General features: G+C 27.1%; 71 protein-coding genes and 1 pseudogene (1 of these 72 cut by a window edge). 34 read left to right on the top strand and 38 right to left on the bottom strand.

Going from position 1 to position 56,197, the window contains the following annotated elements; all coding sequences use genetic code 11:
• Window positions 1-258, top strand: the 3' portion of a protein-coding gene (locus MBBWO_RS00360; RefSeq protein WP_116668905.1) for a site-specific integrase. It extends 723 nt beyond the left edge of the window; only the last 258 of its 981 coding nucleotides appear in the window; the start codon falls outside the window, past its left edge; its stop codon occupies window positions 256-258.
• Window positions 259-306: 48 nt separating this feature from the next.
• Here MBBWO_RS00360 and MBBWO_RS00355 read toward each other — a convergent pair whose 3' ends face one another.
• A complete protein-coding gene (locus MBBWO_RS00355) occupies window positions 307-903 on the bottom strand; it encodes a hypothetical protein (RefSeq protein ID WP_116668904.1) in 597 nt (198 codons plus the stop codon).
• 159 nt (window positions 904-1,062) lie between these two features.
• Between MBBWO_RS00355 and MBBWO_RS00350 the strand changes: the two genes are divergently transcribed.
• Window positions 1,063-1,911: a DUF1002 domain-containing protein gene (locus MBBWO_RS00350; protein ID WP_116668903.1), complete on the top strand. Its 849-nt coding sequence runs from the start codon at window positions 1,063-1,065 to the stop codon at window positions 1,909-1,911.
• Window positions 1,912-1,937: 26 nt separating this feature from the next.
• Here the strand turns inward: MBBWO_RS00350 and MBBWO_RS00345 are convergent, their stop codons facing one another.
• Window positions 1,938-3,206: an ATP-binding protein gene (locus MBBWO_RS00345; RefSeq protein ID WP_116668902.1), complete on the bottom strand. Its 1,269-nt coding sequence runs from the start codon at window positions 3,204-3,206 to the stop codon at window positions 1,938-1,940.
• A 262-nt stretch (window positions 3,207-3,468) separates the two neighbouring features.
• On the opposite strand from MBBWO_RS00345, the gene MBBWO_RS00340 reads away from it, so the two are divergent.
• Window positions 3,469-3,765, top strand: coding sequence for a hypothetical protein (locus MBBWO_RS00340; protein WP_116668901.1), 297 nt, complete (start codon window positions 3,469-3,471; stop codon window positions 3,763-3,765).
• Window positions 3,766-3,873: 108 nt separating this feature from the next.
• Here the strand turns inward: MBBWO_RS00340 and MBBWO_RS00335 are convergent, their stop codons facing one another.
• The 8 genes from MBBWO_RS00335 to MBBWO_RS00300 all read right to left on the bottom strand — a co-directional run bounded on the left by MBBWO_RS00335 (window position 3,874) and on the right by MBBWO_RS00300 (window position 8,760).
• The gene (locus MBBWO_RS00335) at window positions 3,874-4,248 is read right to left on the bottom strand and encodes a hypothetical protein (protein ID WP_116668900.1); all 375 of its coding nucleotides are present in this window, start codon (window positions 4,246-4,248) and stop codon (window positions 3,874-3,876) included.
• Window positions 4,249-4,348: 100 nt separating this feature from the next.
• Complete coding sequence (locus MBBWO_RS00330) at window positions 4,349-4,900, bottom strand: manganese efflux pump MntP (protein ID WP_116668899.1); 552 nt, start codon at window positions 4,898-4,900, stop codon at window positions 4,349-4,351.
• A 72-nt stretch (window positions 4,901-4,972) separates the two neighbouring features.
• On the bottom strand, window positions 4,973-5,443 hold the full coding sequence (locus tag MBBWO_RS00325) for a GNAT family N-acetyltransferase (RefSeq protein WP_116668898.1): 471 nt from the start codon (window positions 5,441-5,443) through the stop codon (window positions 4,973-4,975).
• 5 nt (window positions 5,444-5,448) lie between these two features.
• Window positions 5,449-5,928, bottom strand: a complete 480-nt coding sequence (locus tag MBBWO_RS00320; protein ID WP_116668897.1) for a GNAT family N-acetyltransferase — start codon at window positions 5,926-5,928, stop codon at window positions 5,449-5,451.
• Between the two features lie 5 nt (window positions 5,929-5,933).
• A complete protein-coding gene (locus tag MBBWO_RS00315; RefSeq protein WP_116668896.1) occupies window positions 5,934-6,461 on the bottom strand; it encodes an LOG family protein in 528 nt (175 codons plus the stop codon).
• Between the two features lie 15 nt (window positions 6,462-6,476).
• Entirely contained in the window at window positions 6,477-7,019 is a 543-nt protein-coding gene (locus MBBWO_RS00310; RefSeq protein ID WP_116668895.1) for a coiled-coil domain-containing protein, read from the bottom strand.
• Between the two features lie 326 nt (window positions 7,020-7,345).
• Window positions 7,346-7,834, bottom strand: coding sequence for a hypothetical protein (locus tag MBBWO_RS00305; protein WP_116668894.1), 489 nt, complete (start codon window positions 7,832-7,834; stop codon window positions 7,346-7,348).
• On the bottom strand, window positions 7,834-8,760 hold the full coding sequence (locus MBBWO_RS00300; protein ID WP_116668893.1) for a DUF3100 domain-containing protein: 927 nt from the start codon (window positions 8,758-8,760) through the stop codon (window positions 7,834-7,836). The genes MBBWO_RS00305 and MBBWO_RS00300 overlap by 1 nt, the downstream gene beginning before the upstream one ends.
• 261 nt (window positions 8,761-9,021) lie before the next feature.
• On the opposite strand from MBBWO_RS00300, the gene MBBWO_RS00295 reads away from it, so the two are divergent.
• Genes MBBWO_RS00295 through MBBWO_RS00280 form a run of 4 tightly spaced genes read left to right on the top strand, consistent with a single transcriptional unit; the run spans window position 9,022 to window position 11,253 of the window.
• Window positions 9,022-9,513 carry a hypothetical protein gene (locus MBBWO_RS00295; protein ID WP_116668892.1) on the top strand — a complete coding sequence of 164 codons (492 nt, stop codon included), beginning with the start codon at window positions 9,022-9,024 and terminating at the stop codon, window positions 9,511-9,513.
• A gap of 20 nt (window positions 9,514-9,533) precedes the next feature.
• Window positions 9,534-10,031 carry a hypothetical protein gene (locus MBBWO_RS00290; RefSeq protein WP_116668891.1) on the top strand — a complete coding sequence of 166 codons (498 nt, stop codon included), beginning with the start codon at window positions 9,534-9,536 and terminating at the stop codon, window positions 10,029-10,031.
• A 31-nt stretch (window positions 10,032-10,062) separates the two neighbouring features.
• Window positions 10,063-10,407 (top strand): zinc ribbon domain-containing protein, encoded by a 345-nt coding sequence (locus MBBWO_RS00285; protein WP_116668890.1) that lies wholly within the window; start codon window positions 10,063-10,065, stop codon window positions 10,405-10,407.
• Window positions 10,408-10,419: 12 nt separating this feature from the next.
• Window positions 10,420-11,253, top strand: coding sequence for a zinc ribbon domain-containing protein (locus MBBWO_RS00280; RefSeq protein WP_116668889.1), 834 nt, complete (start codon window positions 10,420-10,422; stop codon window positions 11,251-11,253).
• Between the two features lie 78 nt (window positions 11,254-11,331).
• Here MBBWO_RS00280 and MBBWO_RS00275 read toward each other — a convergent pair whose 3' ends face one another.
• Complete coding sequence (locus MBBWO_RS00275) at window positions 11,332-11,976, bottom strand: zinc ribbon domain-containing protein (protein WP_116668888.1); 645 nt, start codon at window positions 11,974-11,976, stop codon at window positions 11,332-11,334.
• A 167-nt stretch (window positions 11,977-12,143) separates the two neighbouring features.
• On the opposite strand from MBBWO_RS00275, the gene MBBWO_RS00270 reads away from it, so the two are divergent.
• The gene (locus tag MBBWO_RS00270) at window positions 12,144-12,410 is read left to right on the top strand and encodes a MarR family transcriptional regulator (RefSeq protein WP_116668887.1); all 267 of its coding nucleotides are present in this window, start codon (window positions 12,144-12,146) and stop codon (window positions 12,408-12,410) included.
• Window positions 12,411-12,413: 3 nt separating this feature from the next.
• On the opposite strand, the gene MBBWO_RS00265 is transcribed toward MBBWO_RS00270, so the two are convergent.
• Both MBBWO_RS00265 and MBBWO_RS00260 read right to left on the bottom strand, forming a co-directional pair.
• Complete coding sequence (locus MBBWO_RS00265; protein ID WP_116668886.1) at window positions 12,414-12,803, bottom strand: hypothetical protein; 390 nt, start codon at window positions 12,801-12,803, stop codon at window positions 12,414-12,416.
• Between the two features lie 65 nt (window positions 12,804-12,868).
• Window positions 12,869-13,225: a hypothetical protein gene (locus tag MBBWO_RS00260; protein ID WP_116668885.1), complete on the bottom strand. Its 357-nt coding sequence runs from the start codon at window positions 13,223-13,225 to the stop codon at window positions 12,869-12,871.
• Window positions 13,226-13,637: 412 nt separating this feature from the next.
• Between MBBWO_RS00260 and MBBWO_RS00255 the strand changes: the two genes are divergently transcribed.
• From MBBWO_RS00255 to MBBWO_RS00235, 5 genes are all read left to right on the top strand, one after another.
• Complete coding sequence (locus MBBWO_RS00255; RefSeq protein ID WP_116668884.1) at window positions 13,638-14,171, top strand: hypothetical protein; 534 nt, start codon at window positions 13,638-13,640, stop codon at window positions 14,169-14,171.
• Window positions 14,172-14,179: 8 nt separating this feature from the next.
• Entirely contained in the window at window positions 14,180-15,115 is a 936-nt protein-coding gene (locus tag MBBWO_RS00250; protein WP_116668883.1) for a double zinc ribbon domain-containing protein, read from the top strand.
• A gap of 22 nt (window positions 15,116-15,137) precedes the next feature.
• Window positions 15,138-15,677 carry a zinc-ribbon domain-containing protein gene (locus MBBWO_RS00245; RefSeq protein WP_116668882.1) on the top strand — a complete coding sequence of 180 codons (540 nt, stop codon included), beginning with the start codon at window positions 15,138-15,140 and terminating at the stop codon, window positions 15,675-15,677.
• 10 nt (window positions 15,678-15,687) lie between these two features.
• Complete coding sequence (locus MBBWO_RS00240; protein ID WP_116668881.1) at window positions 15,688-16,065, top strand: hypothetical protein; 378 nt, start codon at window positions 15,688-15,690, stop codon at window positions 16,063-16,065.
• A gap of 116 nt (window positions 16,066-16,181) precedes the next feature.
• Entirely contained in the window at window positions 16,182-16,562 is a 381-nt protein-coding gene (locus tag MBBWO_RS00235; RefSeq protein ID WP_116668880.1) for a hypothetical protein, read from the top strand.
• A gap of 562 nt (window positions 16,563-17,124) precedes the next feature.
• On the opposite strand, the gene MBBWO_RS00230 is transcribed toward MBBWO_RS00235, so the two are convergent.
• Window positions 17,125-17,562, bottom strand: a complete 438-nt coding sequence (locus MBBWO_RS00230; RefSeq protein ID WP_116668879.1) for a zinc-ribbon domain-containing protein — start codon at window positions 17,560-17,562, stop codon at window positions 17,125-17,127.
• Between the two features lie 160 nt (window positions 17,563-17,722).
• On the opposite strand from MBBWO_RS00230, the gene cas2 reads away from it, so the two are divergent.
• Together cas2 and cas1 are read left to right on the top strand one after the other, a co-directional pair.
• On the top strand, window positions 17,723-17,998 hold the full coding sequence (cas2, locus tag MBBWO_RS00225; RefSeq protein WP_116668878.1) for a CRISPR-associated endonuclease Cas2: 276 nt from the start codon (window positions 17,723-17,725) through the stop codon (window positions 17,996-17,998).
• The gene (gene cas1 / locus MBBWO_RS00220; protein WP_116668877.1) at window positions 17,995-18,990 is read left to right on the top strand and encodes a CRISPR-associated endonuclease Cas1; all 996 of its coding nucleotides are present in this window, start codon (window positions 17,995-17,997) and stop codon (window positions 18,988-18,990) included. The genes cas2 and cas1 overlap by 4 nt, the downstream gene beginning before the upstream one ends.
• A gap of 267 nt (window positions 18,991-19,257) precedes the next feature.
• Here cas1 and MBBWO_RS00215 read toward each other — a convergent pair whose 3' ends face one another.
• On the bottom strand, window positions 19,258-19,611 hold the full coding sequence (locus tag MBBWO_RS00215) for a hypothetical protein (RefSeq protein WP_116668876.1): 354 nt from the start codon (window positions 19,609-19,611) through the stop codon (window positions 19,258-19,260).
• 451 nt (window positions 19,612-20,062) lie between these two features.
• On the opposite strand from MBBWO_RS00215, the gene MBBWO_RS00210 reads away from it, so the two are divergent.
• Genes MBBWO_RS00210 through MBBWO_RS00190 form a run of 5 tightly spaced genes read left to right on the top strand, consistent with a single transcriptional unit; the run spans window position 20,063 to window position 23,943 of the window.
• Window positions 20,063-20,518 carry a zinc-ribbon domain-containing protein gene (locus tag MBBWO_RS00210; RefSeq protein ID WP_165807900.1) on the top strand — a complete coding sequence of 152 codons (456 nt, stop codon included), beginning with the start codon at window positions 20,063-20,065 and terminating at the stop codon, window positions 20,516-20,518.
• A 2-nt stretch (window positions 20,519-20,520) separates the two neighbouring features.
• Window positions 20,521-21,078, top strand: a complete 558-nt coding sequence (locus tag MBBWO_RS00205) for a hypothetical protein (RefSeq protein ID WP_116668874.1) — start codon at window positions 20,521-20,523, stop codon at window positions 21,076-21,078.
• 15 nt (window positions 21,079-21,093) lie between these two features.
• Complete coding sequence (locus MBBWO_RS00200; protein WP_116668873.1) at window positions 21,094-21,645, top strand: LemA family protein; 552 nt, start codon at window positions 21,094-21,096, stop codon at window positions 21,643-21,645.
• Window positions 21,646-21,653: 8 nt separating this feature from the next.
• Window positions 21,654-23,417: a DUF2207 domain-containing protein gene (locus tag MBBWO_RS00195; protein WP_116668872.1), complete on the top strand. Its 1,764-nt coding sequence runs from the start codon at window positions 21,654-21,656 to the stop codon at window positions 23,415-23,417.
• A 34-nt stretch (window positions 23,418-23,451) separates the two neighbouring features.
• Window positions 23,452-23,943, top strand: coding sequence for a fumarate hydratase C-terminal domain-containing protein (locus MBBWO_RS00190; RefSeq protein WP_116668908.1), 492 nt, complete (start codon window positions 23,452-23,454; stop codon window positions 23,941-23,943).
• Between the two features lie 60 nt (window positions 23,944-24,003).
• On the opposite strand, the pseudogene MBBWO_RS00185 reads toward MBBWO_RS00190, so the two are convergent.
• Window positions 24,004-24,243: pseudogene (locus tag MBBWO_RS00185) on the bottom strand (phosphoglucosamine mutase); the annotation flags it as partial.
• 201 nt (window positions 24,244-24,444) lie between these two features.
• Here MBBWO_RS00185 and MBBWO_RS00180 point away from each other — a divergent pair.
• Window positions 24,445-24,924, top strand: a complete 480-nt coding sequence (locus MBBWO_RS00180) for a hypothetical protein (RefSeq protein WP_116668871.1) — start codon at window positions 24,445-24,447, stop codon at window positions 24,922-24,924.
• 9 nt (window positions 24,925-24,933) lie between these two features.
• The gene (locus MBBWO_RS00175; RefSeq protein ID WP_116668870.1) at window positions 24,934-25,383 is read left to right on the top strand and encodes a hypothetical protein; all 450 of its coding nucleotides are present in this window, start codon (window positions 24,934-24,936) and stop codon (window positions 25,381-25,383) included.
• On the opposite strand, the gene MBBWO_RS00170 is transcribed toward MBBWO_RS00175, so the two are convergent.
• Together MBBWO_RS00170 and MBBWO_RS00165 are read right to left on the bottom strand one after the other, a co-directional pair.
• Complete coding sequence (locus MBBWO_RS00170; RefSeq protein WP_116668869.1) at window positions 25,363-25,761, bottom strand: exodeoxyribonuclease VII large subunit; 399 nt, start codon at window positions 25,759-25,761, stop codon at window positions 25,363-25,365. The genes MBBWO_RS00175 and MBBWO_RS00170 overlap by 21 nt on opposite strands.
• A gap of 55 nt (window positions 25,762-25,816) precedes the next feature.
• Entirely contained in the window at window positions 25,817-27,466 is a 1,650-nt protein-coding gene (locus MBBWO_RS00165; protein WP_116668907.1) for an ATP-dependent DNA ligase, read from the bottom strand.
• A 136-nt stretch (window positions 27,467-27,602) separates the two neighbouring features.
• On the opposite strand from MBBWO_RS00165, the gene MBBWO_RS00160 reads away from it, so the two are divergent.
• Window positions 27,603-27,866: a hypothetical protein gene (locus MBBWO_RS00160; RefSeq protein ID WP_116668868.1), complete on the top strand. Its 264-nt coding sequence runs from the start codon at window positions 27,603-27,605 to the stop codon at window positions 27,864-27,866.
• 503 nt (window positions 27,867-28,369) lie between these two features.
• Here MBBWO_RS00160 and MBBWO_RS00155 read toward each other — a convergent pair.
• From MBBWO_RS00155 to MBBWO_RS00130, 6 genes are all read right to left on the bottom strand, one after another.
• On the bottom strand, window positions 28,370-28,579 hold the full coding sequence (locus MBBWO_RS00155) for a DUF6677 family protein (protein ID WP_019262175.1): 210 nt from the start codon (window positions 28,577-28,579) through the stop codon (window positions 28,370-28,372).
• A 153-nt stretch (window positions 28,580-28,732) separates the two neighbouring features.
• Window positions 28,733-28,882 (bottom strand): DUF1848 family protein, encoded by a 150-nt coding sequence (locus tag MBBWO_RS00150; RefSeq protein ID WP_116668867.1) that lies wholly within the window; start codon window positions 28,880-28,882, stop codon window positions 28,733-28,735.
• 66 nt (window positions 28,883-28,948) lie between these two features.
• Window positions 28,949-29,827: a radical SAM mobile pair protein B gene (locus tag MBBWO_RS00145; protein ID WP_116668866.1), complete on the bottom strand. Its 879-nt coding sequence runs from the start codon at window positions 29,825-29,827 to the stop codon at window positions 28,949-28,951.
• Between the two features lie 58 nt (window positions 29,828-29,885).
• Window positions 29,886-31,046 (bottom strand): MFS transporter, encoded by a 1,161-nt coding sequence (locus MBBWO_RS00140; RefSeq protein ID WP_116668865.1) that lies wholly within the window; start codon window positions 31,044-31,046, stop codon window positions 29,886-29,888.
• Window positions 31,047-31,063: 17 nt separating this feature from the next.
• Window positions 31,064-31,906, bottom strand: a complete 843-nt coding sequence (locus MBBWO_RS00135; protein WP_116668864.1) for an aldo/keto reductase — start codon at window positions 31,904-31,906, stop codon at window positions 31,064-31,066.
• Window positions 31,907-32,006: 100 nt separating this feature from the next.
• Window positions 32,007-32,474 carry a MarR family winged helix-turn-helix transcriptional regulator gene (locus MBBWO_RS00130; protein ID WP_116668863.1) on the bottom strand — a complete coding sequence of 156 codons (468 nt, stop codon included), beginning with the start codon at window positions 32,472-32,474 and terminating at the stop codon, window positions 32,007-32,009.
• 1,069 nt (window positions 32,475-33,543) lie between these two features.
• Here MBBWO_RS00130 and MBBWO_RS00125 point away from each other — a divergent pair.
• Window positions 33,544-33,960: a hypothetical protein gene (locus MBBWO_RS00125; protein ID WP_243408436.1), complete on the top strand. Its 417-nt coding sequence runs from the start codon at window positions 33,544-33,546 to the stop codon at window positions 33,958-33,960.
• A 218-nt stretch (window positions 33,961-34,178) separates the two neighbouring features.
• On the opposite strand, the gene MBBWO_RS08270 is transcribed toward MBBWO_RS00125, so the two are convergent.
• From MBBWO_RS08270 to MBBWO_RS00110, 3 genes are all read right to left on the bottom strand, one after another.
• Window positions 34,179-34,529 carry a hypothetical protein gene (locus tag MBBWO_RS08270; RefSeq protein WP_133241499.1) on the bottom strand — a complete coding sequence of 117 codons (351 nt, stop codon included), beginning with the start codon at window positions 34,527-34,529 and terminating at the stop codon, window positions 34,179-34,181.
• A 437-nt stretch (window positions 34,530-34,966) separates the two neighbouring features.
• Complete coding sequence (locus tag MBBWO_RS00115; RefSeq protein ID WP_116668860.1) at window positions 34,967-35,179, bottom strand: hypothetical protein; 213 nt, start codon at window positions 35,177-35,179, stop codon at window positions 34,967-34,969.
• A gap of 17 nt (window positions 35,180-35,196) precedes the next feature.
• Entirely contained in the window at window positions 35,197-35,466 is a 270-nt protein-coding gene (locus MBBWO_RS00110; RefSeq protein WP_116668859.1) for a hypothetical protein, read from the bottom strand.
• A gap of 188 nt (window positions 35,467-35,654) precedes the next feature.
• On the opposite strand from MBBWO_RS00110, the gene MBBWO_RS00105 reads away from it, so the two are divergent.
• From MBBWO_RS00105 to MBBWO_RS00095, 3 genes are all read left to right on the top strand, one after another.
• Window positions 35,655-36,122: a hypothetical protein gene (locus MBBWO_RS00105; protein ID WP_116668858.1), complete on the top strand. Its 468-nt coding sequence runs from the start codon at window positions 35,655-35,657 to the stop codon at window positions 36,120-36,122.
• Between the two features lie 111 nt (window positions 36,123-36,233).
• On the top strand, window positions 36,234-36,389 hold the full coding sequence (locus tag MBBWO_RS00100; RefSeq protein ID WP_116668857.1) for a zinc ribbon domain-containing protein: 156 nt from the start codon (window positions 36,234-36,236) through the stop codon (window positions 36,387-36,389).
• A 202-nt stretch (window positions 36,390-36,591) separates the two neighbouring features.
• Window positions 36,592-37,329: an NADAR domain-containing protein gene (locus tag MBBWO_RS00095; protein ID WP_116668856.1), complete on the top strand. Its 738-nt coding sequence runs from the start codon at window positions 36,592-36,594 to the stop codon at window positions 37,327-37,329.
• A gap of 124 nt (window positions 37,330-37,453) precedes the next feature.
• Here MBBWO_RS00095 and MBBWO_RS00090 read toward each other — a convergent pair whose 3' ends face one another.
• Entirely contained in the window at window positions 37,454-37,969 is a 516-nt protein-coding gene (locus tag MBBWO_RS00090; protein ID WP_116668855.1) for a hypothetical protein, read from the bottom strand.
• A gap of 230 nt (window positions 37,970-38,199) precedes the next feature.
• On the opposite strand from MBBWO_RS00090, the gene MBBWO_RS00085 reads away from it, so the two are divergent.
• The 5 genes from MBBWO_RS00085 (at window position 38,200) to MBBWO_RS00065 (ending at window position 43,855) form a co-directional block, all read left to right on the top strand.
• Window positions 38,200-39,861: an SAP domain-containing protein gene (locus MBBWO_RS00085; protein WP_116668854.1), complete on the top strand. Its 1,662-nt coding sequence runs from the start codon at window positions 38,200-38,202 to the stop codon at window positions 39,859-39,861.
• Window positions 39,862-39,992: 131 nt separating this feature from the next.
• A complete protein-coding gene (locus tag MBBWO_RS00080; protein ID WP_116668853.1) occupies window positions 39,993-40,421 on the top strand; it encodes an NADAR family protein in 429 nt (142 codons plus the stop codon).
• Between the two features lie 142 nt (window positions 40,422-40,563).
• Window positions 40,564-41,805: a tetratricopeptide repeat protein gene (locus tag MBBWO_RS00075; RefSeq protein WP_116668852.1), complete on the top strand. Its 1,242-nt coding sequence runs from the start codon at window positions 40,564-40,566 to the stop codon at window positions 41,803-41,805.
• Window positions 41,806-41,958: 153 nt separating this feature from the next.
• Window positions 41,959-42,942, top strand: coding sequence for a tRNA dihydrouridine synthase DusB (gene dusB / locus MBBWO_RS00070; RefSeq protein WP_116668851.1), 984 nt, complete (start codon window positions 41,959-41,961; stop codon window positions 42,940-42,942).
• Between the two features lie 658 nt (window positions 42,943-43,600).
• On the top strand, window positions 43,601-43,855 hold the full coding sequence (locus MBBWO_RS00065; RefSeq protein WP_116668850.1) for a hypothetical protein: 255 nt from the start codon (window positions 43,601-43,603) through the stop codon (window positions 43,853-43,855).
• Window positions 43,856-44,373: 518 nt separating this feature from the next.
• Here the strand turns inward: MBBWO_RS00065 and MBBWO_RS00060 are convergent.
• The 6 genes from MBBWO_RS00060 to MBBWO_RS00035 form a co-directional block, all read right to left on the bottom strand.
• A complete protein-coding gene (locus MBBWO_RS00060) occupies window positions 44,374-46,116 on the bottom strand; it encodes a DUF2207 domain-containing protein (protein WP_116668849.1) in 1,743 nt (580 codons plus the stop codon).
• A gap of 9 nt (window positions 46,117-46,125) precedes the next feature.
• Window positions 46,126-46,248: a zinc-ribbon domain-containing protein gene (locus MBBWO_RS00055; RefSeq protein ID WP_165807899.1), complete on the bottom strand. Its 123-nt coding sequence runs from the start codon at window positions 46,246-46,248 to the stop codon at window positions 46,126-46,128.
• Window positions 46,249-46,874: 626 nt separating this feature from the next.
• The gene (locus tag MBBWO_RS00050) at window positions 46,875-47,912 is read right to left on the bottom strand and encodes a sulfate/molybdate ABC transporter ATP-binding protein (RefSeq protein ID WP_165807898.1); all 1,038 of its coding nucleotides are present in this window, start codon (window positions 47,910-47,912) and stop codon (window positions 46,875-46,877) included.
• Between the two features lie 66 nt (window positions 47,913-47,978).
• Entirely contained in the window at window positions 47,979-48,653 is a 675-nt protein-coding gene (gene modB, locus MBBWO_RS00045) for a molybdate ABC transporter permease subunit (protein WP_116668847.1), read from the bottom strand.
• Window positions 48,654-48,701: 48 nt separating this feature from the next.
• Entirely contained in the window at window positions 48,702-49,508 is an 807-nt protein-coding gene (modA, locus tag MBBWO_RS00040; protein ID WP_116668846.1) for a molybdate ABC transporter substrate-binding protein, read from the bottom strand.
• Window positions 49,509-49,867: 359 nt separating this feature from the next.
• On the bottom strand, window positions 49,868-50,635 hold the full coding sequence (locus MBBWO_RS00035) for a DUF4013 domain-containing protein (protein ID WP_116668845.1): 768 nt from the start codon (window positions 50,633-50,635) through the stop codon (window positions 49,868-49,870).
• 219 nt (window positions 50,636-50,854) lie between these two features.
• On the opposite strand from MBBWO_RS00035, the gene MBBWO_RS00030 reads away from it, so the two are divergent.
• Window positions 50,855-51,340 carry a flavodoxin gene (locus MBBWO_RS00030; protein WP_116668844.1) on the top strand — a complete coding sequence of 162 codons (486 nt, stop codon included), beginning with the start codon at window positions 50,855-50,857 and terminating at the stop codon, window positions 51,338-51,340.
• A gap of 262 nt (window positions 51,341-51,602) precedes the next feature.
• On the opposite strand, the gene MBBWO_RS00025 is transcribed toward MBBWO_RS00030, so the two are convergent.
• Genes MBBWO_RS00025 through MBBWO_RS00015 form a run of 3 tightly spaced genes read right to left on the bottom strand, consistent with a single transcriptional unit; the run spans window position 51,603 to window position 53,780 of the window.
• Window positions 51,603-52,286 (bottom strand): amino acid ABC transporter ATP-binding protein, encoded by a 684-nt coding sequence (locus MBBWO_RS00025; protein WP_116668843.1) that lies wholly within the window; start codon window positions 52,284-52,286, stop codon window positions 51,603-51,605.
• Between the two features lie 12 nt (window positions 52,287-52,298).
• Window positions 52,299-52,949: an amino acid ABC transporter permease gene (locus MBBWO_RS00020; RefSeq protein ID WP_116668842.1), complete on the bottom strand. Its 651-nt coding sequence runs from the start codon at window positions 52,947-52,949 to the stop codon at window positions 52,299-52,301.
• 15 nt (window positions 52,950-52,964) lie between these two features.
• Window positions 52,965-53,780 (bottom strand): amino acid ABC transporter substrate-binding protein, encoded by an 816-nt coding sequence (locus MBBWO_RS00015; protein ID WP_116668841.1) that lies wholly within the window; start codon window positions 53,778-53,780, stop codon window positions 52,965-52,967.
• A 272-nt stretch (window positions 53,781-54,052) separates the two neighbouring features.
• Between MBBWO_RS00015 and MBBWO_RS08265 the strand changes: the two genes are divergently transcribed.
• A complete protein-coding gene (locus tag MBBWO_RS08265; RefSeq protein WP_116668840.1) occupies window positions 54,053-54,769 on the top strand; it encodes a thermonuclease family protein in 717 nt (238 codons plus the stop codon).
• 41 nt (window positions 54,770-54,810) lie between these two features.
• Here MBBWO_RS08265 and MBBWO_RS00005 read toward each other — a convergent pair whose 3' ends face one another.
• A complete protein-coding gene (locus MBBWO_RS00005; protein ID WP_116668839.1) occupies window positions 54,811-55,860 on the bottom strand; it encodes an FkbM family methyltransferase in 1,050 nt (349 codons plus the stop codon).
• Window positions 55,861-56,197 lie beyond the last annotated feature (337 nt).

Below are 56,197 nucleotides of genomic sequence, written 5' to 3'. Positions count from 1 at the left end.
AATCAAAATTTTGCGGAAATAAATGAAAAATTAAATCTTCCAAAAGTTGGTAAATATCGCAAATTAAGGACTCATATGTTACGGAAATTACATGCATCTTTGTTATATAATTTTGGTAATGATTTAAGTTTAGATGAAATTGATTCTTTGCAGGGAAGAAGTAAGGATTCAGTTCATTCAGCTTATTTTATGGAAAATCCATATATTTTAAAGAAAAAATATATAAAATCATTAGATGTGTTAAAGATTTATCTTTAATTTATTCTAATGATTAATAACATAATTTAATTTATTTATTTTTTATTATTACCACCCTTCTTCCTCAGGGTCTTCTGCACCACATGCATTAGAATTTATTGTATTAGAAATAGCTTTAGGTATAAAATATCCAGCATATTCACGTAGTTTTTTTGATCCTACCAACAAATGTAAACTATAAAAATTGATTGGAATTTTTTTTCCTTGAGTTAAAAAAAGATAACAAAAGTATTCACTTGGTTCTGCTTTGATTATTTTATTCCATGGAATTCTAATATCCATACCATGATAAGCTATTGAACCCTTGCTTGAACTTCTATCAGATGACATAAAAACAACTCCTTTTTTCGCAATTTTGATACAACATGTAATTGATATCCAACCGGGTTTTAAATCACTTTTTTTAACAGCTGTATTTATACTAGATAAATTTGCAGTAATATTTTGTGTATTTGTTGATGTGCCATAATTTCCAGAAGCTAATTCTATAAATTTATCATAATCCATAGATATTGTTATTCCCTCAAATACATTTGCTTGACTTAATATTTCTTTTTCCATATTGATTTTTTCCTGTTTTTCTCTTTTATCTGCCTCTTCAGCCCATTCATCAAGTTTATTTGACAGTTTATCTAAAAATCCCATTCGTCTGCACCTATTAATTTTATTAATAATATATATAATTTATTCACATATATGTAACTTTCAGTCAAACATAAAAGATTTATACAAGATTGGCTATATAATAAATGCAAAAATATAAATTATTTTGTTATTAAAATATACATACAATGAGGTGATAATGTGCGTAAAGCAGTTATTGGAATAATTGTTGTTGTAATACTTATTGCAGGTGGAGTTGGTTTATCTGCAAACAGTATCAATAATGGAAATAATAATTCAACTGTTATTACATATGGTGAAACAACATTTGCCAATGACCAGTATAAGTCTTTGGTTGATAGTTATTTCATGAACAATAACTATGGAAATCTTGAAAGTATGAATTATAAAATTATTACTGCAGATGAAGTAAATGCAATCTCTCAAGGCATTAGTCAGGAAACATATAGTTCAGGACAAATCTTTTCATCTTCTTTAGTTGATTTGGGAAGCTCTGAAGATTTATCTATTGATGTTGATCACTCTAAAATCACTTTAGTTACTGATGACATGTATAAATCAGCTTTAGAATCAACTGGAATTACAAAAGGTCATGTTATTGTAACAAGTCCAGTTTCTGCTACTGGTGAATCCGCACTAGCTGGAATTATGAGTGCATATGAATATGCAACCAATACTGAAATTCCAGAAGAAGTAAAAGAAGCAGCTAATGAGGAAATTTACACAACTTCAGAAATTGTAAATAATTCTAATGTAAGTGCAGATGATTTAACTGATGTTGTTGATGAGGTTAAAGAAGAAGTAGAGGCCCAAAACATCACTAATCATGAAACAATTGTAAATATAATTAATAATGTAACCGTTAACTATAATATTGTGCTTTCACCTGAGGATATTGAAAACTTAGCAGAAAGTATTAGACAAACTCAATTAGTACAGGATCAGGCTTCTGATTACCAAAGCCAAATTAACAGTTTTATTCAGAATAATACTGGTGGATTTTCACTAGAAAACATTTTTAATTTCTAAAGTAGATTTCTTCTACTTTTTTTTTTTTATCGTAAACATCCAATTGGAATTACTTTAACACCATCTTTTCTTGTATAAGCAATTTCTCCTCCAGTTATGATAGCTAAAAAGCTTGGTGGTTTCATATTATTTTTTTCAATTAATTCTTTTAGTTTTAGTAAATTCTGGGCTCCTTTTTCTTCTTCCCTGCTTCCTAATTTGAATTCAATAAGACAATATCTTCCATCATTTAAATGTAAAACACAATCAGCTTCTAAACCATATCTGTCTCTGTAATAAGAAATGTCTCCACCAACTGAACTTGAATAAACTTTTAAGTCTCTGATACATAAATTTTCAAAAATAAATCCAAAGGTGTTCAAATCTTCCATTAATATTTCTGGTGTTAAATTTAGGGATGCAACAGCAATTGATGGGTCGATAAATTCTTTTTTTGAAGTGGATCTAATAGCTGTCTTTGAACGTATATTTGGAGACCATGCATTTAAGTTGTCTATTACAAATAATCTTTCTAATGCATCAATGTAACTGTAATAAGTTACTGGGCTGATATCTTCATAGTTAGTTTTAATATCTTTAATTATTCTTGAATCAGTAGCTATTGTGGATATGTTTCTTGCATAAGATCGTAGAATATTTTTAACTCGATTAGGACTTCTTTTTGTCCCATCAACCTTGGATGCATCACTTTCACATATAGTGTCAACATAAATTGATGGAAGTAATAGTTGAGCTTCCTTTGATTTTTTATTTAATGATTCAGGCCATCCGCCTCTACAGGATAGAAAAATTAAATCTTCGATTGATAAGTTTGATTTAATTCCATCAATATCTAAATGAGGATTATTAAATAAGTCTATTAATGATATATTTCCATTTGAATTTTTACTTTCATATAAACTCATTGGCCGCATTGTTAATCTGTAAATTCTACCAGTTCCTGAATGTATAATATTTGTATCATCAACAACTGTAGAACCAGTTAAGATATATAAACCTTCACCACCTATTTCATCAACACTATTACGTACACTATCCCATAATACAGGAGCTATTTGCCATTCATCTATTAATCTTGGTTTTTCTCCTTCTAATAGCTTTGATGGTTTAATATCTGCTAGTTTTAAATAAGATTCAGTTTTATCTTTATCTTGTAATTTAATAACACTTTTGGCATGTTGTTCTGCAGTTGTTGTTTTTCCACACCATTTAGGACCAACAATTAACACAGCACCAATAGTTTTGAGATATTTTTCCAATTCTGCATCCATATATCTTGTTAAATATTGTTTCATAAAATTCCCCTTAATTTAAACTTAATTGATTTGTGGTATTTCATTTAACACATTTGTGCTTTTTTACTTAATAGATTTGTGGTATTTCATTTAACACATTTGTGCTTTTTTACTTAATAGATTTGTGGTATTTCATTAACATGATGTTTATAATAACAATTCTTTTTATATTTAAAAACATAATAAACAACAAATACATTTATATATTATAACATTATAATAACATATTATACACAACATTAAAAAGAGGAGATGATTAAGAATGCCATATTGTCCTAACTGTGGTGCATTTGTGCCATCTGGAAATAGTACATGTAGCTGTGGAACATCATTTATACTAAGTTTCAGAGAAGACTATGAAAAATTAAGAGATATGTACAATGATGCTAGCTCTTATGAAAGAAATGGTAACTATTCACGTGCATCAGAAGTATATAATCGTATCCTTGATGATATTCGCATATTAGAAAGAGATTGGGATTTTGGATATGGGAGTGATTCCTATGAAGAAATATCCAGAATCGAAGCAGATGCAAGAAATGCATTAAGAAGAATTTAAACTTTATATTCCTCCATAAAACACCTTAAATCAAGTAAATATTACTTGATTCTTACTTTTTTTTAAAATAAATCTTTTAAAAAATAAAAATGAGATTTTTTTTTTTTTTTATAATGAAATTGGATTTCCATCAATGTCTACATATCCTCCATGGTAAGGTAAACCTGAAGATGGGTCAATAACATAAACATCTGGGTCAAAGCGAACATATTCTCCAAACTGATTGGAATAGTGATATTCATACTCTTCAGAAGGCATATCTCCTGCTTCGTTATAATAGGTGTCTGAAGACTCTGATGTGTCATCATCTTCACTAATCACTTCAGCAGTGTCATTTGTAGTATTAGTAGTTGTATTATTTGTTATATTTGCTTGATTATTGTCATTTTCTGAATCAGAGTTTAATAATATAAATGCTCCAACACTTATACAGGCTATAACAATAATTGCTAATATGATTATCATTAAGTTTTTCTTTTCCATTATATCTCTCCTTTTAAAGTATTTATTAAAGAAGAGATATATAAGTTGTGTTTAAATAAAGCTATATTGAATAAAAAATTAAATTTTAAAAAAAAAGAATTTAAAATCCAAGAAGGATTTTAACACCAATAATTATGAGAATGATTCCTCCAACAATCTGGAATTTGTTTCCAAAGTAATTTCCTATTTTTCTACCTATGAAAACACCGCAGATTCCAAATAAAAATGCTACAACACCAATAATAAGTGAAGGAATTAAAATCTCACTTCCTAAAAATGCATAGGTTAGACCAACAGCAAATGCATCAATACTTGTAGCTATAGCAAGTAATGTAACTTCCTTAAAGCTGAACTTGTCAGTAACTTCTTCTTCATCACCAAAGCTTTCACGAATCATATTTAATCCAATAGCTAAAAGAAGAATAAATCCAATCCATGGAGCAACTGCAGATACTAATGATGCAACAGTAGATCCACATAAGTAACCTAAAAGTGGCATTAAAAATTGGAAAAATCCAAAGAAAAGCCCATAGTAAAATATTTGACTTTTAATCAAATCTTTTTGTGTAAAACCTTTGGTTATAGATACACTAAATGCATCCATAGCTAAGGCAACTGCAATAAATATTGTTGAAACTAATTGAAAAGACATACTCTACTCTTTAATAAAAAAATTTATAACTTATATTAATTATTTTAGACAAAATATTTAAATTTTTAAGTGTTATAAATCAAGCTCCCATCTTTCTTCAACAATTGGATAATCAGCACTTTCATTATCTTCTCTAATCTTTTCAACTAATTTAAAGCCAAAGCTTGAATAAATGTGGCGTGCTGCTTTACATATATCCATGGTCTCAAGAATAACATGATTTATGTTAATTTCTCTGCAGTAATCTAAAGCAGTTTTTACAAGCTTTTTACCTGCACCTTGACCTTGAATTGACTGGTCAGTTGCAAATAACCTTAACTGGGCTTCATTTGCATTGATTTTATCAACACCAAGAGATCCTAAAATTTCACCATCCTCTTCAATTACCCAGTATTTGTTCTCCTTATCATTGAAGTATTCACACATTATTTCAAGAAATTCCTTCTCCATTAATGGATTAAAGTCATATGCCTTTTTAGCCACTTTATAGTGAAAATATACTACTAAACCTGCCTCTCCTTCTTTCATCTCACGTATTTCCATATAATCTACTCCAATTCAACTTCCCATTTCTCTTCAGTCATTTTATAATCTGCCCATTCAGTATTTTCCTTTGTTTCAGTTAATTCAAAGCCAAATTTTGAATATAGATGACGTGCCTCACTGCATATGTCAACTGTCCATAAGATTACATGATTATAGTTCATTTTCCTGCAGAAATCCATAGCTATTTCAAGTAGTCTGTTCCCATATCCTTTTGACTGCAGGGATTCGTGGATGCAGAAGAGTCTTAGCTGTGCAAGGTTTTCACCTTTTTTAACAGCACTGTTTGCTCCTTTAACTTCACCATTGTCATCTATTACCCATAATCCATTGTCTTCATAGTCATCATAATATTCAGCTATTGAATTTAGAATATAACCTTCAACTGTGGGAAGAAAGTCATGATTTTTCTCAAATAGCTTAAAAAAGAGGTGTGCTACTAAACTTGCCTCACCTGGTCTGCCTTCTCTAATTTCTATACTCATATTACCTACTCTAAATAGTTTAAAACATCATCAACTGTATCAGCTATTTTAAATAACTCAAATTTGGTGTTTAAAAATTTTTTTTCATCCATTTCATTGAGCATTCCAATCATTTTATCATAATAGCTATTTAAATTGAAAATTATTATTTCTTTATCATGTTTTTTTAATTTTTTAAGTGTAAGGATTTCAAATAGCTCATCTAAAGTTCCTATTCCTCCGGGAGCTATTATAAATGCATCTGATTTTTCTAAAAATAGGTTTTTTCTCTCATCCATTGAGTCTACATAGATGAACTCACTGCAGTTTGGTGAGAGTTTTTCAAAATCATCAATCCATTCAGGTGCTATTCCAACTGTTTTTCCATTGTTGTCAATTACTCCCTGGCTGACAGCACCCATTATTCCAGTATCTCCTCCACCAAAGATTAGTGTATGTCCTTTTTTAGCTATTTCAGCTCCTAGTTTGTAGCATTCATCTGTAAAGCTTTTGTCTATGTTTCTGCTGGCTGCTCCATATAAACAGATTTTCATTTACTTTCACTTCTTTTATAATTTTTCTTCTAGTTTATCAATTAACTTTTGATACTTTTTATTTTGAGATTCAAGGCTGTACATACTGGTTTTATTAGTTTTATTCATTTCTTCGGTTGATTTTATTAGACTACCTATATTTTCGTCCTGTTTTTCAATAATCATATCTTTCTGATTTAGTAAATCTTCATAGGTTTTTGATACTTTTCTAAGCTGAACTTCAAGGTTTTCTGTAACTTCTTTAATCTGTAATCTATAGTCATCTATTAATTCACGTAGATATTTTACTTGATCTTGTTTATCTTCAATAATGGCATCTTTTTCCTTTAACTTTTCTTCAAGAAAGTCAAGTTCCTTAAGCTTAGCTTTCTCATTATTGATTTCACTTTCCATTTTAATTTCTAAACTTTTATTGTCATTTTTCAGCTTGGCAATATACCTTGTTAGTTTAGCTATTTTTTCATCTTTTTCACCTATTTCAAGATTAAGTTCATCAATTTCCCCTTCTCTAAGTTCTAACATTTCTTTTAAATCATGAAAACTTTGTTTTTTACTCATTTTATCAAAAACCTGATTAATATAGTATATTCTATATTATAATTTTATATAATATATTAATAACCATAAGAGTATGAAAATATCTAAAAAATTATCTTGATAAAAAAGGTAGTTTAAATAAAAAAAGCTTTTAAAGATTGAAGAACCTCAACAGCTATTTAATGTCCTTACCTGTGGTAACGAAGCATGAAGAGGCTAAATATTTTAAATATTTTTACCTTCTAAATCTTTCAATTAATATTTAAAAAATATCTTTTATTAAAATATTTGGTTTTATGAAATAGCAATATTTAAAAATTAAAATATAATTAATTTAAAAAAAGAAATTAAACTGGAGTTCCAGTTAAAACTAAAACAAAGTGAGCTATAATAGCTGACCCTAAAAAGGTTCCAGTTATAACAGCCATTGTTACAAAGATTCCACCAAATCCCATTGATTTAAACTGATCCCAGCTTTTTCCAATACCTATACCAACATATGCTAAAAATACTGTCACAATAGACAATAACTCCACATGAGATACATAGTAGATTACAAAATCAGAGGTTGGCATTATTGGCAGTGCTATAATAAGACCGATTACACTGATATAAATGATGGATGAGATATTATAAGGAATATATTTCTCTAAAAGCATTCCAATTAAGGTAACAAATGATAATATAAACATACCTACTAATGAAAGACCAATAGGATGATGATAACCTACATAACTACCGATTGAAACAAGAACTGAAAAGATAACAAGCAGTAAAATCCAGTTTACAACCTCTTCAATAGAAACTAATTCTTTCTTTTGAGTTTCTTCAGCCATTATTTCATCTCCTTATCATCATTTTCTTTTATATTTTTTAAATCAGATCTGGTTCTACCAATTTTTGGTTCAAGGAAATTGTATAATTTTTCAGCTAGTGGAATAGCTACAAATATACATAGATAAATTCCAACACAGAATGAAAGCAGGTTACTAAATCCTGCAAAAGCTTCTATATTTAGGGTTAGTTCAGGGAAATATGCTAGTATTGGAGCTAGTGCTGCTGCATTTAAACTTGCACTACCTACGCCTGAAGCCATTGCAAATGCATAAGGATGTAGTGGAAGTGCTGAAACACAGATACTTGAAAGGAAACTGATATATAATGTTCCAATTACAGTTCCAACAATAAAAATCATTAATACTCCACGTGTTTCAGGAGAATTGAAACCATATTTATCAATAACAACTGCAACGTTAGGTTCACGACCAATGGAATTTGTCATACCAATTGTTTCACGTTTATATCCTAGAAGTAATGCAATTGGAAGTGCAAAAAAGATTGTTCCTAAATTACCAAATTCCTGCAATATTAATGCTGGACCTACATCGAATAGTAACTGTATAGACTGTCCACTTGAAACAGCTAGTTTACATAACAAGGGACCAATAAATAATAGCATTGAAGCTTCAGCTATTCTGGATTGTTTTAGGGAAATCCATTTAAATCTTTTAGATAAAACTAAAGCTAAACCCAATACCATTGAATATAGTAAAGGCATTATAATTAAACTGACAGAATCAGAGAGATGAATTTCACGTTTTCCAATCCATTCAGCTATTATTACAATTACAAGAACCACTAAATGCAGTTTATAATCTTTCCACGGCTTTTCTTCTAACTCTTCAGAATCTTCATTTGCCTCTTTTATGTTTTCCTCAATAATATCTTCACGCCCAAAAATTTTATTATTATAATTTTTCATTTTACTTATTAATAAAATAATACTATTTGTTTTTTAAATTTAATTTTATTGATTAAAATTTTGATTTATTAAAAATAATTGTTTATATATCATTAATTTTCATTTCAAAAATTATTATTTTGTTTAATTTTTGTTTTATTAGGTTAAATTTCAAAATAAAATAATTTGTCATGATTTTTAATTTTTATTAATATTTTAATAACTATTTATACACAAGATTTATATATTAAATACACATAATAATAAGTAAAGGTGAAAAACATGGCTAAAAAAATAAACATAAAAAAAGCTGTTGATTTTATCAAAGAGGAACATTATGACATATACCAATATTTTATATTTATGCCATTTGATGACAATGAAACAACAGATGTGATAGATCTTGATGAAAAATCTATTAACGATGCACTAAAAGTTCATGACCAAGTGTTTATAGAATTAGGATTATTATATCATGATCCTTATGAAGCAAGTGATGAATTTGTAATTTATGGGTCAGATGAAGACATATACTTGGAGTTAGACTTTGGAGAAGATTATGAAGGCTATTATGGTAAGTATGCATTCTTGAGAGGAGGATATGGTGTATTCATAAATAAAGATTATACAGCTGATTATGGTTATTTCACATCAGAGGCATATGGTCATGGTATGGGTAGCTACGAATATTACAACTTCAATAATATTGAAGATTGGGATGAAGTTAAAATTGCTTTAACAAAAGTTATTGATGAAATTGATATATGGGAATAATTAAAAATTAGGTGATTAATATGGTTAAAAAAATAAACATAGAAAAAGCAGTAGAATTTATTAAATCTGAATATTCCGACATTTACGATACTATGATATTCATGGCTTTTGATAATGGAAGGCCAGAAGAGGAAGTAGAACTTGAAGTAAATTCAATAGATAATGGATTGAAAAACCATGAACAAGTATTTTTGAATATGGGATTGATGTATCATGATCCTGATGCTTCAGGTTATGAAGGAATAGTAATTTATGATTCAGAGTATAATGAAATGGAGTTAAAAGTAGACTTTGGTGAAGATTTTAATGGTTACTACGGTAAATATTCTTATATGTTAGGAGGATATGGTGTATTCATAAATAAAGATTATACAGTTGACTATGGATGCTATGTTTCAAGACCATATGGTCATGGTATGGGTAGCTACGAATATTATAACCTTAAAGATGCAGAGGACTGGGATGAAGTTAAAATTGCTTTAACAAAGGTTATTGATGAACTTGATATATGGGAATAAGTAATAATATAATATTTAAGAGGTGATTGTAATGCCATTTTGTCCAAATTGTGGTTCATATGTTTCTCCAGGAGACAATACATGTATGTGTGGAACCTATGTTGGTGGAGATGAGGAAGGACCAGATTTAGAAAATATGACAATGGAGATTTTCTCAAAATATGATACTCTTAAGAGTAGATATTATAATCTAAATAATCAAGATTTAGATGGTTATAGTGAGTTGCTTGATGACTTTAAAGATTTAAGAGATGAAATTGAACCAAATAAATTTCCATATGATTTTGAATATCCATTTTCAACTTTACTAATGGATCTTAATCATTATATCTCAAATCTTGAGCATGATATAAATAAAATGAATGATGAATATTAAGAGATGATTAAAATGCCATTTTGTCCAAATTGTGGTTCTTATGTTTCTCCAGGAGATAAAATCTGTGACTGTGGAACATATGTATGTGAAGATGATTATTTAGAATTGGAAAATATAACAGTTCCAATTCTTGAATCATACTCTTTTTTATTAACTTCACAGAAATTTATTGAATTCATTAATAGAGAAGGGAGTAATGGATTTAAATTGTCTTATTATAAAGCTATACCACAACAGAAGGATAATGATATGGAAATTATAGTTGGTTTTGGTAGAAATGACTCAATGGAAATAAAAGAATTCAAATATAATATTGAAAATGAAACATATGACTTATATAATGAAGAATCAAGGTTAAAAGAGGCATTTAATAAAAATAATAATTCCTTTGAAAAATTTATAATATTAAATAGGATAGTAGAATATGAAAAGAGATATAATTTCATACTCTATGAAGTTGGAATTGAGTACCCTCTCATCTCTTTTTCAGATGCAAATAATAATAAAATAATCTTTAAATATAATTTTGAAAGTCATGAATTAGAATATGAAGGAAAATACGTTTTTAAAGATTATATTGAATTTAGTAAAGATTTTAAAATGGTTTTAACACCAAAAAATTATAAAGAACATATTGATGTAAAATCAGCTGAATATAAATTAGCTAATATTTCTGAGGCTATTAAGTTAATAGATGAAGTTAAAAAGGAAGGATTTATTTTTACAAGCATAGAAACTTCATCAGATAAAGATTATATACATGTTAACTTTAAAAAAGGCGAAACTTCTTTTAGACAGTATTTATTTAATTTTGCTGACAATTCTTATGAACTGATTAAAGATTAAGTTCATTTTAATGTGTTATTAGTCTTAAATAATTCAAATAGCTATTTTTATAAGTCTAAAAAATAAAAAGATAAGGATTTATTTTAAGGTTTTAAATCCTAAAAATGAAAGATTTTCTATTTTTGCTTCTTTTACTTTGCTTTTATAATATTCTCTTTCATTAAAATCTGGTTTTTGTCTTTCAAGATTTAATTCATTTCTAGTTTTATTAAGCAATTCAGTATAAAATTCAACTGTTTCTTCATAAGATAAACCTTTAGTTGGTGTTTTAATAGTGGAAACTACAATGGATAATGTGTCTACTCCTGCACCTAACTTTTCCCTTTCAAGAAGGAATATTACTCTTAAAAATTCATCATCAATTGATCTGTATACTTCCCGAAATCCCGGTTCAACATTGTCTAAAATTTTTTTCTCAATTTGTTTTAATTTTTCAGATTCAATTGCACTGTTACTCTTTTGTGTTTCTAGAATTTTTTCATGTGTCATTACATCAATAAATTTATCAAAGGTTCTGCTTTTTTCAAGCTTATTGGATATTTTACTGGAAATCCATCCTTTTTCTTTATTTGTAATATGGTCAAATTTACCATTACTTGCTTCTTCGTGATGTATTTCCTCTATTTGAGGAGTACTTTCTTCAACTTCAGGGGCTTTTGAACCGCAGTTAGGGCAGAAATTATTTTCTCCTATATCGGTTCCACAATTTGCACAAAAAACCATTTTTTATCCTCTCATATATTATTTTTAATATTATATTTGTTAAAGAGATTATATAAAAATTGTGTATAAATTAAGTTTTATTAGGATAATTATTAAGTTAAATAAAGCTATTTAACAGATAACAATGTATTTTATGTAATATAAATGAATACATGGAGAGTAAAAATATGACTGAAGAAAAAATATGGTCCTTAATTGGTTTTTTAGAAGTATCACCTGCTAGAAAAAAAACTTTCAAAGCTATTGGTGATGCAGAATATATATTACCTTCCAACATTTGTAGAAAAACCGATTTGACTTCATCACAAGTGTCTAATGCCTTAAAAGATTTAAAAAATAAAAAGTTAGTTGTTTGTTTAAATGAAGAAGTATCAAAAGGAAGATTGTACAAATGCACTGATTTAGGCCTTGAAGTTTTAACTAAATTAAAATAGCTATCAATTATCTTTTATCACTCTTTTAACAAAATGTGATGTTGGTTTTATTTTTTTAAGGTCTTCTTTTGATGGACATTTATATTCTTCAAGCAATAAAATTTTATGATCTATATTTTGACTGTAATTTTTTTCCTTTCCTTCAATGATTCCACGAAATTGAGCCCCAATATCTCCAGTTCCACCTATATCTACATTGATTCTTTCTGATGTTGGAGTATCTTCAAAGAATCTTTCAAATTCAATCATTTCAAATATGGGTGCCTTATAACTAAAAGTCATTATTTTGTTTTGACCTTCTCTTAATTTTACATATTGTTGTTCTATTTTAATTGAGTCACCAGAGTTTATTTTTGTGAATTTTATATATGATTCAATTTCAGAGCTTACCATTTTTTCATCTGCCTAAATTTTAATAAATCAATTGTTATTTTTAATATATTATTTAATATATTTTTTCATATCATTTTTTTACAGGAGCTGTTTATGAAGATATAATAAAATATCATTCCTATAAAATAGCAGCAAATATCAAAAATATCCACTGTACTTCTAGGTCTTGTGTAAATAGCTACAAATTCTCCTAAAAAAGAAAGTATTATAGTTATTATAGTTAAGTTGGATAGATCAGCTATTTCCCTACTATTTTCAATTTGATTAACAATATTAACAATTGAGAAAAACAGAGGCACAGCCATTAAATCATTTAAATAGTCACTAAAAAACCAAAAACCTGTTGTCTTCAGGTAAGATTCATTTAAAAAATTAATAAATAAAATAAAAATTAATAAAAAAATATTTTTTTTAAGTTTCATATTATCCACAGAAACAGAAAATTACTAAGGCAATTAACACGCCTACAATTACAGTTACTAGTTGTCCCATATATATCACTTATTAATAACTTATACACAATATTATTTAAATCTTTTGGTTAATAAAAAATTTAATTATTGAGTTCTATTTTCTAATTAAAAAAAGTTTAATCATGGCTTTTAATAAATTCCAGTTAAACACACTATTATTTGTTTATTTCTAATATTATATAAAATAAACTTAAAATAACTTTATTTAAACACAACTTTTATATCATATAATTAACAAAATCTATAGTAACAAAAGTTAATTTTTTCTATTAAAATTAAAGGATCTAAATTCATAAGATTCTTATTTTATTTAAATAAAAAACAGTAGCTTTTGAGAATAACATTTAAAGGTGATTTAAAAATGTTGGTTCGTAACTTAGATTTTTTATCAATTCCTAAAGAATTTGCAAAAGTAGAAATAAATATTTACGAAGATAAAGCTATAGCTTTAGTATATATTGAAAATAAAGGTTATTCAATTATATTAAAAGAAAATGACATCAATGAATCCATATTCTTATTGAAAACTAATTTAACTCCACACAATATAAATGAAGCAGATAAAGAAGACTTTATTAATGTAATCAAAATGTTATTAGATAAAGTGTATATGAATGCTGACATTAAAGAATATGAAAAACAACACCAAGAACATGTATTCTTAAAATTAATGGATGTATTAACTGAAGAATCAGAAATTGAAATGATTAGTGAAGCTAATTCAAAACTTTACACTGACATTGAAAAAGGATTCATGAAATTAGAATTAGATATTATGAACAATAAAATAGACTCTCTTAACGAAGCTATTGCAAAAGTATCTAATGATTTACACACTACACATCAAGAAATGGAAGATAAAGACTGGAGAAATAAATTAAATAATGTACTTTAGGTGTTATTATGGTTAGATGCAGTAATTGTGGTGCAGAAGTTGAAAATTCCACATTTTGCTTTAACTGCGGTGAAAAACTTGATCTTTCAGGTAGTAACAGTACAAGCAATGTCTGCCCAAAATGTGGTGTTGTAAATAATGAAGATACCAACTTCTGTGTTGGATGTGGATATAAGCTAAAAAGTGGTCCATCCTATTCTTATAAAGAAAAAGAATGGGAAGCTAGAAGAGATGAAATTCTTAAAAGATATGATCAACTAGCTGTTGAATTTGGAATTAAAGATGAAGATTACTTTTTAACCAGTATTAAAAGATATAATTTCCTTGAACCTGGAACAACAAAACACAAAAAACTTAATGCACTTGTAGGTTTAAATCCTACTAGCTATTTAGGTAATGAAACCATGATTGATGGATTCTTTTTAGTAAAAGAAGAAAAATTTGTTTTCATGGAAATTGATAATAGGGATTTTAAAAAGGTTAATGCTGGTATAAACAATTTTTACTTTGATAAAGTTGTATCAATGAGGGTAACTAAAAGGCTTGGTGGAAAAACAGACCAATGGGAAGATATTACCAAAAGAGCATGGACAACTCCTCATGATATAATGAAATCAATTCAAAATGATATTCAAAGTCTAAAAGCAGCAAGATTTAAAGATTTAATTGCAAACAATGACAGTGGTGATATGTTTGACCGTTTATTAATCAAATTAGTGGACAACACATCATATGAGATTAGACTCCCAAGTTTTGAATTCGGTCAAAAATTAGTTGACTTATTTGAAATGCAAAAAGGAAAACCACAAACTGTTATTGTTGAAAATCAAAGTTCAGAACCAACTAAAGCTCAACAGTTAAAAGAATATCAGGAACTTCTAGAAAGTGGTGTTATTTCTCAGGAAGAATTTGATAAATTGAAACAAGATATATTATTTGGATAATTAATTTTTTAGGTGAAAAAATATGGTAAAATGCCAAGAATGTGGTGAAGAGGTTGGAGATGCACTAATATGTAATGTCTGTGGATCTAGAATCAAACAACCAACTGAAAATTTAACTAAAAGATTCTGTACTCATTGTGGTGCAGAAATGAGTGTAAATGATGTTGTATGTCCTAAATGTGGTAAATCAGAAAATGATGCAGCTAGTTCTAAAATGAGCAATACTCTTGGAAATAATTTAATTGCTACCTTTAACCCTGGAACTGGATTCTTATTATCATTATTTATAGTGGGTGCAGGTCATATCTATTTAGGTTTATTTAAAAGAGGAATATCCTTTTTAATAACTCAAGTTGTTCTTGCATTGATTTTCTTTGGCGTATTAAATCTTATACTAGGACTAATATTAGGTTCTATTGGATCATTGATAGCTATGATTATTGGATTTATTGCATGCTTTGGATTATATCTTTTATCCATATTTGATGTATATAAAGCAATTAAAAAGATTATCAATGGTGAAAATGTAGCTGATGATATTGCCTTTAACAAGTTAATGTAATCTGATAACAATGAAACTTAATAAACTTTTGTTAATTTTATTAATAATTATCATAGTATGTTGTGTTCTTGTTGGAGCTGTACTGTTAACTATTGATAATGACAGTGAAGAAGTTAATAATACTTCTTCCATTAACAATACAACCGTTGCAACAGAGGTTAATTCTTCTCCAGAACCTGTAGAATCTAGTGAAGATTATGACCCTTATGGATATGGAAATGATATCTATCACTATGATGCAGCTACTGATACTTATCTAAGAGATGACAGTTCAGACCATTACATATATGAGGGCAGATCTTGGGTTAATGTTGATATGCCACAACAGTTTTCTGGTTCAACTCAAAGCGAAGTTATTGAATTTAGAAAAGAAGTAGGTGATTTATAGATTTGTCTTAAATTCTTTTTTTATTTTTTTAGAAAATAGCTATTTGCACTAGCTACATATACATGGATTTATTGAAATAATACATTTTTTGCAAAATTTAAATAAATGGTGATTTAATGGACATTAAAGGGAACAATAAGTACTTAATTATTGTGCTGATAATTATTGTTATTGTTTGTATTGCTCTAGCATCATTTTTAGTTCTTTCAAACAATAATAATACTGATTACTCTAATAAATATATTAATAATACTACTAATACAAGTATTGCTCCTGAAGTAAATACTCCTACATCAACTAGTAGTGAAGAATATGATCCTTGGGGTTATGGTAATGATGTATATCATTATGATGCTGCTACTGATACTTATTTAAGAGATGATAGTTCTGGTCATTTTGTATATACTCCTTTTGGTTGGGAAGATAGAGATGGTAATGGTCAGTTTAGGGGTGGAACACAAACTGATGTTGAAGAGTTCATTGATATAGTAGAATAATAATACTATTACATATAATACTTATTATATGTATTGTAGTATTATTCTACTCTTTTTTTTATTTTTTTAGAAAATAGCTATTTGCACTAACTACATATATATGCAGTTATCAATATTTACTACTTTTAACAATTTTAATTTTTTTATAAAATTTTTTTATTTCTGAAGTCAAATTTTTTAATTTTTTTCTTCATTGAGATCATCTCTAAATTTTAGTTCATTAAACTATACTATAACGAAGTAAAATTTATTCTCAATTTTTTGCTTGAAAAAACTTGAAGAAAATAATGAATTTTAATCAATACATGTAGATGTAACTATGGCATATTTGATAGTTTTGCAAATTTTAAAATTTTGATGATTTTTCCCTTATTTTACACTTGAAATTATACTTTAATACTATAATAGTAAAAAGTATTAAAAAATTAATTTCAAAAAAATTTTCTTAAGATTTTTAATTCAAGTTTTGATTGTATATCTAAAAACAAAAAATTAGTTTTGTTAAGAAGGAAATGTTAGAAATATAAAAAATGAATTTTGCAAGAAAAATAAAAAAATAAAATTAAGGGTTACAAACACTACATGGTGTTCTACCACTATCAAGTGCTGCTTCCCTGGAATTGAAAGTTACTAAATTTTGGGGACTAATCTTTTGAGCCCATTCACAGTTAGGTAAATGGAACTTATCTGTCTTTGAACTTGCATAATATTCAGTAGTTTCATCTTCTGATTCATTTTCACTGACAGAAGCTACTGGAGCTTCAGTTGTGTTATTTTCAGTAGGTGCTGCAACTTCCTGATTGTCTGCTGGGAAAACACCAGTAGCAAATAAACCTATTAAAGCAATACAGCAAACAGCTATGATGATTAATAGGATATTTGTTAAATTGAGACTATTTTTATTGTTTTTAGTTTCTTTATTTTCAATTGAATATCCGCAAGCAGTACAGAATTTAGCATTACTTTTAAGTTTTTTACCACATTTTGGACATTTATCCATTATATACACCTTTAAAATATAATACTATTTTTTGAATGCAAATTATTTAAGTCTTTTTTATTTATTTAACTAATATTAAAATATACTTTAAAAGTTAATTTAATAATAAAAAATAATTATTAATTTTATAATAAAATAGTCTTAAGAGGTGTCAAAGATAATGAATATTTTAATTATATTTGAGATGAGATTTAAACAGGATACAAACATTCTTACAGGAATTCTAGATTATTATGGGTTTAAAAAAATAACTGAAACATCATACAGCACAGATTTATCAAATATTGAATTCAAGGAATTAAAAAGAAAAATAAAAGAAAAAAATATTAAAAAAGGATTCATCATGATAATCCCATTATGTAAAGGATGTTATAATAAGATAGAAACCATTGGAAAAGAGATATTAAGTGAAAATAAATGGTATGTGGTATTATGAAATTGATAATAGAAGGCTACAACAAGTCCATTCATAAGAAGGACAATCAGATTGTAGTTAAAGAAAAGGATGAATTAATATATAAAATTCCTGCAGATGATATTGATGATATAACCATTGTTGGGAAAGGATATATCACATTTGATGCATTATCCCTTCTTTCAAGAAATAATGTTAATTTAATCACAGTAAACTACTTTGGTCAAGTAGAATACATATTGGAAACACCAAATCAGAAATATGTTCAGCTGAAAAAGGAACAATACAGATCATCAGATAATGAAAAAGGACTTAAAATAGCTATTGAAATTGTAAAAACAAAAATAAAAAATCAGAAATCAACAATTAAAACATTAAACAAAAATAAAAAAATAAAGAAAGTAAAAGAAAATGAGAATAAAATAAAAGAATATCTAATAGAACTGGAAAAATTAGAGATAAGAGATGATTCATCAATTAAAAATGTAATAATGGGTATTGAAGGAAAAGTTTCTGTTCTATATTGGGATTCAATTTCAATGCTGCTTCCAGAATCAGTTAATTTCAAAAATAGAAACCAAAAGCCAGAAAATGATGTTGTCAATGCAATGTTGAACTATGGATATGCAATATTAGCCTCACAAATAACAAAATCAATACTACTTCATGGACTTGATGCATACTGTGGTTTTTTACATGCAGACAGATATAAGCGAACAAGCCTAACCTATGATTTAATTGAAGAATTTAGACAGCAAATTGTAGATAAAACTGTAATCAAATTAATAAACTATAAACAGATAGATGAAGATTCAATAGATCATAGAAATAATGCATTAAATCTAGAATCAAGAAAAATATTAGCAGCAGCAATAATGGATAAATTACATTCAGAAATAAGTTATGGGGATGAAAAAGTATCCTATCTTGAAATTATTGATAATCAATGTTCAGTTCTTGTTGATACTTTAATTGGTGATGGTGAATATGAAGGATTTTATCTTCAATGGTAATTAGGAAACCCCTTATGAAAAAGTAATACAAAATAGGTTTCCTAATAATATTTTTAAAAGAAGCTCAATTAGCTATTTAAATTAGTAAAATAAGAAAAATTAGTAAGGGTTTTTTATAAATTATAAAAAGCAATTTAAATTACACATTTGAGTATGCTGCTAAAATAGCAAGGATATCCTTTTCCTGCAACTTGTTTCTCAATTATCTCATCAATACAGTCTTTAGATGGTAGTTTCATCTTTTTCATTGCATCACCTTATTTTTTTTTAGTAATCGCAATGAATACCATTTTCATTTAACTGGTCTTTTAATTTAAGAATTTCATTTTCTAAATAACGAATTTTTCCTCTAAGGGGTACAGCATCTGGATGCCCTCCACGGTCCCATGTAATTTCTTCAATAGAAGTGGTTAAAAGTTTTCCTTTTTCATCATATAACCTGACTCTTTGAATATTATCATCACATCTACGACCATTTTTCCAAATCATTTTAGGATCTTTATTTGCAGGACTGTTTTTCACTTCTTCTATGGGTGCACGATCATAATCTATTATAATTTTCATTCCATTAGGAAAATTAATAATCTGGTACTTAGACCCTTTAGGTTCTTTAAATAGCATAAAAAAATAACCTCCTTAATTAGTTTTTTATAAATTATAAAAAGCAATTTAAATTACACACAACCTTTACATAATCTTTCATCTATTTTAATCATTAGAATCTCCTAAAATAATTAATAATCATGACAATTACAAACAATTAATAATTATGTTAATAAGTATTTAAATAATTTATCAATATTAAAAACTAAAAACAATTAAAATACAATTTTTAATTAATTTTACTTTTTTAAAATAATATTCACCATTATATAAATAAAGCTGAATCTAATAAAAAATTAAAAAGTAAGGATAACATAAGCTAATTTTTAAATAAAATGATTTATAATCATTCAAATAATAGATAAATACCTAATTACCATTAAAATAAGATTATAATCAATATAAACCCTAAGATTAAATAATAAATTATATATTATTATGTAAACATATATATTAAATGGTGATTAGATTGGCTAAATTTTGCCCTAATTGTGGAAAAGAAGTAAAAGAAAATAGTAAATTTTGTGAAAATTGTGGGGAAGCGCTTAATACAACCAAAACCACAACAGAAACTTCTACAGAACAAACTACTCAAACTTCACAGCCAAAAGCTGAAAAAGTGAATGAAGTAGCCCAAATAAAAGAAGAACCAGTAACCACTTCTGGAGCTGGAATTGTATATAAGAAAAATGTAATTGTTTCTGTTATTTTATGTATTCTTCCTGCACTTGGACAATTTTATAACGGCCAAATTTTAAAAGGAATAGTTTTCATGATAGTTTTAACTATTTGTCAACTAATTAATATGACTCTATACTGGATTGTATTCTTAATTATGGTAATTGATGCATTCTTAAGTGCAAGAGCTATTAATCAACATAATGGAAATTATTTCTATAATGAAAACCTTAAAGGAGGGGCTTAAAAATGAGCTTTCTCGACAAATTTAATGAATTAGATGCACAAGTAAGCGCATATTTCCATAAAGAAACTCCCCAAGGTAAAAAAATATCCTGGGGGAAGGTTCTCATATTATGGATAGTACTTTTAGTAGTTACCACCGCTATTGGATTTTTAGGTGGAACAGGTCAAATTGAAGAGAATATTAATATAGATGTTAACTCAGACCTTGTTAGCGGTACAATATTTGATTATCCTTCTACTTATACAGATGATTCATCTGCTGATGATGAACAAAGTGTTATAAATTCAGAAGGCCAATTTGTTAAAATAACAACAGAACAATATGATATAGATCCAGTAACAGGTAGAGAGAATTTACTTGAAAACGAACCAGGTAGTACTCCAGTTGATAGAGAATATAATGGAATACCATTTTATGGAATTAAGTATACCTGGGAAGGTATGGCTATGGAAGTAGGCTTTTTCCCATTTGGAACCCATACTTATGGATACACAATTGTTGGAGAACCAGATGAAAGTGATGTAGCTATTATGTTATCAAATATACATGGATTGGAGTAAAAAGGTAGATGAAAAATGTTAGGAATAATCATTATTATAGCAATTATTTTAATTGTAGTAGTTGTATTTATTCACCTTTACAACCAACTAGTTCAAGCAAGAAATAAAGTTAAAAATGCATGGGCTCAAATTGATGTACAACTTACAAGACGTGCAGACTTAATTCCAAATCTTGTGGAAACTGTTAAAGGATATGCAACACATGAAAACCAAACATTTAACCAGGTCACTGAAGCTAGATCTGCAATGCAAAATGCATCAACAGTTAAAGAAGCAGCTACAGCTAATAATATGATAACAGATACTTTAAAATCTTTATTTGCAATAGCTGAAAATTATCCTGATTTAAAAGCAAATCAAAACTTTTTAGATTTACAAAATCAGTTATCTGAAACTGAAAATAAAATTTCATATAGCAGACAATTCTACAATGATACTGTTTTAATGTACAACAATTTATGTGAAACATTCCCAAGTAACTTTATAGCTAGCATGTTTGGTTTTAAAGAAGAAGATTTCTTTGAAGCTGAAGAAAGTGCTGCTACAGTTCCTAATGTGAAATTTTAGTGATTTAAATGAATAAACGGATAATAGGTTTATCGATAATAGCTATATTGCTATTATCCTCTATCTCCGTTATTTCTGCTGCTGATGAAGACAGATCATACAGTATAGAAAAAGGAGATATAATTTTAACAGTAGGTTCTTTAGGGGATCTTTATGTTAGCGAATTTTACCAGTATAAATTCGATGGAGAATTTAATGGTGTTTATAGAGATATACCTCTGAAACCTGGAGAGAGCATTTCTAATATTAATATAACCGTTGACGGTGCTTATTTTACTTATAAAGTTTTAAATTTCAATGAATCCACTACTATTCGAGTTTATCTTTATTCTGATGAAGCACATACCCAGCCTATTAAAGATACAACAGTAACTATAAATTACAATTATATCCATGATGGTGTTGTTAAAATTTATAATGATGTTGGAGAATTACAATATAAGTTATGGGGTGAAGAATGGGATGTTGATGTTGATTCATTAACTGCTATGGTTCAGTTTAATTCATCAGAAGGAATTGAATACTGGATTAATCCTTATTTCTTAAAATCATCAGAAACATGGGATGGATCTATATTAACAATTAATACAGGAAAACTAGAAAGTGGAGAGTATTTAGAATTAAGATCAATCATTCCATTAAATCAGTTTGCAAATGAAACTCCATATGCAAAGATAGTCCATGAAAATGGATATGAAACAATTCATAAAATTCAGGATGATTATGAAAATTCTATAAAATTCAATGAAACATTATATACCATAATCCCAATACTTTTACTGCTTTCTTTAATAATTCCATTAAGATCTTATTTAAAGCATGGTCGTGAACCAAAAATAGATTATATTGGAGAATATGAGAGAGAGCCACCAAGTGATCTCCCACCATTGTTTGTAAATGCAATGTTTGGAAAAGATGACGATGTAGGGTACTGTAGTGACAAAGGATTCCAAGCAGTTATTATGGATTTAATCGATAGAGGAATAATTGAAATCAACGGATCTGAAGATAATTTAATATTTAAAATTAAATATGAGAACGTTGAAGGTTTAGAGGAGTACGAAATTAAATTTTTAGCAATTTTAGAGAGATATGCAGAAGAAGGAGAAGTTAGCCTAAAAGAAATGACAAAAAAACTTAAAAATAGAACTGAAGCAGATATCTTTGAAGAAATATATAAAGATACTGTCAAAAGCTATGAAAAAGAATATGTTAAACCAGAACTTGAAAAATACTTTGATAATGAAGGTCATGACCAAATAACTATGTATGCACTAATTCTTATAGTAGCATCCATAATAGTTATAATCATTGCAATGTTTTCTAGTCCGCAAGTTCCTATGACCGTAATGGCAAGAATGATAGCATTAGGAACAGTAGCAATAGGTGTAATTCTTTTAACATTAAATAACCGTTATGGTGGAAAATGGACAAAATACGGAAGAGAAGAATCTAAAAAATGGGAGAATTTCTCTAAGTTTCTTAAAGACTTTTCTTTAATTAAAGAACACCCACCACAATCTGTAGTAATCTGGAATAAATATTTAATTTATGCAACAGCATTAGGTGATGCTAAAGCTGTTGAAAAAGCAATGAAAGAGCTATCACCAGAAAACTATCAATATAATGACCTTTACCGTTACAACCACTATCATGGAGGAAGAGCATTCTCAACAGTTATGAGTACTGCATCATCCCATTCTACAAGTGGAAGTGATGGAGCCGGAGGCGTCGGTGGCGGTTCTGGTGGAGGAGGTGGAGGAGCTTTCTAGCTTCTTTACCACCAATTTTATTTTTTTGATTTTTATGATTGAAGTTAAAACACCAGCTACAGATAAAGATATATCTCAATTAAAAGTAGGAGATAAAATAGCTATATCTGGAACTATATATACTGGAAGAGATGCTGCACTTCCAAAATTAGTAAAAGCTATTGAAAACAATGAAACTCCTTTTGATTTAGAAGGAATAGCTATAATGCACACAGCAGTAAGTGATGCAGGAATAGCTCCAACAACAAGTAATAAATATGAAATAGAGTCTACGATACCTTTTTTATCTGAAAATGGAGTTAAGATCCATATTGGAAAAGGGTCTTTAAGTGAAAAAACCGTTGATGAATTAAATAAAAACAATTCTATTTTTGTTGTTTGCCCTCCAACAGCTGCACTGATTTCAAATAAAGTACTAAAAAAAGAATGTGTTGCTTTTGAAAAGGAAGGGATTGAAGCTATATATAAATTAAAAGTAGATAAAATTCCAGGGATAGTAACTATTGCCCATGGAAAAAAGATTTAAAAAAGTAAAGAATTATTCTTCTTCACGTTTTTTATAAATTATAAAAAGCAATTTAAATTACACTGCAGGAGTTGGTAAAATACCTAAGTCCACAACATCACAACCTGCAGAAAGCAATCCTGCAATTAAGGCATTTTTAAGCATAATTGTACTGGTTCTTGTATCTCCACCAACAGCTATCTTTCCTTTAAATACATTACCATAACATGTAGCTAATCTTGAAGCGAATTCTGGAGTTAATACATCATTTGCAGTTCTTCTAACTCCAAAAGTTCCAAATAATCGTTTTTCTTTTGTCATAATAAAACCCTTAAAGTCTTTCAATATGTTTTTTTCTTTTATAAAATATATTAACTTTTGTTTTAAAAAAGGAATATTTGCTGATTTTTCACATTTCAACCATTTTAGATAGACAGTTATCTTAAAACTTTAAAGTAATTTTATAAAAACTTTTATATTTATTACAATAAATTAATATTCAACTAAGGGAGGTTTTTGCTTATGTCAAAAGATAGTTCTAAAAGTAAGTTAATTCTTGTTCCTGTAGTAGCTATTGTTTTAGTTTTAATAATATTTGGAGCTTTTTATCTATCAGACAGTCCTAAAAATATAAATGAAACCAGATCATTTATAGTAGGAGATGTAATGCTATATGCTCCTCCAGGATATGAAATTAATCTTGAATACTCAGAATTTGATCACAATCAATATGCTGTATTAAATAATAGTGAAGGTGATGTAGAAATTTTTGTTGATAATACTGAAGAAGAAGACTATGAAGATGATAATGTAGCTGATTATCAGCAACCAGAACCAATAGTGTTAATTCCAACTACAATTGAAGGTGTTGACGGATATTTGGTAGATGGAGTATCATTTAATGATAAGTTCATTGTGGAATACGGTAAATATAACATTACCTTTTATGGTGGGTATTTTGAACTTGAAGATGTATTGGCGGTAAATCAGCAACTAAAATAAGGTGTTAATATGTTAAAAACTTCCGACATCTTTATTTTGTTATTTGCAGTTTTAGTATTAGCTATTTCTTTATTGTTCATTCCAGCTGAAGATGATGGTGATAGGGAATTTGTTATACAGGGAATAACCTTTAAGGTCCCTGCTTATTATGTAATTGAAAACCAATCAGATAGTATAGTATCTTTAGCTAGTAATGGAGGTGAAGGTTTTATTAAGATAACTGTAGTTGAAAAGGTATCTAATTTATCAGAATCTTCTTTATGGTTAGGATATTATCCAAATGAAATGAACATTTCTGGTTTTTCAGGTGTTTATGGTTTGTGTGCTAAATATGTCTTTGATGGCAATATTTTCTTATTTAATTTAGATAATAAAACAGTTTTAATTCATGGAAATCCAAGTAATGGAATTGATGCCTTTTTATCAAAAAACACTCATTTAGTTAGCAAGCTTAATTGAACTGCCATCACTAATAATAAGTTCTAGTTTAGAATTGTATTCAGTAATGGTTCCAGTAATTATTACTTTTTCATTTTTAAAAATATCTATAGGTGTTTGGGAATTTTCTAGTTCAATAACTACAGATTCAAAGGCTATTGCTGGAATTTGCCCAGTCCCATCATTTATTGTTAAAAAATAAGTATTACTTGATGAAGATTTAGATACTTTCTCAACAACTCCAGTTATAGAAACTTCCTCTTCAATCATGTTCTTATTAATTTCTGAAATAGCTACTTCTTTAACTTCAATATAGGGAGATGTAAAGATAAGTCCTAAAATACCAACTAAACTGACTACTAAAGCTATTTTAAATATTTTATCATCTGAAATTTCCATTTTTAAAAATTTAACTTAAAAAGTTAAAAAGATGATTGAATCAGTTAAATAGAATTTATTTGTACATGGAAATTAACCTTTCAACTGTATCAATGTCACCAAGTCCTTTATCTTTTCTAACTCTTTTAACTACAGGGAATCTTAAGGAAAATCCAGTTTCATATTCAGGACTTTTAACAATTTCAGAAAAACCAATTTCTAAAATGATTTTAGGTTCTACGGTAACTTTAGTACCTTTTTCAGAAAGCTTATATTCTTCCATTTTTTTAGTTAAATACTTTAAAGTATCATCATCAAGACCAGTAGCTACATGAGCAACGGTCTTTAAATCATCATTTTCATCTCTTAAAGCTACTAAATAAGAGCCGATAAAGTCTTTTCTTTTACCAATTCCATGAGTTCCTCCAACTACTACAACATCTAATGTTTCAGGTTCCGCTTTATATTTAAGCATCTTCTTACCTCTAAGACCGGGAATATAAGGTTCTTTAGAATCTTTTATCATTATTCCCTCATGTCCTTCTTCAATGGATGTTTTAAATAGTTCTTCAACTTCATGAATGTTATCAATAGTTCCCTTGACCATTTTACTTAAATTAATTTCTTCAGAACTTGTATCTACAATTTCTTCAAGTTTTTTTCTACGTTTAAGTAATGGTTCATCAATCATTGATTTTCTAAAGTAAAGTAAATCAAATAAAAATAATTTTAAAGGAACATTTTCAATAGCTTCTTCAATATTATACTTTCTTCTAACCCTATGTAGAATATTTTGGAAAGATAATGGTTTTCCATCTCTTGTAGCTATTACCTCACCTTCAACAATATAATTTACATGAGGCAAATATTCATCTACGGCTTTTACAATTTCAGGCATTGCTTCAGTAATATTTTCTAATCTTCTTGTAAAAATATTAATTTCATCTTTATTTCTGTGAACCTGAAGTCTAATTCCATCATATTTAGTTTCACAAATAGCAAGACCCATCATTTTAATTGATGGTTCAATTCCTTCAGATAATTGTGCAAGCATAGGCTTTACAGGTTTTCCAGGAGTTAATGTTAATTTTTTAAGTCCATCTTCACCTTCATTTTTAGCAACAACTGCAATAAGAGCTAAATCATTAGTAAGCATATGTGCTCTATCAATAATATCCTTATCAATGTTAAATGCTTCGGCTATTGCATCACGAACAATACCTTCACCAACACCAATTCTAAGCTCTTCAGTTATAGTACGTGTTAAATATTTAGCTTCTGTAGCTGATGCTTGGGATAATAACTCTAGAATAATGGATATTTTGCGACTTGTAGATTTTGAGCCGGAAATTGTTGTAAGCTTTATAAGATTGTCAAAAACAAATTTAATAGTTAATGGTTGTGAAAAAAAAGTAGTTTGAGATTTTTTAGAAAACAAATTAACAGATGCAAGTCCAATATCTCCCTGTTCTCTTAGTTCATCTTCAACTTTATCTACAGTAGTTCCAACAGCTTTAGCTACAGCTTCCATAACTAATTTACTACCTATACCTAATTCTTTATCACTCCATGCAGGAAAAACACGTCCAAGTATAAGTAATCCTACCTTTGATAAAGTTTCATCATCTAATTCTTTTATGAAATCAGAAAGTATTCTAGTTTTTTCTAATCTTTTAGAATTTTCTTCTAATTGGTTATATACATCTACTAATTTTTGATATTTCATATTAAGTTTTTTATAAATTATAAAAAGCAATTTAAATTACACTGAACATAAAAATAAATATAAAAAATTATACGAAGATAAATTATCAGATTATGGTTTTGAAATTGAATTTTTATATTAGAAGGAGTGTTGTTTCATGAGATACTTTGAAGTTAATGGTCTTGATGCAGGTCGTCGTGTTGGTTATGGGACATTTAACACTGATCATACTGCTGCTATTGAACTTTTTGAGACTGAAGAAGAGAAAATGGAGCATATGAGAGGGATGTATAAGACTAGTCCTAAAGCTTTTGCTGAATGGAAAGAGCTTTGTATGTTTGCAGGTTTTTTGTCTGATATTTTTGGTACTCTTGATAATCCTAAAGAATTTGATGAAGAAAAATTATTTGCTGAAGACTAAAATCTACTTTTTTTATATTATTTTATCTATTTTTTCTAATTGTCCACGGTACATAGTGAAGAACAAAAAAAGAGGATACTTTTTGGAATGCATGGGGATGTTCTTGCTATGTTCATTTTCTTCGTTCGTTTAGCAACTTTCATAGAATTATATAAAACCTTTTATATTTTAAATTTGAAACACGTAATTTTAAACTGCAATAATGTTTTTTTACAGCTAAGTATATTACAATATCATGTATCATAACAAATCATTTGTTCCAAAAAAATAAGAATTAACTCATCTCATACATCACTTTTTTTTGGACTGACCTCCTATTATTATAATTAATAGATGTGTAATTTAAAGTGCCTTTTATATTCTATAAAAAACTTCAGAAAAAAATCTTAATATTATAATTATAGTTAGGATGATTAATAAATATTGTTAATTAATGTGAAAATCAGCAAAATTTATGTTTTAAAAAAAAAAGTTTTATAAAAAAATAATGGATAAAAATTAATTTATCCCATATTATAAGCATCGTATGCAGCATATACAGCATATATTAAGTAAATAATATTACCAATGGTACCTAATGCGTAAGTTAAAATAATTGAAATAACAATTGCTGCAACAAACATTATTATACCTTTCTTGGTTTCACCTTGTACTACTTGACCAATACCAGGGAAGAAGAAAGAAATAATAGCTGCTACTATTGGACTAACCATAATACCCCTCCATAATTCAATTAAAAAACCAATACAATTATTGTATTATGCATATATTAACATTGTATTATGCATATATTAACATTGAAAATATTTAAAGTTTCCTACGGTATTTCCATTTAGTATTGTGTAATTTAAAGTGCCTTTTATATTCTATAAAAAACCCAGTTTTAAACTTAATTTAGAAACATTATTTTTAAATAATGGATTTCTAGAATATGCATAACCTTCATTTAACCTATTTAATAACCATTTACTATAATAATTAACAATGTCTGATCTTGCACCAACATTAATAATCATAAAATTCTCCTCTAACAAATCTATTTAAATTTTGCTATAAAAAGATTAAATAAGAGCATTTGAAAACTACTTTTTATTTTTTGAACTTTGTCTAATCTTTTCATGATAAAAATAATTGATTATAATTGGTTTTTCCATCGGATTATTTAAAAATGGTTCTTTATCAATTACATATAAATATCCATTTTTCTGACAAAATTGATTTATTTTTTCATCTAAATCCTTCCAAAAACCAATATCTTTGTTTAAGTAAATGTCTTCATAAAAACCAAGAAATTCAGGATAATTATTTTTAACATAATCCATTATAGTTTTTTTATAATTAGCTCTTAAATTCAGATTTTCAAGCCAAATATAATCAGTAAAATCAGTTACTTCTTTAATTATTTCAATAGAATCTGTAATTGCCGGAAATATTGGTGATATAAAACAAGTTGTTCTTATACCTAATTTGTGAATCTTTTTTAAAGCTTTTAATCTTCTTTTAATTGAAGGTGCATCATCCATGTCATTTTTAAATTCTTCATCTAAAGTATTTATTGAAAAAGAAATTAAAGGATCTGGAAACTTTGAAATTAAATCTAAATCTCTTAAAACTAAATCTGATTTAGTAGTTATTATCAAGTTAGCATTACTTTCACTCATTTCTTCTAAAAAATATCTGGTTCTTTCATATTCTTTTTCATACTGATTATATGCATCTGTTACTGAACCAATAATTATTGTTTCGCCATCATATTTTGACGGATTTTTTATTTTTGGCCAATATTTAACATCTAAAAAGGTTCCCCATTCTTCTTTATGTCCTGTAAATCTCTTCATGAATGTTGCATAACAATATTTACAAGCATGAGAACAACCTACATAGGGATTAACTGTAAAACCCGCAATTGGTAAATTAGACTTCGAAAGTATTGACTTTACAGACCTTTTATTGATAATCATGAAAAATAATTTATTTTTAAAATTATTTAATATTAATGTAAAAAAATAAGAAATAGATTTAGTTTAGATTAGTTTCTGATTTACTAGCTCTATTTCTTAAAACAAAGAAAACAAATGCTAAAAGTGAACAAACAATTCCAACAAATACAATATAGCGAACACCAAGAGCTGAAATAGCTATTCCACTTAAGGTAGTTCCTAATGTAATTCCAATATTTCCACTAGATAAAAAAATTCCATTAGCAAATTCTGGTGCTTCTGGTGCTGCTGATGTAATCCAAAATTGCTGGATATTGTTTCCAATTCCTGCAAATACTCCCCAAATTATCATTAATATAATAATAGCCATTACTATATCATAAAATCCAAAGAGCAATAAGAATATAATTGAAATTATAAATGGGTATATTAGTACTGTTTTATTTGGAACTTTACTAAGCAGATGTCCTGCAATATAATTTCCACAAATACTGAAAACACCATATAAGAACAACACAACACTCAAAAAGTTTCCAACTATATTACTTAAACCTAAAAATAGAGAAACATAACTGTAAACACTGTATAATCCCGCAGATATTAATAAAACACCAATTATTGATAAAATAAATGATGGTTTTTTCAATACTTTAAGCTGTCCTGAATATGATATTCCTTCTTTTGGTTTGATTGAAGGCATTAGAATTGCTAAACTAATAAATGCAATAATATTTATTGCAGCCATGAATAACATTGCCAGTTCAAAAGATTCACTGTAAGATAAAGATGAAACAATTGGAACTCCTAAAATCATTCCTGCTGAAACACCCATAATAACTCTAGATGTTGCTTTTAGTTCTTCTCCTTCTTTTGCCAATTGTGCTGCTAAAGTTAATGCAAATGAACAAAATATTGGATGGAAGAAAGCAGGAATAACTCTTAATATTAAAGCAATATTAAAATCTGTTATAAATGCAAAGCAGATATTACTAATTATAAAAATCCCTAAAACTAATAAAAGAGATTTTTTATAATTTACCTTAGAAAAGAGTAAAGGCATTACTAGCCCAGCAATAGCTACACCAAGTGCAAATAAACTTACAAATAGCCCTGCATCAACTACATTTACCCCAAATTGAGTAGCAACCAATGGCAAAATTCCTACAAAACCCATTTCCGTTGTAAGAATTCCAAAAGTACCGAATGCTAAAATTAAAATTACTAAATTATTTTTATCCATTTGAATCACTAATCATTTTATTTCATAGTCATAAACCATTCTACAATTTCAGGATCATAGTGTGAGAAAAATTTACTTTCTCCACAATCTAAACTTTTAATGGTTTCCATGTCTTCTTCACTTAATTCAAAGTCAAAAACATCGAAATTTTCTTCAATTCTTTCCTTATGTACTGATTTTGGAATTACTACAACACTTCTTTGGATTAACCATCTTAAAATTACCTGAGCAACAGTTTTGTCATATTTTTCTCCAATTTCTTTTAAAACTTCATTTTCAAATATATTATCCATTCCTTCACAGAAAGGTGCCCATGAATTTATTTGAACTCCATATTTTTCCATTATTCCATGTGCTTCTATTTGCTGGTTAAATGGATGAGTTTCAACCTGATTTACTGCAGGTACAATTTCATTAAAAGACAATAAATCAATTAATCTGTCTGGATAAAAATTACTTACACCAATAGCTTTGATTTTTCCTTTCTTATAATAATCTTCTAGTGCTCTGTAAGTTCCATAGTAATCACCGAAAGGTTGGTGAATTAAAACTAAGTCAATATAATCAGTTTGTAAATTTTCCAGTGATTCATCTAATGATTTTTTTGCATTTTCATATCCTGAATTGGAAATCCATAATTTTGTTGTTATAAAAAATTCTTTTCGTGGAATCCCTGATTTTTTTATTGCATTTCCAACTGCAGTTTCGTTAGAATAAGCTTGAGCTGTATCTATTAATCTGTAACCAACATCTATTGCTTCACTAACTGCTTTCTCACATTCTTCTAAATCTGTAATTTGATAAACACCAAAACCTAATATGGGCATTTTTACTCCATTATTCAATTGTATATAATCCATAATAATCACCTATAATTGTTGCTAATTATAACAATCTTGTTCATAGATTAGCTAAACTAACATATAAATGTTGCGACTATCAACAAAAAAGTAAAAAAAATTATTTTTTAGAATATCTCTTCTTATTAAAATCTACAGACAATCTAGAAAACTGAGCCATGATTCTGTGCAATTCATCTGAATCTATATCAAAATTATCACAGATTTCTTCTTCCCATTCAAATTCTTTACTAAGTAAGAAATCAACAATTTTCTGTCCTTTTTCAGTTAAAGAAACATCATATTCACGTTTGCTTTCTTTAGAAATTTCACGTGTAATAATTCCCTTTTCTTCAAATTCTTTAAAAGCTCTTGAAACACCACAACGATCCATCAAACAACATGCAGCAATTTCAGACTGATTAAAATCCTTATTTTCATTTAAATACAATAACATATAATATTGACTAGGTTTAATTCCACTTTCTTTAATAAACTTATTTAAAAAGATATCATGAGTTTTATGTATAGATATAATATGTGTTATTAAAAAAGGTGTTTCTTCAATAACATCTTCAGCTTTTTTCACGAAAAAACCTCCTAATTGTTGCGATATATAACAATTATTTTAAAATATTAATATATAAAGTTTATGTTAAAAAAAGGTTTAGACAAAATTCCAAGATAAAACATGTCTAATTAAAACATAACAAGCCATGGAAATAACAATAGGAAACTGAAAAACTGCAATAATCAATGATACTTGAAAATAAGCTAATCAAACTTAAAAAGCATAGCTGCAATTATAAATAGAAACGTATAGACACTGTAACTTGGATAAAAATCTAGACTTCTGAAGTGAACAAACTCAGTTAAGGAAGTTTTTTAAAGCTAATAAAAATCACTTTAAATTACACTAAAGATGTTCATTATGATTTAGTAAAACAAATTTTAAACCGATAATCTGATTTTTTCCATTATCACTTCAATGAAACTTAAAATTTTTTTCTGTTCTCTCATGGAAGGTATATTAATAGTTACTTTCATAAAATCTTTAACTATTTTCTTTTTTTTACATTAATATAGCTCAATAAATTATAATTTTTCAATTTAAAACACTTAAACTCCTTTAACATCTTTTTCAAATTTACAAATTACCCAACAAATTCCATCAAAAGAATTATCCAAGTAACGATAAATTAAACTTATATTTACCTGAATAATATTAATTGTTTTAATCAATATTTTAAATAACATTAAAAACAATATTAATTTAATTTAAAAAGTTGGATTAATCTATGCGAAACTCAAATTAAGATTAATTTATCAAATTTATTAAAAATTGAAGAAAATTAAATTTTCAATTTATCGATAAATTTAACAAATTAATAAAATTAATTTTAAAATTAATTAAATAATTAATCAAAGCCAAAAATTAAATTATATTAATAGTTATTTCAATTAAATATATCATATATAAAAAAATTGAGATTTAACTATATTTCATAGAGATTAACTATTCAGTTTATATTAATAAATTTCTGTTAAAAAACATTTATAAGTAAAAATATTTGAAAATAAAAAATATGAAGACAAAATATACACATAAATTTATTGTTTATAACAAAAAAAGGATTAAAAATAATTATAAAGGATTAGTGGAAAAATTAGCAGATTTTGACAAAGAACCTATACCTAAAAGTTTATTAGAAAATCTAAATGATTTATCAGAATTGTTTTTAAAGAAAAGACAAGAATTCTATCTTAAAAACCCCAGTAAATTATGCACCATTGATGAAATTTTGCCATATAGGGAAGAAACTAATGTTGAAACAAATAAAGTTTTAGCATTTGTAAATAAATATGATGAATTTAACAGTTTAATTGTTGGAATTGATTATTTCAATGGTGAAGAGGAATATCTTGAAAAATATTATTCTAATAAAGAGATATGGAATTTTGATGGAGATCCAATAACTTTTTATGTTAAATTAATGCTTGGATATTATTATGGAATAAGAGGAAATAAATTAGACATCTTTTTAAAGGATATAGGTCTTGAAGATCTAATATGATGCTTATGGATAATCCATTTTGTAAATCATGAACTAGTTGAATACATCAATCCATAAGTAAATTGTAGAATCTGTAGATTAACTGATAAAAGAGAATATATATAAACATTAGTTAATCTATTTTAACTTTAATTTAGAAAAATAGCTATTATTTTCATCAAAGCAGATTAATTTATGTCTTCAGAATAGTTTTTTATAGATATAAAAAGAACTTTAAATTATACTTTTTTAACAATATAAACATCATCTTGGTTAATAACACCTATTTTCTCAAAGGTTGTATTAGATTGATTTACTTCATTGAATTTATCAAATACATAAATCGTACCATTAAATCTGTTTAAAATTTCATCTATATCTTCATGGAATTGATTTTCGCTAGAGATATATGGAGAATACCTTAAATAGCTTAATTTATCATTAAAAACAGTTATGTCAGTCTGATTTATATCATGTAATAACTCTTGATTCTCTATTGTTTCACTATATTTTGATGAGCTAATATCATAAAAGCTAATAATGCCAACAACTGAAATAAGTAAAACAATAATTATTATTACATTATACATTTTTTTATTTATAGAACTATTATCCAGTAAAATTGAAAATCCTAGCCATAATCCTCCCAGTGCTGGTATTATATATCTTGAAATGAATATGGGTCTAATTAAGATAGATAATATAATTCCAACTAATATAGTTAAAAATACTATAGAGATAAGTAATGTAGAGTATGTTATATCTTTTTTATTCTTTAAGTTAATGTAAATTAAGTATACAAGACAAAGGAATAAAATTAATCCCAATAAAGTTCCAATAGCATTGGTGCTTGGTGAAAAAATAAATTAAACCTAAAATGAGTCTTTGTGTAATTTAAAGTACATTTTATAATCTATGAAAAACTTATAGCTACATGAAAAGTCCTTTGTTGAAGCAACAGCAATCAAAGAGTGTGTTGTGGAAAAATAGAAAATTAGTAATTGAACCAATCAAGCACGGTTCTGCACTAATAATAATTTAGATTTTCAACAATAGCTGAAGAAATTAATTCTCCTTTAGCATCGTAAAGTCTGGTTCTTAGATATTGGCTATCATAACACCATTCTCCAAAGTCTTTAGTTGAAGGATTAGCTTTATTAGTGTAATCTAAGATTACTTTGTAGCCTTTTTCCATTTCAATTATTTTGTTTTTATGATCTCCAAATGCTCTTTCACTCATTGTAAACAAACACCTTTTTATTGGAATTCCGCATAAATTGGAAATAACTTATCATAAATCTCTTTTAGCTCTTCAGTTGAAGGTTTATCAGGATTATTCTCTACTAATTGGTCAATAATTTCTCCTTTTGAATCTAAAAGAATAATTTTTCTTATATTTCCCCGGAATCTGGATTCTTTGTAATATTCTTTATCAATTATTGTTCCATAGCTTATAGATAAATGCATTCCATTTGGAAAGTCTATCTCTATTTTTTCATGATCTCCCAAAGGTTTAACAACAACCATATTTTATTCTCCTTTTCTTTTGTTTTTTATAGTTAATAAAAGAACTTTGAATTAAACATAAATAGATTAACCTTATAAAATCATATTTTATATATATTATATACAATAATTATTCAATCAAAGAATTAATTTTTTAATAAACAGAACCACTTTCGGAAAAAAGTAAAAAGGTGGATGGTGATTTTAAGATGCCAGAACCTGAAGAAATAATATTAACATTACATGCTCAAAAAAATGCAGAAAAAGAAAAAAGACAATACCAAGAAGCACAAGCAAGTCAGGGAAACTACAAAGCCAAAAAAGAAAGCATAGGAGGAAACGTCCTCTTATCAGCAATAATACTTCTATTCTTTGGTTTCACATTATTTATACCAACATCCGGAATAAGCATAATAATAGCAATAATAGGAATAATAGCTGCTTACGGATATTATTATGGTTATAAAAAAGGAAAACGCACACGTGAAGCATACAATGTACATTACAGATGTCCACACTGCAATAATACATTTACAGGTCCACACAAAAAATGTCCACACTGCGGAGGATCAGTAAGCTGTGATGTACACAGGTACACATGTACTCGCTGTGGCCATAAATTCATAGCAAAAAGAAACAGCTGCCCAAACTGTGGAAGCAATTTATATTATAACTAAAAAAGCACTTTAAATTACACACATTAACAGCAAGAATTGAAATCAAATTAATTAAATATTTTTATAAGAAGCAGTTATAATTATAATCAATAATAATGATGTGGTGATTTTATGATTAGACATTGCCCTAGATGTGGTGAAGAAGTAACAGAATATGATATTGTCTGCCCTTATTGTGGTGGAGGTATAACTTTTGCTACACCAACTGAAGACTTTGAATCAAATGATGATGTTGATTACACAACATATACTGGTTATAAAGACTAATATATGTTAAAATAAAAAAATGTAGTTATAATTTAGGTTTTTTATAGATAATAAAAGACACTTTAAATTACACTTGTTAATCTATTAGAATTCAGAGAAATAACAATAAAAAGATACATTGAAAAGCTAGTGATTTATGCAAAAGATGTTGATATAATATATAGTGATATTCCCCGATATTTAACATATTATAGGTGCTGATATGGGAGAAGATAAAATGAAATCTTATTTGGATGATGGTAAATTTGCAGCTCCAAGATGGTTAATGTATCCTGAATTATCTCGTTACACTATTGGCTGGAGAATGGGATACGGGGAGTTCTATTGGATGAACATACCTTGTGAAACTGAAGAGTTTAAAAAATTATTCCCTCAACCTCTAAATTGGCTATGTCATGATGAAGAAGACCAGAACGGTGCTGAAAAACTAGAAAAATATTCATTTTTTGCAAGATTCTGGAGAAAAGATGGAATTCAAAAATATTCAAAAATAGATGAAGAAGATTATGTTGTCGTAAATGATTTCATCACTCTTGAGCAAGTTGATGAAGAATTTAGATTGGATGCAATGCATTTTTTAAGTATTAGAAATTATATTTTATGTGCAAAATATGATTTATTCGATATGCCTCATGATGACTATGATTTAACTGATTTAAATGATGATTTTGAGCTAACTGGAAGTCAACAAGAATTATGGAATCATTATAAATACTCTGCTTGTTTAAATGGAGCATATTATAAAATAATGAATGACGATAACTTAAAACAAATTCTTTTAGATACTGGAGACAAATCTTTAGTTTATATCTCTAATGATGAATGGGGAGGAGAGGAAAACTTATTTGGATTTGCCTTAATGGAACTAAGAGATGAAATAAGAAGATTATACAAAAATAATGATAAAATTGATTGGGAATACAGTAAATATTTGGATTAACATCCAAGATATTAATATTATATTAATTTTAAAACAATTAATATTATCTTATTTTCTTTTATTAAATAGCTCCAACTATTAAAAACGATTATGTTTTTTAGATGATAAAATGCACTTTAAATTATTAGATTTCACCAGTTATCTGAAGTATATTCTCTTTAAGTTCATCTTTTATTTTGAAAACTGTTGAAAAATTATTTAGTTTTTTCCTATATCTTTCATCTACTTCATTTCTTTTGAATTTAGTTATCCATTTAACATCCCTAATATGGGCATAAAAACTAAAATCATAGTAAGGATGTGATAAAGGAATAATATCCTCATTAAAATAATAATCAGAGCAGATTATACCTAAATAATAATCTTTTGAATAGCGATTGTAAGTAAGCACATAATCACCAATACAAATTTCATTAAAAAAAGCAATAAGTTGATTAGTATATCTAGTTCTTGTAGCTGGCTTTTTATATTCATATTGATATTCAATTAAGAAAAAGATTTTGTCTTTTGTCATATTTTTCAAGTTAGGTACATCCCATCCAACAGCAACGATATTGTATTTAATAAAATATTCAACTAAAAAGGATTCATTACCTGCTCTAACCATCCACATCTTAGGATATTTATCAAAGTCACTCATTTATATGCTCCATTAATTTTAATAATATTTTGTTTTTTGTGTAATAAATTACTTTTTAAAAATTAATAATTAATTTCAACAATAGTTAAAGTAATTAGAACTCCTAAAGTCTGGCTCTTAAAATAATAAGCAAATGTTTTTTATTATTTATTTATCAATATTATTTTTAAATAAAAAAGTTAATTAATAATTTAATAACAATATATGTATACTATTGTAAGGTGAAAATAATGTTTGAAAATATGGACACTACACTCAAAGGATTAAATATTGATGATGTTTATGCAGATAAGGTTAATTTAGTAATAAATTACATTGATGGATCTTCTTCTAATACTTCTTTAAACGGATTTAGTGTAAAAAAATATGTAATTGAAGACCTTAGAAAAAACAGCAGATATTTTAGTATAAGATCTCATGCAATAAAAAATATTATATCTAATGAATATGAAGAAATTTCTCTAGAATTGGCAAATCAAATTTGTTTAGATGTAATAGAAGAAATTGAAAATTCTAATAAGGAAATTGACAAAGAATACACAACAAAATTTATAATTGATACATTTAAAGAATTTTCAATTAACCTTACTCAAGAAATAGCATTTAAAATTTATGATTTTTTATTTTTACAAATGAGGAATGTACCTTTTATAAAAAGATTTGAACAAATTGGAATGGATATTAAATCATTATTAAATGAAAATGATATCAATCTTTCATTAGAAGATGTGGAAGAAATCTGTTCTCTTCTTTCTGGTGAATTCTTTGATGAATACCGTGAAAGTAATAAAATTGATTATAATACAATATTTATAATGGATTATTCTGCAGTAGGTGACATTCCTTGGAATCAATTAATAAAAATTAATGTTGATATCTTTAAGAAATATGGTATTGATATTTCAAATATTAAACAAGAATTAATAAAAGAAATGTGGTGCTATATTTCTTATGAAAATAACAATTATATATCAAATATTGATATTTACACAACCAAAAATATTGAATTTAAAAGGAATTATATTTTATTTTTAAATTATCTCCAAAATAATCCAGTATATGTTATAGAAAAATTAGCTAATAACTACAGTTCTTCTGATAAAGGTGATTTTTCAACAGTTCCTGAAACTAATTATTTACAAAATAAATTTTTTGATTTAGCAATCAATTTAGACCATATAAAAAATTGTCATGGTTTAGGTGTTTTAGAAGAAGCTTCAACATCTGATATTAAAGAAGTTTTAAAGAAAAATGGTTTAGAAGTTGGGGGAAGAAAGAAAACTTTAATCAATAGAGTTAAAGAAAATTTAACAATTGATATAATTAATAAAGAATTCCCAGGAGATGCATATGGTCTAACTGAAAAAGGAAAAGAATTTTTAGATGAATTTGATTATTATTTATATTATATTGACAATGTTATTTCATTTAAAGAATATATTGAAATTTGTGAGTTAAATCCTGAACTTAGCACATTTGATATATTGATTACTATTTATGATAATTTAATTAGAAAATATATTGAAATTAATGCAAATTGTCCTGATGACATGTATAACTTATTGTTACATAAATCTTATGTTTATAAAAATTTTAATGATAAATTAAATGAACTTAAATTATTATTGTTAATGTATGTTAGAATTAATGGTAAAACTGAAAATATTCATAAACTTAAAATAAGAAATCAGGATTTACATAAAATAAAAACTCTTTCAAGGAAATTAAACTTATCTGATGATGAGATTAATAATCTTTATGATTCAGTTAATGATTGTATTAATGAGTATAATATTCCAAAAATTAGTCATTATGGTAAAATGAATCTTGATGAAGAATCTCTTGAAACAATTAATGTATATGAAAAAGATTATGTAAAGTTATTATATTAATTGAGTTATAAAATGTTAGAATAAAGTTCTTAATGAGTAAAAATTTTTTATTTTTTGATAAAAAGAATAATAAATGTTAAATTAAACATTTATGGATAAAACATGTTTAAACTGATTAAGGAGAATAAACAATGATAGACAAGTTTCGTGGCAAATATTGGTTTTTAAGCAATTTCTACGAATCACCAATTGAAGAGGAAAATATCACTTATCCAACAGTAGAACACTATTTTCAAGCTCAAAAAACCTTTAATCAGGAGGAAAAACTAAAAATTGCACAGGCAACAAAACCTGCTGAAGCAAAGAAAATGGGTAGAAAAGTCAATTTAAGAAAGGACTGGGAAGAGGTTAAAATTCATGTAATGGAGAAAGGATTAAGACTAAAATTCCAAGATCCAACATTGCGTAAAAAGTTACTAGCTACTGGAGATGAAGAGTTAGTTGAAGGAAATCCCTGGGGAGATAGGTACTGGGGAGTATGCAATGGATCAGGAAAGAATAAGCTAGGTAAACTTTTAATGAAGATTAGGAAAGAGTTACAAGATGAATATATTACTTAATACTATCTTTTAGATAATTGATTAATTAAATATATTAAAGTGTATTTAATATATCTATAAAAAAACTCAACAATCAATAAAGCTTATTATAAAAAAATTTTATCATATTACTTAAAAGGAATAATTGTTTATTTGGTGAATTATGATTAAAAAACGCGATTTTAAAGAGGAATTTTTTTATTTAGAAAATAAAGCTTTTGAATTATTTAAAAAAGAAGAATATAAACTCTCTTTTGAATATTACAATAAGCTTTTAAAGGCTAGTGAAGATTTTAAAAATAATTCTTGGGAAAAACATTTTAAATGGTATGATGAGGTTTTATCTTCATGTTTAAAAAAATATTCCAATAATTATGAGGAATTTTTTAAACATCTTTTTTTAGTGGATACTGAAACTTATGATGCATGGTTTGACAAAGCAGAATTATATGAAGATAATTTTAAACGTACTGAAGCTATTGAATTCTATTACAAACTTTTTGAATTTAATCATAATGATTTACTTCTTTTAGAATATCTTGGTAGACTTTTATGTTTTTCAAGTAGGTATGATGAATCTTTAAATATTTATGATACTGCTTTGAGCATTGATAATAATAATAAAAAAATAATCGAAGGTAAATGGTATGTATATTACACTTCAGATCGAATAAATGATGCATTAAATGTGTTAAAAAATTTAGACAATATAGATGATGTTAGTTCTGGGACTTATTGTGCAACAGGGTACTCATTTGAAGAAAACAATGATTTTGAAGATGCATTATGGTGTTATAAAAAAGCCTTTGAAATTGATGAAATAAATGGTAATCTCTCTGAGAGTGATTCTATTGATGGTATTAAAAAGATGCTACTTAAATTATCAATTAATGATTATTCTTTTTTGAACGATTTTTATTTAAAGTGGATTTCAAAAATAGAATATAAATTTGATACAGAACATTGCCCTAACTGTGGAGGAAAATTTATACCAATAATTTATGGGCTTATTGCTGAAGATAACCTATTTGATAAACAAAAAAAAGGTAATGTTATTCTTGGAGGATGCACTATTGGTGGAGATAGTCCAACACATTATTGCAAAAACTGTGATAAAGAGTTTCAGTTTAAAACTAATGGAATAAAAATTAATTACAAAAATAACAGTCGACAATACTTCTATACTGAAAAAATAATTAATAAAATTACTTATTATATTCCTAATGATCAAAATGAAAGCTCAATTAATATTAAAGAATTAGAAAATGAAATGAGAGAATCCTATGGATTAAACAATGTTGAATTCACTGCATTAATTAATAAATTAATGGACATAGGTTACATTTATATGCCTACTAAAGGTCAAATTTCTCTTTCTGAAGATAATTTTTATTCACAGTTTTAAAAATTAATTTACATATCCTCAAACTTCTCTAACAAGAAAAATTAATATAAAAAATATAGTGGATTTCTTTTTATATATAATTTAAATTACTATTATGTTCAGTAATGATATAAAAACTATAAAAATAAAACAATAATATATAAATGTGGTTTTATGAAGTGGAAAATTGGTGATGTAAAGATTGATAATCAAGTTGTCCTTGCCCCTATGTCAAGAGAATGCAATTCCTCCTTTAGAAGAATAGCTAAATTAATGGGATGTGGACTAGTTGAAACTGAAATGATATCTGCCACAGCTATCAAGTATAACAACCATAGAACCCAGGAAATGCTCTATATGACTGATTATGAAAGACCTATCTCAGTACAGCTATTTGGATCTGACTGCGAATCATTTAGAATTGCTTCTAGATATGTTTATAATAAAGTAAAACCAGACATAATCGATATCAACATGGGATGTCCAGTGAGAAAGGTTGCAATAGCTTCTAAAGCAGGCTCTGCATTAATGAAAAATCCAGATACTGCCCACGACATCATAGAAACAGTAGTTGAAACTGTTGATGTTCCAGTAACTGTTAAAATCAGAAGCGGATGGGATGAAAATAACATCAATGCAGTAGAAATTGCTAAAGTTGTTGAAGATGCAGGGGCATCAGCCATTACTGTTCATCCACGTACTAGAGACCAGGGATATGCAGGTAAATCTGACTGGTCAATAATTAAAAAGATTAAAGATGAATTGTCAATACCAGTTATAGGAAATGGAGATATCAAATCATGCTATGATGCAAAAAGGATGATTGACGAAACTGGATGTGATGCTGTAATGATTGGCAGAGCAACCCTTGGAAATCCATGGCTTATTCGCGAATGTATTGACTATTTAGATTACGGCATAGAGCCTAGAGAAGTTACTCTTGAAGAGAAAATTGAGATGATTAAAAAGCATACTGAACTGTTTTTAGATTTTAATGATGAAACACTTGCATTTCGCAGGTTCAGAAACCTTATTTCACATTATATCAAACATTTTCCCTATAATCATGACCTTATGAGTAAGCTATTTAAAACTAATACAAAAGAAGATTTATTTAGATTATTAGATGATTATTATGTAAAGTTAAATCAAAAGTAGTTTAAATAAAAATCTCTACTTATTTAATATAAAATGGGTTAATATTCATTTTATAAGTTCTTTTTTCATATATAATGGTAAATCCATCCATGGTTTTATCAATAATCATACAATATAAATATATAACTTTAATTATTTTTAAATTATGCAAAAATTTAATGAACATTATTAGTTTTTAAAAGTTCATGTTTAGTCATATATTAACATTATATTAAATATTATAATGCTAATATTTCCTGGCATTTTTTAATAATGTTGGCATTATAAATATATTTTTTTTATAAAAATATTGTTTATTATTTATATTTTTTTAAGATAATTCATAATTAGTTTAATAATTTATAAAAAAATATCATTTATGATTAATAATTAAACAATTTTAAAATAAATGACTGAATTATATTAATATTGTAAAATTGATGTTTTACCTATTAATCCTGAGTTAACTACTGTTGTTAATGATAATGAATATGGTGACAAAACTGTAATTAATGTTGAACTAACTGGATTAAATGGTACAGGATTAACTGATACAGTAATCGTTAGAATTGATGGTGAAAATTACTTAGTAAATGTTACAGATGGAAAAGGTACATACACTTTACCAACATTATTAGATCTTGGAGATTATGTTGTAAGAGCATATTTTGATGGAACTATGAATTATAACCATATGTTAAACAGAACTGAGGTAATAATATACATTGAACCCGAAGACAATTCTACTGAAGATAGTCCTAATAATGATGATAATATTATTAATGATACTATTAATAATATTTATGATGATGTTCTCGTATCTGAAAAATCAATTTTATCATCTAAAGGAGTAAATATGGCTAAAACAGGAAATCCTATTTTAGTATTAATTATATTGTTATTCTCTATGCCATTTATTATTAGAAGAAAATAAACTGTTGAACTATTTATAGGGGGCAATAATAATGATTGTCCCTTATAATAATATTTATAAGATTATAAACTAATATAAAAATTATATCATTATTTCTTATGTGAAAATTATTTTTCATGATATGTGAAGCTTTTTCTATGAAATAAACTAATTCTTCTTTAATATAATATCATATTGTTCATATTTTTATGGATTAATAACAAAAAATTTAATATTATGGGAAATAATTAATCTAATTTTATTTTTTTTATCCATTATATGTTTTAAAAGTAATATTTACATATAATTTTTTTAGATTAAAACATTTAATGTTTCAATATACGGAGTTTTAAATTTTTATTATTTAATTTATTTTTATTTGAAAAAACAGATTATTGGGATTGTTTATTAATTATTATCATTTATGAACACTGTTACTCTATAAATGCTAGAATATGATTTTAAAGTAAAAAGATATAAAATCTATAAATTTTTATTTTAATGTAGGAATCAGTTATATGAAAAAAAGGATGGATGAGCTAGAATGCTCCTCCACCACCACCTCCAGAACCACCCCCAACAGATCCTCCGCCTTTTGAAGAACTTTCACTGTGGGCAGTATTCATTGAAGATGTAAATAATAAAGACCCTCCATGATGATGATACCTATAAATATTGTTATTCTGCAAATCATTTGAAGGAATTATATCATCCATTGCTTGCTTTACTTTATCTGCATTACCCAATGCAGAAGCATAGATTAAATAATGATTCCAAATAACAATGGATTCTGGAGGATGCTCTTTTATTAATGAAAAGTCATTTAGATATCTTCTAAAACTTTGCCATTTTTCAAATTTCATTCTACCTTCAACAGTCCATTGACCACCATATCGATTATTCAATAAAATGAAAATAGCTCCAATGAAGATAAATACTATAGAAATAGCAATGCAATAATCCATTGAAATACAACCTAAAACAATTGCTGATACAATAACTATACTTGTTCCATAATATTTGATTATCTTTGCTCCTTTATCTCTAAAAAATGAATCATATATTGGATTTATATATTTCTCATGATAGTCATTCTTGATTTTATTGTATTCACTTTCAAACTCCCTTGCTCTAAATTGATTACTTAGATTTCTTTTTAGATTCTTTAAGTTAATTCTTCCATCTTCCCCATATTTTAAAAATAAGTTTAAGATATTTGCCTCATAGTCTTCAATTGTTGATAGAATATTATCATTATTTAAAACAAGTGAAATCCCCTCTTCTCCATCATCATCTAAACTTAATATACCTTCATCTATCAATTTCAATATGGTAGCTTGAATACCATTATCACTTATTACTCCAACAGACTCCCTAGTTCCAAACATTGCATCAACAAACAAGGGATGATCATTTGTAGGAGGTTCATGTTCATATGGAGCATCATAATCAATTTTTGGTTCTTTACCATACCTTAAATATGTAACTACTGGGATAAATAGGCTCAAAAACATGACGATTGGATATAAATATGAAAAAGACTCTAAATAACGCATTGAATTCTCATAGTCCTGTTGAATTTTATAAATTTCTTCCCGCCCATTTGAATCAATGATATACGCATATGTTGGATTTTCATTAAATTGGCTTAAAGGAATTAAAGCTCTAAATTCTAAAAATTCACCAGCACTTAATTCTCCAGTATAAATATTAAGTTCAGATCCATTCCATGATTCATTTGAGGACAAATAGTAAGGATTAATCCAATACTCAATTCCTTCAGATGAATTAAATTGTATATGTGCATTTAACTTTTCAGTTCCTTCATCCCATTCTTCACCCCATAATTTATAATGAAGCTCAGCAATATCATTATAAATATTAATCAAACCAACAAAATCATACTCATACCAAACAGTAACTGTAGTATCTTTTATTGGTTGTGTGTAATCCTCATCAGAGTACAAATAAGTGGTTATTTTATAATTTCCATCTTCATCGGTTGTAACTTCATATTCTGAATATGCTCCACTACTAAAAACTTTCAAATTCTCAATGGATTCTCCATCTTTAAGAGGTATTGTCCTATAAACTCCATTAAATTCACCATTAAAAGTATACTGATAACATTCCTCAATATTAACATTACCATCAGCATTAATAGTTAAAATGATATCTGATAAATTAATAGTATATGATTTATCTTCATCAGCAGTAACAGCTGAAATTGATGACAATAAGATAATGGAGATTATTACTAATCCAATTAATCTTTTGTTCATTATTTTCACCTAGAATTTAACATTTAGATGTGATTGGGCAGCATTATTTTGAGAAATTATATTACCACAATGCTCACAAAATTGTGCTGTTTCATTAATTTCTTTTCCACAATTTGGGCAAAATTTAAGCAATTTCCTCACCATTATTATATATTTATATATATAGATAAATAATTTTCTATTTAATTTAAAATAAGTATAATAAATAATTTTAGATGAACTTTTAATCAATAGTTTATAGAATATCTGAATATTTCTCAAAAAGATAAACTAATAATTACCAATTAAAAAAAAAAATTAATATAAAAAATTTATGAAAAAAATAAAAAAGTTTAATAAAAATATCTAAAATATTCATTCTAGTAGTTAGCGTACATATTAGAAAGGCATATTTTTTTATTACATGAAAATTATTATGTATTTAATAATAAACATAGCATTTCACAGAATATCATTAATTACTAATGGATTTAAAGCACTTCATTAAATTTCCACACAATACATTATATTTGTCTAAATTTTATATAACTCCTGTAAAGTAAATTCCATCATATTGTCTAATTTTTGAATTAAAACATGCGATATATATATATAATTAATTTAGTTTTAAATGTAACTCAATAGTTCTCAAAGAAAAAATATAACTAAATTCATATCCTAGTATACACATTTTTTTTTAAAAAAAAATAGATTAAACCAAATATCTAGCTATAATAATACAAATTAAAAAGAGTTTTAATTTTACTAAAAAATATTGATTATTCCTTTAATAAAATAATATTTTTAGGGTCTACTTTTAAATATTCTGGAGCCTCAAATTCATGTTCATGAATCTCTTTATCCACTTTCCACCAGAGACCATTTTTTAAAGTTACTTCCCATTCAAAAGGTTTTTCTAATATAGCTGCACCTTTACTTTCAACAACATTGGTATCTTCCTTTTCAGAAGGATAAAAGTCATGAGCTCTTATTCCAATGTGAGTAATATTGTCTGAAATCTTTTCAGATACTTCAAATACAAGATTCCAGTCTAAAGCTTTAAGATGATATTCATCAATGATTTCAATTTTAGATATGTTTTTACAACCTGTAAGTTTAGCAGCCTGAACCCTTTTCGGATTCTCGAATATTTCATGAGTAGGTCCTTTTGCAATGATTTTACCTTCCTCTAATATTAAAAGTTCATCACAGAACTGAAATACTTCATCACGATCATGAGTAACTAAAATAGACAAACCATCAAAGCTATTTAATAAATTAACAAGTTCAATACGTAGTTTTTCCTTTAATGCAGTATCCATAGCACTGAAAGGTTCATCTAACAATATAACATCAGGTCCATAAGCTAATATACGGGCTAAAGCCACTCTTTGCTGTTGACCTCCAGATAACTGTCTAGGATATCTTTTTTCTAATCCTTCTAAGTGAAAGCGCTTAATCATTTCAGGTACAATGCTTTTATCATCATCTTTGGATAAACCTGCAGCAACATTCTCTTCAACTGTCATGTTGGGAAACAATGCATAATTCTGAAATAAGTAACCTACCTTTCTTTTTTGAGGTATTAAGTTAATTTTTTTATTGGAATCAAAATAAATGTTCTCTTCATCAGCAATAGTTAAGCTTACAACACCTTTATCTGGATCTACAATACCTGCAATAGACTTTAATGTCATACTTTTACCACAGCCTGATGGTCCAAGAATACCCAAACAGCCATTTTTCAATTGGAAATCAACATCCAATTCGAATTCTTTCAGTTTCATTTGGATATCTACTTTTAGATTATTATTCATGATCTTTCCCCTCAACTAAAAATAAAAAAAGATTATAAAAAAGAATATAAATTTAATTTAATTTATTTATTTCCATTGTTTTTCCTTACGTAGTGTAACATAGTCCATAATGAAAATAGCTATAAATGCAATTATAACAATGAACACTACATAGTTAAAAGCGTCCCCCATATTTCCAGCAGCTACCTCTGAGTATACTGCCATTGGGAGGGTTCTAGTTTGATCTGCAATATTACCTGCAAGCATAGCTGTAGCACCAAACTCGCCTAAACCACGTGCATAAGCAAGAATTCCACCGCTGATAATTCCAGGCAATGCATTTGCAAATAAGATTTTCCAGAAAATCTTCCACTCGGACATACCTAATGTACGGCCTGCATCAATTAAATTGGAATCAACCTGCTCAAATGCACCTCTTGCAGAACGATACATTAATGGAAGGGACATAACTACTGCCGCAATAACAGTAGCAGACCATGAAAATGCTATTTTAACTGCAAAGAAATCTATAAAAAAACTACCTATTGGTCCTCTAACTCCAAAAATGTATAATAAGAAAAACCCTACAACAGTAGGAGGCAATACAATTGGTAGTGTAAGGATACCATCAAGGACGATTTTTATTGAGTTGTTTTTAATTTTAACAATACCCCAAGCAATAATTAAACCTACAAAAAAGGTTATAAATATTGATAAACTTGCAGTTTTCATTGAAATTAAAATTGGTGTCCAATCCATCATGTATCTCACTTAACTATTATTTCTTTTAAAGAGACTATTTAAATAAATCTATTCGTCATGAATAGTAAATCCATACTCAACGAAAATATCTTTTGCTTCTTGACTTTGTAAGAATTCCATGAATTTAGCTGTAGCATCATTATTTTGAGAATCTGCAAGAGGAGCTACAGGATAAACAATAGTTTTTAAAGAATCTTTTGGAGCTTCACAGACTACTTTTACATCATCAGTTGATTTTGCATCAGTAGAGTATACAAGACCATATTCAGCAGAACCTTGAGCTACTTGATTTAATACAGCAGTTACATCGGTAGCTAAGGATAATTTAGGTTCTACATCATCCCAAATACCAAGATTGTGTAATGATTCGTTTGCATATTGTCCAGCAGGTACTGATTCTGGATCACCAATAGCAATAGTACCTTCTACATCTTTTAATTCTTCAAATGAAGTAATATTTGCATCTGAGTCAGCAGGTACAATTAAAACAAGTTTATTTTCTAAAAATTTAACATTGGAACTGTTATCAACATAACTTTTGTTAATTAACTCATCCATCTGTTTATTACCTGCAGACATGAATACATCTGCACCTAAACCATTTTCAATCTGTTTTACTAAATCTCCACTGGAAGCGTAAGTAGGAGTAACAGTCATTCCTGGATTTTGCTCTTCAAACATAGGAATTAATTTTTCATCATATACGTTTTTTAAACTAGCAGCAGCAGCTAAATTTACTTCATTATCTCCTGAGCCATTGTCAGAAGTTCCTAATGAACCACTAGCATATAAACCTACTGCAATAACAGCTATTATCACAATAACTGCAATAATTATTTTATTTGTAGATTTCATTATTAATACACCATATTAAATTATATCCATTTAACCAAATCAAAATTCAAATAAATTACATCTTTTTGATCAGTTATTATTGTTTTAGGATTAAATGACATATAAAGTTTTTCATATCGATTTAATTACAAGTGTATTTTTTATTATAAAAACTAGTTTATTATTCATAAAATTCATAATTACTTATATTTTAAAGATATTTTTAGTTAATTATGATTATAACATGTTAAAATGGGAAAAAAGTAAATTTTTAAAGAAATAATCTATTGAATAACAATGCTATTGATATGAATGAATATATCTTATTTACACAAAAAGAGTTAAAAAAAATAAAAAAAAGAAAAAATTTAATTTAAAATTTAATTATTGGAGTATATTAAACCAGTTGCTCTGGCAGAGAAGATATATACAAAGGAGGATATGAAAAGTAAGCTAATTAAATATCCTATATATGGAATTATAGCTACAAACATAGCAATTAACAATAAAATAACGATGATTATTGCTAAAACTATCCACCATACAATATATGATCCAACACCTATCCTTTTAATATCATCCATGATTCCAGAGAATGAAAATCCTTGAGAGAAACTTCCAGTATCTGCTAATCTACAGTATGCAATTGTTGCAAATAACATAAAGATGATGTATATAATTAAACTTATAATAAAGGTAAGACCAATAGATCCAATTAAATTAAAAGCTAAATCAGAAGATAAAGCACCGCCAGCCATAGATACTTCCACAGCTTGACTAAATGCATTAACTGCACCAGTTGCAAATAGAAGTATAAAGAATATTATGGTTGGAATAATCATATAAATAAAACTTAAAACAGCTGCTTTAATACCATCTATAAAGTTTTTAATTATATCAAAAGCTGGAAGTTCATCATATCCATGTATTGTATCACGAGTAATTGATAAAGTATACCCTACTACAATAAACATTACAATAAAGTTAATTAAAGATGCAACTGCTTGGATAGTTCCATCAGTAACTCCAAACATAACAAGTAAATATGAAATACTTGCAATTATAACAATAATACCTAAGATTATCCATTTACTTACATTATTCAATGGATATCTAAGAGCGTCATTAAATATTGAACTTATTGACATATTGTCACCTCTTTTTTTATTTATTCAATATTTTACTTTAATACTATATAAATTTATTATAAAAACATTAAAATTGAACAAATAATTTTCATTTTATAAATTTATTTAATAATGTTAAAATAATGTTATTATTTCAATCCACAATATTTATATATTAATTCTTAATTAATTATATATATAAAATTGTTTATATTAACAACAATAATTAAAGGTGATTATATGAGTAAAACTTTAGTAGCATTCTTTAGTGCAAGCGGTTCAACAAAAGGAGTTGCAGAAAAACTAGCAATTGTTGTAGATGGCGATTTATATGAAATTGAACCTGAAGAACCATACACAGCAGAAGATTTAGACTGGACCAACCCAAAAAGCAGAAGTTCAATAGAAATGAAGGAAAACAGATCCTTTAGACCACCAATAAAAGGTAAAGTAGACAATATTAATGATTACGACACAATATATCTTGGTTTTCCAATTTGGTGGTATGTAGCACCTACTATTGTAAATACATTCTTAGAAAGCTATGATTTTTCAGGAAAAACAATAATCCCATTTGCAACATCCGGTTCAAGTGGTATGGGAAATACAATATATGAGCTTAAACCATCCTGTTCTGATGATGTTACATTTATTGAAGGTGAAAGATTCCCAGCTTCTGTTTCTGAGAATGAATTAAAATCATGGGTTGATAACTTAAATATTTAAATATCTTTTTTTCTTTTTTTATTTTTAATAAATAAATTTAATCCAATTAACTGATATATATGAATAAACTCTAAAATCATATTTTATTTTATATCCACTATAAAAAACAATAAAAAACATTATTAAATTAGACTTTAACCAATATTTATAATGTTTAATTAACCTAAACATTAAATAAATAACAGGAAAAACAGGTTAAACATTAAGAGAGAAAATAATAAACAGTAATTTTTTTAAAAAAAAAGAAAAATAAAGTGAAGTCTTAATCAGTGAATTTACCTAAGAATTCTTTCATTCTTTGGTTTTCAGATGAAAATACTTCATCAGGACTTCCTTCTTCAATGATTACCCCATTATCCATGAAAATAATGTTATCTGCAACATTACGTGCAAAGTTCATTTCATGAGTAACAATAACCATTGTCATATGTTCAGCAGCTAAATCCCTAATTACTTTTAAAACTTCACCAGTTAGCTCTGGATCTAAAGCAGAAGTAGGTTCATCAAAAAATAGGATATCTGGATTCATTGCCAATGCTCTAGCTATAGAAACCCTTTGTTTTTGACCACCAGATAACTCATATGGATAAGCATCTTCCTTATCTTCCAAATCCAATTTTTTAAGTAAACTTCTAGCCTCTTTATATACTTCTTCTTTATTCCTTTTCTGAACTTTAATTGGAGCATTACAAATATTTTTCATAACAGAATGATGAGGGAATAAATTGAAATCCTGGAATACTAATCCAAGTGTTCCATCAAAATCAATAATTCCATCATCTTGAGTTTCTAACTTTGTAATGCATCTAAGTAAGGTGGATTTACCTGAACCTGATGGTCCAATAATACATAAAACTTCACCTTTATCAACAGTGAGGGAAATATCTTTCAATACTTCATTGTCACCGAAACTTTTTTTGAGATTTTTAATTTCTAATAAGCTCACAATATCCCTCCTTTATTGATAATAATCTAATCTTTTTTCAAGATATTCCATTACAAATGCAACAACCATGTTAAATACATAATAGAATACACCAGCTACAAGTAATGCCATGATAGAAGCTTCTGCAGCAGCAATTTGTTTAGCTACAGTGAACATTTCTGGAATAGCGATTACAAAGGATAATGATGTATCTTTTACAAGTGTTATAACCTCATTTGTTACTGAAGGAAGGATTATCTTAAATACTTGAGGTAAAATAATTATGAAAAATGTTTCAAACTTACTATAACCTAATATCTGTGCAGCTTCATACTGACCTTTAGGAATTGCTTCAATTCCTCCTCTAAATATTTCAGCGAAATATGCTGCATAGTTAATTGAAAATGCAATAATTACTGAAATCATCCTATATTCAGGAGATAAAGAAGCTCCAAATATATAGTAAGGAGCAAAGAACACAACAATTAACTGTAACATTAATGGTGTACCTCTCATAATTGAAATGTACACTCTAGTTATCCATCTTAAAGGTCTGAACCTGCTCATTCTTCCCCCAGCTACTACAAGACCTAAGGGAATTGAAAATAATAAAGTGAGCAAAAAAATTTCAATGGAGGTAATCATACCTCCTAACAATTGTGCAATTACAGTGCTTAACATCATAGATTATTCGCCAACTTATCTTATAAGTGAATCTTTAATATCATAATCACTGTATTTTTCAGCTATTTTATCAACAGTACCATCTGCAAACATTTCATCTAATGTAGCTTGTACTTGATCTCTTAATTGAGTATTTCCTTCTTTAAATCCAATACCATATTGTTCAGAAGAAATATTCTCAGGTAAAATTATGAATTGATCACTAGCATCTCTAGAGTTGATTTGATAGTGAGCAACACCAATATCTACTGCAATAGCATCACAAGCACCAGATTCTAAATCCATAAATGCTGTATTATAATCAGCTACTTCTACTAATGCTGCAAAAGTATCAGCTAATGATTTTTGATCACCTTGAAGTGCAGCTAATGCAGAGGAATCTTTTTGAGTTTCTACATTTTTACCAGCTAAATCACTTAAGGAGTCAATACCAGAATCAGCTTTAACTACAATAACTTGTTTGTTATCAAAGTATGGTTCAGACCATGTGTATTGATCTTCTCTTCCAGTCATTGTAAATCCATTCCAAATACAGTCAATACTACCAGAATCTAATTCAGAGTCTTTAGCATCCCAGTCAATTGGTTGTTTAACTAAAGACCAGTTGTTTCTGTCACAAACTTCTTGTGCTAAGTCTAAATCAAAACCAACATAGCTACCATTATCTGCCTTATATCCATATGGAGGGAATTCAGCATCAAAACCAACAACAAATGTGGTATTATCATTAGTAACCTCAGCTTCTCCATCAAACACACCAGCATAAGCTGCTACACCTAAAATAATAACTATAACAACTATTATACCGATAATTCCTATTTTTTTATCCATAGTTCCACCAAAATTATATATATAATTAAAAAATGTATACTTTAAATTCTTAAATTAGTTAAAAATTTAAACTATGTACTAATTTTTATTCAATTATATATTTATTACTTTACTTTTGATTTTGAAAACAAATATAAAAAATCAATATTTAATAAAAATATTTTCAGAACTGACATCTTTCTTTTTTTTAAAAAAATTCTCTTTAAAAGAATAATTTAAATATTAATGAAATATATACCAATTAGTAATAATTTAATTTAAAGGGCGAAAACATGAAGATTAATAAAAAGTTTCTTTTAGTTATCTTTATTTTTGCTATTGCCACCTTAGCTAGTGTAGCAGCATATGATGGAACTGGATTTATGCATAATATACCCACTTCCAAATATTCAAGTTTAAGTGAAAGTGACATTTTAGCAAATTATAATGATACTGACTGTACTGTTGAAGCTAGTGGAATATGTACTAAAGTTGTTGATGGAGATACAATAGACGTAGAAGGAGTTGGAAAAGTTCGTTTTGTTGGTGTTAATACACCTGAAAGAGGACAAAATGGTTCTGATACATCTAAATATTTCGTTGAAAAATTTTGTTTAAATAAAGAAGTAGGTTTAGATATTGATGATTCTAAACATGAAGATAACTATGGTAGAACCTTAGCAGTTGTTATAGTAGATGGTAAAAATCTTAATGAAATGCTTTTATGTGAAGATTTAGCTGAAATAATGTATATTCCTCCATCTGAATTTAATCCATACTTATGGGAAAATGGAACAACAGATTATCAACATTTTGCTACTTCAGCTACCTTAAATCAAAACACTGGAGACGACTCTGGATCATATATAGGTAATTCAAACAGTATGAAATTCCATGCTTCAGACTGTAGATATGGATTAAAAGTCTCTGATTCAAATAAGGTAACCTTTGACTCAAGAGAAGATGCTATTAATCAAGGATATAAACCTTGTAAAGTATGTAATCCATAAACATACTTATTTTTTTTATTTTATTCTTAAAAAGAATTATTCTATTTTTTTACTCTGCATTTTATTATTGTATCAGATATGTAAGTCCATGGCTGTTCTTTAGCTATTTCAAATTCATAATCCAATCCTAAACTGTCAATCATTGGCTTAATAGTGAAGAAATCATCAGGTTTATGATAAATACTAATAAATAGAATAGGTTTATATTTTTTAATAGTGTTTATTGCACCTTTAAGTAGATCTTGCTCTGCTCCTTCAACATCAATCTTAATAAAACCCACATCTAGATTATTTTTATCAACATAGTCATCAACAGTCATTGCAGGCACAATAAATTCTTGATCATAATCCCTGACTTCTGAATCCGAAGTAACTCCCTCATAATTATCACCAGACAGATATATGGAAACTTCACCTATATCATCACTTAGAAATGAATTAACCGGTACAATATTATCAATATTATTGAGTTCAATATTCTTAATTAACTGGTTAAAAGACTCTTTAAAAGGTTCAAAAGCATGAACATTACCAGTAGTTAATTTAGATAATGGGATTGAGGAATCCCCTGTAAAAGCACCTGCATCAATAAAATCTTTATCTTTCAAGAAATCTTTATCTTCCTGTGTAAAACCTAAATCAACAAAGGCATGGTTAGTGAAATTATTGCTGATAAACTTATAATCTCCAATTTTTTTATCAGAAATATATTTTTCTTCAAAAGCAGCAAATTCCTGTTGACGTTTTATTTCATCATCAAGGAATAAAGTATCTTCCTTGGAAGCTGCAACAAAAAGTGTTCTGAGAAGTATTATTTTAAGATATTTCTTGTTTTCCTTTGACAAACCACTGAATAAATTAAAGAATTTTTCTTCAAAATCATCCCTCAAATAGTAATCAATATAATTCCTTTCGCAAAAACTTCCAATATGATTAATCTCATTTAAAAGGTTAGGACTACTTATTAAATTTCTGAGTTCATTTAATTCTTCAGTTAATCTATTATTTTCTTCAATTAATCGATTATAATTGTCTTTATAATAGTTAAATTGATTACTTTTTGATAAAAGTTTCTCTTTAATCTTACTCATGATTAATCACAAATTTAAATTTTATTTAAAAGAAATTAAACTTTTTTATCTAAAAATAATATTATAAAAAAGCTATTTAGTAGTATAATAAAATGTTAAATTTTTTATTATTTAAAACTTTCAAATTGATATTAATAAGAACAAAAGAAGAGATTTAATAAAAAAAAATAATGGAAGGATAATTAATTCAAATATCCATCCATTTAATTATTTATGGTTGTTTTACTGTGATTTTGTTGGATGCTGTTGCATTTCCATAAACTGAAGTGATAATATACTCACCAGGAATCAAATTAATATTCAAATGAGCAACACCATTCTCATCAGTAACCCTGTT

Source organism: Methanobrevibacter woesei (assembly GCF_003111605.1).
GTDB classification, from domain to species: Archaea; Methanobacteriota; Methanobacteria; order Methanobacteriales; family Methanobacteriaceae; genus Methanocatella; species Methanocatella woesei.
The sequence above is the reverse complement of the archived record's forward strand: the minus strand, read 5'-3'. Positions and strand labels throughout refer to the sequence as shown.

Coding starts and splice junctions, on each gene's coding strand:
- MBBWO_RS00140 (WP_116668865.1), bottom strand. CDS start 31,046: ATGGATAAAAATAATTTAGTAATTTTAATTTTAGCATTCGGTACTTTT.
- MBBWO_RS00165 (WP_116668907.1), bottom strand. CDS start 27,466: ATGAAATATCAAAAATTAGTAGATGTATATAACCAATTAGAAGAAAAT.
- MBBWO_RS00090 (WP_116668855.1), bottom strand. CDS start 37,969: ATGAGTGACTTTGATAAATATCCTAAGATGTGGATGGTTAGAGCAGGT.
- MBBWO_RS00030 (WP_116668844.1), top strand. CDS start 50,855: ATGAGTAAAACTTTAGTAGCATTCTTTAGTGCAAGCGGTTCAACAAAA.
- MBBWO_RS00110 (WP_116668859.1), bottom strand. CDS start 35,466: ATGGTTGTTGTTAAACCTTTGGGAGATCATGAAAAAATAGAGATAGAC.
- cas2 (WP_116668878.1), top strand. CDS start 17,723: ATGAATATTTTAATTATATTTGAGATGAGATTTAAACAGGATACAAAC.
- MBBWO_RS00180 (WP_116668871.1), top strand. CDS start 24,445: ATGTCAAAAGATAGTTCTAAAAGTAAGTTAATTCTTGTTCCTGTAGTA.
- MBBWO_RS00315 (WP_116668896.1), bottom strand. CDS start 6,461: ATGAAAATCTGTTTATATGGAGCAGCCAGCAGAAACATAGACAAAAGC.
- MBBWO_RS00285 (WP_116668890.1), top strand. CDS start 10,063: ATGCCATTTTGTCCAAATTGTGGTTCATATGTTTCTCCAGGAGACAAT.
- MBBWO_RS00255 (WP_116668884.1), top strand. CDS start 13,638: ATGTTGGTTCGTAACTTAGATTTTTTATCAATTCCTAAAGAATTTGCA.
- MBBWO_RS00235 (WP_116668880.1), top strand. CDS start 16,182: ATGGACATTAAAGGGAACAATAAGTACTTAATTATTGTGCTGATAATT.
- modB (WP_116668847.1), bottom strand. CDS start 48,653: ATGATGGATTGGACACCAATTTTAATTTCAATGAAAACTGCAAGTTTA.
- MBBWO_RS00265 (WP_116668886.1), bottom strand. CDS start 12,803: ATGGTAAGCTCTGAAATTGAATCATATATAAAATTCACAAAAATAAAC.
- MBBWO_RS00050 (WP_165807898.1), bottom strand. CDS start 47,912: ATGAATAATAATCTAAAAGTAGATATCCAAATGAAACTGAAAGAATTC.
- MBBWO_RS00270 (WP_116668887.1), top strand. CDS start 12,144: ATGACTGAAGAAAAAATATGGTCCTTAATTGGTTTTTTAGAAGTATCA.
- MBBWO_RS00020 (WP_116668842.1), bottom strand. CDS start 52,949: ATGATGTTAAGCACTGTAATTGCACAATTGTTAGGAGGTATGATTACC.
- MBBWO_RS00145 (WP_116668866.1), bottom strand. CDS start 29,827: ATGATTATCAATAAAAGGTCTGTAAAGTCAATACTTTCGAAGTCTAAT.
- MBBWO_RS00215 (WP_116668876.1), bottom strand. CDS start 19,611: ATGCTATTTAAAGAACCTAAAGGGTCTAAGTACCAGATTATTAATTTT.
- dusB (WP_116668851.1), top strand. CDS start 41,959: ATGAAGTGGAAAATTGGTGATGTAAAGATTGATAATCAAGTTGTCCTT.
- MBBWO_RS00245 (WP_116668882.1), top strand. CDS start 15,138: ATGGTAAAATGCCAAGAATGTGGTGAAGAGGTTGGAGATGCACTAATA.
- cas1 (WP_116668877.1), top strand. CDS start 17,995: ATGAAATTGATAATAGAAGGCTACAACAAGTCCATTCATAAGAAGGAC.
- MBBWO_RS00320 (WP_116668897.1), bottom strand. CDS start 5,928: ATGAGTATAGAAATTAGAGAAGGCAGACCAGGTGAGGCAAGTTTAGTA.
- MBBWO_RS00295 (WP_116668892.1), top strand. CDS start 9,022: ATGGCTAAAAAAATAAACATAAAAAAAGCTGTTGATTTTATCAAAGAG.
- MBBWO_RS00275 (WP_116668888.1), bottom strand. CDS start 11,976: ATGGTTTTTTGTGCAAATTGTGGAACCGATATAGGAGAAAATAATTTC.
- MBBWO_RS00160 (WP_116668868.1), top strand. CDS start 27,603: ATGAGATACTTTGAAGTTAATGGTCTTGATGCAGGTCGTCGTGTTGGT.
- MBBWO_RS08265 (WP_116668840.1), top strand. CDS start 54,053: ATGAAGATTAATAAAAAGTTTCTTTTAGTTATCTTTATTTTTGCTATT.
- MBBWO_RS00240 (WP_116668881.1), top strand. CDS start 15,688: ATGAAACTTAATAAACTTTTGTTAATTTTATTAATAATTATCATAGTA.
- MBBWO_RS00150 (WP_116668867.1), bottom strand. CDS start 28,882: ATGATTATTAATGTTGGTGCAAGATCAGACATTGTTAATTATTATAGT.
- MBBWO_RS08270 (WP_133241499.1), bottom strand. CDS start 34,529: ATGTATAATGTAATAATAATTATTGTTTTACTTATTTCAGTTGTTGGC.
- MBBWO_RS00305 (WP_116668894.1), bottom strand. CDS start 7,834: ATGGCTGAAGAAACTCAAAAGAAAGAATTAGTTTCTATTGAAGAGGTT.
- MBBWO_RS00075 (WP_116668852.1), top strand. CDS start 40,564: ATGATTAAAAAACGCGATTTTAAAGAGGAATTTTTTTATTTAGAAAAT.
- MBBWO_RS00250 (WP_116668883.1), top strand. CDS start 14,180: ATGGTTAGATGCAGTAATTGTGGTGCAGAAGTTGAAAATTCCACATTT.
- MBBWO_RS00280 (WP_116668889.1), top strand. CDS start 10,420: ATGCCATTTTGTCCAAATTGTGGTTCTTATGTTTCTCCAGGAGATAAA.
- MBBWO_RS00310 (WP_116668895.1), bottom strand. CDS start 7,019: ATGAGTAAAAAACAAAGTTTTCATGATTTAAAAGAAATGTTAGAACTT.
- MBBWO_RS00290 (WP_116668891.1), top strand. CDS start 9,534: ATGGTTAAAAAAATAAACATAGAAAAAGCAGTAGAATTTATTAAATCT.
- MBBWO_RS00355 (WP_116668904.1), bottom strand. CDS start 903: ATGGGATTTTTAGATAAACTGTCAAATAAACTTGATGAATGGGCTGAA.
- MBBWO_RS00035 (WP_116668845.1), bottom strand. CDS start 50,635: ATGTCAATAAGTTCAATATTTAATGACGCTCTTAGATATCCATTGAAT.
- MBBWO_RS00100 (WP_116668857.1), top strand. CDS start 36,234: ATGATTAGACATTGCCCTAGATGTGGTGAAGAAGTAACAGAATATGAT.
- MBBWO_RS00065 (WP_116668850.1), top strand. CDS start 43,601: ATGAATTATAACCATATGTTAAACAGAACTGAGGTAATAATATACATT.
- MBBWO_RS00330 (WP_116668899.1), bottom strand. CDS start 4,900: ATGTCTTTTCAATTAGTTTCAACAATATTTATTGCAGTTGCCTTAGCT.
- MBBWO_RS00205 (WP_116668874.1), top strand. CDS start 20,521: ATGAGCTTTCTCGACAAATTTAATGAATTAGATGCACAAGTAAGCGCA.
- MBBWO_RS00340 (WP_116668901.1), top strand. CDS start 3,469: ATGCCATATTGTCCTAACTGTGGTGCATTTGTGCCATCTGGAAATAGT.
- MBBWO_RS00200 (WP_116668873.1), top strand. CDS start 21,094: ATGTTAGGAATAATCATTATTATAGCAATTATTTTAATTGTAGTAGTT.
- MBBWO_RS00005 (WP_116668839.1), bottom strand. CDS start 55,860: ATGAGTAAGATTAAAGAGAAACTTTTATCAAAAAGTAATCAATTTAAC.
- MBBWO_RS00080 (WP_116668853.1), top strand. CDS start 39,993: ATGATAGACAAGTTTCGTGGCAAATATTGGTTTTTAAGCAATTTCTAC.
- MBBWO_RS00060 (WP_116668849.1), bottom strand. CDS start 46,116: ATGAACAAAAGATTAATTGGATTAGTAATAATCTCCATTATCTTATTG.
- MBBWO_RS00115 (WP_116668860.1), bottom strand. CDS start 35,179: ATGAGTGAAAGAGCATTTGGAGATCATAAAAACAAAATAATTGAAATG.
- MBBWO_RS00105 (WP_116668858.1), top strand. CDS start 35,655: ATGCCAGAACCTGAAGAAATAATATTAACATTACATGCTCAAAAAAAT.
- MBBWO_RS00190 (WP_116668908.1), top strand. CDS start 23,452: ATGATTGAAGTTAAAACACCAGCTACAGATAAAGATATATCTCAATTA.
- MBBWO_RS00335 (WP_116668900.1), bottom strand. CDS start 4,248: ATGGAAAAGAAAAACTTAATGATAATCATATTAGCAATTATTGTTATA.
- modA (WP_116668846.1), bottom strand. CDS start 49,508: ATGAAATCTACAAATAAAATAATTATTGCAGTTATTGTGATAATAGCT.
- MBBWO_RS00300 (WP_116668893.1), bottom strand. CDS start 8,760: ATGAAAAATTATAATAATAAAATTTTTGGGCGTGAAGATATTATTGAG.
- MBBWO_RS00345 (WP_116668902.1), bottom strand. CDS start 3,206: ATGAAACAATATTTAACAAGATATATGGATGCAGAATTGGAAAAATAT.
- MBBWO_RS00325 (WP_116668898.1), bottom strand. CDS start 5,443: ATGGAAATACGTGAGATGAAAGAAGGAGAGGCAGGTTTAGTAGTATAT.
- MBBWO_RS00135 (WP_116668864.1), bottom strand. CDS start 31,906: ATGGATTATATACAATTGAATAATGGAGTAAAAATGCCCATATTAGGT.
- MBBWO_RS00095 (WP_116668856.1), top strand. CDS start 36,592: ATGGGAGAAGATAAAATGAAATCTTATTTGGATGATGGTAAATTTGCA.
- MBBWO_RS00175 (WP_116668870.1), top strand. CDS start 24,934: ATGTTAAAAACTTCCGACATCTTTATTTTGTTATTTGCAGTTTTAGTA.
- MBBWO_RS00195 (WP_116668872.1), top strand. CDS start 21,654: ATGAATAAACGGATAATAGGTTTATCGATAATAGCTATATTGCTATTA.
- MBBWO_RS00170 (WP_116668869.1), bottom strand. CDS start 25,761: ATGGAAATTTCAGATGATAAAATATTTAAAATAGCTTTAGTAGTCAGT.
- MBBWO_RS00155 (WP_019262175.1), bottom strand. CDS start 28,579: ATGGTTAGTCCAATAGTAGCAGCTATTATTTCTTTCTTCTTCCCTGGT.
- MBBWO_RS00260 (WP_116668885.1), bottom strand. CDS start 13,225: ATGAAACTTAAAAAAAATATTTTTTTATTAATTTTTATTTTATTTATT.
- MBBWO_RS00230 (WP_116668879.1), bottom strand. CDS start 17,562: ATGGATAAATGTCCAAAATGTGGTAAAAAACTTAAAAGTAATGCTAAA.
- MBBWO_RS00085 (WP_116668854.1), top strand. CDS start 38,200: ATGTTTGAAAATATGGACACTACACTCAAAGGATTAAATATTGATGAT.
- MBBWO_RS00015 (WP_116668841.1), bottom strand. CDS start 53,780: ATGGATAAAAAAATAGGAATTATCGGTATAATAGTTGTTATAGTTATT.